The sequence below is a fragment of the Pseudomonas sp. NPDC012596 genome (genome assembly GCF_042902325.1).
Taxonomy (GTDB): Bacteria; Pseudomonadota; Gammaproteobacteria; order Pseudomonadales; family Pseudomonadaceae; genus Aquipseudomonas.
In genome coordinates, this window is the sequence record NZ_JBIBEB010000001.1 from 113,404 (window position 1) to 169,874 (window position 56,471).

Genomic DNA, 56,471 nt, shown 5'->3' on the forward strand with positions numbered 1-56,471 from the left:
TTGCCGGTTTCGGATACGTAAGCTTTCAGGGTGTTGAGATCTTTGAAGTCGATCTCTTTCACGTCTTCAGCAGTGAAGCGGCAGAATTTACGACGACGGAAGAAACGTGCCATGTAATAGGCTCCTCAAAAGGTCCGTGGATTACTCGTCAGCGTTATCGCTGGAGTCGCTGTCATTGCTGTCATCGCCGTCGGCGGAGTCAGAATGCTCAGGACGCTCACGACGCTCACGGCGCTCGCTGCGGTTCTCTTCTGCCTTGAGCATCTCGGACTGACCGGTTACGGCTTCGTCGCGACGGATGACCAGGTTACGGATCACGGCATCGTTGTAGCGGAAGTTGTCTTCCAGCTCGGCCAGGGCCTTGCCGGTGCATTCAACGTTCAGCATCACGTAGTGAGCCTTGTGAACATTGTTGATTGCGTAGGCCAGTTGACGACGGCCCCAGTCTTCCAGGCGGTGGATCTTGCCACCATCTTCTTCGATCAGCTTGGTGTAACGCTCAACCATGCCGCCGACTTGCTCGCTCTGGTCCGGGTGAACCAGAAAGATGATTTCGTAATGACGCATGAATGCTCCTTACGGGTTAGTAGTCTGCCAGGATGCTGGTCAGACAAGGAGTGAATGACACTGTATGTCTTGCCATGGAGGGGAGGCGCATGCGCACCTGCCAGCTCGGCAAGGGGCGCAATTGTAGAGAAGGCGGAACGCACAAGCAAGGTGATTGGCGATTATTTGAACAGCCGGAAACAGTTTATGCCTGTGCCGGCCTCTTCGCGGGGCAAGCCCGCTCCCACAGGATCCCTGCAGCCTTCGAGGAGACCTGGGGAGCGGGCTTGCCCCGCGAAGAGACCAGCACAGACGACAGATCAGCGCTTGGCCTGGCGCTGGCGCACGGCCTCGAACAGACAAACCCCGGTAGCCACCGAAACGTTCAGGCTGCTGACGCTACCCGACATCGGCAATTTCACCAGGAAGTCGCAGTGCTCGCGGGTCAGCCGGCGCATGCCTTTGCCTTCTGCCCCCATGATCATCACCAGCGGCCCGGTCAGGTCCTGCTGGTAGATCTCCTGCTCGGCCTCGCCAGCCGTGCCGACTACCCACAGGCCGCGCTGCTGGAGTTTTTCCAGGGTGCGCGCGAGGTTGGTCACGGCCACCAGCGGGATCACTTCCGCAGCGCCGCAGGCCACCTTGCGCACCACCGGCGTCAGGGTCGCCGACTTGTCCTTGGGCACCACCACCGCCGTAGCACCGGCGGCATCGGCGGTGCGCAGGCAGGCGCCGAGGTTGTGCGGGTCGGTGACACCGTCCAGCACCAGGATTAGCGGTGGCGTCTCGGTGCGCTCGAGCAACTCCTCGAGCATCAATTCGCCCCATACCTGGCTCGGGCTGACTTCAGCGACCACGCCCTGGTGTACACCCTCGACCCAGGCGTCCAGCTCACGGCGCTCAGCCTGGCCTACCTGCACGCGGTTTTCCGCAGCCAGTGCAAGCAACGCCTGAATGCGCGGCTCGCTGCGCCCTTCCGACAGCCAGATCTGCTTGACCCGCTTCGGATGGTGCTGCAGCAACGCCTGCACGGCGTGCACGCCGTAGATCTTTTCCAGCTGACTCATGACTTGTTCTTGCTCTTGCGTGGCGCGCCGGACTTCGGCGGGCCTTTACGGTGCTTGGTCGGCTTGCCGGAAGGCTTGCCACCTTTGTCCGACTTGCTGCTGGCGTGCCCACCACTGCGGGCATCAGTCATCAGCGCCTTCTTCATTTCGCGGCTCTTGCGCACTTCGGCATTACGCTGCACGGCGTCTTTCGGGAAATACGCCTCGGCGGTTTCGCCCTTGCGGCTGCGCGGTTTCGGCGTGGCCTTGGCTTCTGTCACCGGCTGCTGCTCGGCCTTTTCGGCGGCAGGTGCGGCGCCACGGCCCTTACGGCCAATCGGGGCGGCGAGCTGCTGTTCGGACACCTCGAAGTCGATCTTGCGTTCGTCGAGGTCGACGCGCATGACCTTGACTTCAATGGTGTCGCCCAGGCGGAAGCTGCGCCCGGTACGCTCACCCGACAGGCGGTGATGCACGGGGTCGAAGTGGTAATAGTCGCCCGGCAGCGCACTGACGTGCACCAGGCCTTCGACGTAGATATCGGTCAGCTCGACAAACAAACCGAAACCGGTGACGGCAGTGATCACGCCCGGGAAGGTCTCGCCAACGCGGTCCTTCATGAACTCGCACTTGAGCCAGTTGACCACGTCACGCGTGGCTTCATCGGCACGGCGCTCGGTCATCGAGCACTGCTCGCCCAGCTGGTCGAGGGTGTTCACGTCGTACGGGTAGATACGCGCCTTGGGAATACTCATGGCACCTGCACGCTTGACGTGCGGGGTATCCACCTTGGAGCGGATGATGCTGCGGATGGCGCGGTGCACCAGCAGGTCCGGGTAACGACGAATCGGCGAGGTGAAGTGCGTATACGCCTCGTAGTTCAAGCCGAAGTGGCCGTTGTTGTCGGTGCTGTACACCGCCTGGCTCAGCGAGCGCAGCATCACGGTCTGGATCAGGTGGAAGTCCGGACGCCCGGCAATGCTCGCCAGCAGCGCCTGGTAGTCCTTCGGCGAAGGGTCCTTGCCCTTGTGCAAGCTCAGGCCCAGCTCGCCGAGGAAGGCACGCAGTTTTTCCAGACGCTCCGGTGGCGGGCCATCGTGCACCCGGTACAGCGCCGGCACACCATGCTTTTGCAGGAACTCGGCGGTGGCGACGTTGGCCGCCAGCATGCATTCCTCGATCAGCTTGTGGGCATCGTTGCGAACGGTCGGGCGGATTTCCGCAATCTTGCGCTCGTCACCGAAGATGATGCGGGTTTCCTGGGTTTCGAAGTCGATGGCGCCACGGGCGTGACGGGCTTCGACCAGTACCTTGTAGAGGCTGTACAGGCTCTTCAGGTCTGGCAGGACTTCCTTGTACTCCTCGCGCAGCGCCTTGCCCTCACGGGTACGGGAATGCTCGAGCATGCTGCTGACCTTGTTGTAGGTCAGGCGGGCATGGGAGTGGATAACACCTTCGTAGAACTGGTAGTCGACCATCTGGCCGGCCTTGTTCATGGTCATTTCGCAGACCATGGCCAGGCGATCAACGTGCGGGTTCAGCGAGCACAGGCCGTTGGACAGCTCTTCGGGGAGCATCGGCACCACGCGCTCGGGGAAGTACACCGAGTTGCCACGCTGCTGAGCCTCGACGTCCAGGGCCGAACCCAGGCGTACGTAACTGGACACGTCGGCGATGGCCACATAAAGGCGCCAGCCACCGGAGAACATGCGCAGCTTGCCCAGCGGCTCGCAGTAGACCGCATCGTCGAAGTCGCGGGCATCCTCGCCGTCGATGGTGACGAACGGCAGGTGGCGCAGGTCGACGCGCTTTTCCTTGTCCTTCTCTTCGACTTCGGAGCGGAACTTGCGCGCTTCCTTGATCACATCCTGAGGCCAGACGTGCGGGATATCGTAGCTGCGCAGGGCAACATCGATTTCCATGCCCGGCGCCATGTAATTGCCGATCACTTCGACCACATCGCCTTGCGGCTGGAAGCGTGGGGTTGGCCAGTGAGTGATCTTGATCTCGACGAACTGGCCGATCTTGGCGCCGCCGTTGCGGCCCGCGGTCACCAGCACTTCCTGCTGGATCTTCGGGTTGTCTGGCGTCACGTAGCCGATGCCGCCTTCTTCGAAGTAGCGGCCGACGATGCTTTCGTGGGCGCGGGAGATGACTTCGACCAGCACGCCTTCACGGCGGCCACGGCGGTCTGTGCCCGAGACCCGCGCCAAAGCGCGATCGCCATCGAACACCAGGCGCATCTGCGACGGGCTGAGGAACAGGTCGTCGCTGCCATCGTCAGGGATAAGGAAGCCGAAACCATCGCGGTGGCCCGAGACACGGCCGCAGATCAGGTCGAGCTTGTCTACCGGGGCATAAGTGCCGCGCCGGGTATAGATAAGCTGGCCGTCACGCTCCATGGCCCGCAGGCGGCGACGCAGGGCTTCGATCTGGTCTTCTTCATAAAGACCGAACTCGGCCGCCAGTTCCTCGCGCGCGGCCGGTTCGCCACGGTCGGCAAGGCGTTGCAGGATCAGCTCACGGCTGGGGATAGGGTTGTCGTATTTTTCCGCTTCGCGAGCGGCCTCGGGATCGAGGGATTGCCAATCGGCCATCAGAAGGGGTTCACCTTGGGGTATATAGATATGAATTCTGGCATAGGCCTATTGAAACCGGAAATGTCGGGCTTGGACAGCCCCTGCAGCATGTCCGGCGAACGGCAATAGGCGTGTGGAATCAACAAGTTGAATTTTTTGAAATTTTTTTTGACTAGGGGCTTTACAGCCCTCGGGAGCGTCCGTATAGTGCGCACCACAACGACGGACAACCCGCAGTTGTAGTAGAGATGAACGGCGCTGTAAAGCATCTTGTAATCTCGAATGTGTGCCCAGGTGGCGGAATTGGTAGACGCGCTGGTTTCAGGTATCAGTGACCGCAAGGTCGTGGAAGTTCGAGTCTTCTCCTGGGCACCAAATATTTTCAAGTAATAGATGACCAAGGATCTGTTACTACTGTGTGAAAGCGAACAATAGTCGCCTTCATCAGATGATGCAAAGCTTTGCCCAGGTGGCGGAATTGGTAGACGCGCTGGTTTCAGGTATCAGTGACCGCAAGGTCGTGGAAGTTCGAGTCTTCTCCTGGGCACCATACAAAAACCCACTAGCTTGCTAGTGGGTTTTTTCTTGCCTGCGTTTTTGTATCGCCCTCCCCCGCATGGGCTGCCGCTGGACGATGGTCTGACCATGAATTTCTCGTCACCCGGCCACTTGAGAAACGATTTCGTTTACCATTGTTTCCAAATATGTAGCCGTAAGCGAGGAAGTACCCGCATGACGATCCGTCCGCAACCGCTGATGCGCACCCTGGCCGCCGCTGTCCTGAGCCTGGTGATCGGCGCCCCGGCCGCCATGGCAGACGACCCGGTCACCCTGACCATGTACAACGGTCAGCACAAGGAAATCGGCGAAGCCATCGCCAAGGCCTACGAGGCCAAGACCGGCATCCACATCAATATCCGCAAGGGCAGCAGCAACCAGCTGGCCAGCCAGATCATCGAGGAAGGTGACCGCTCGCCCGCCGACATCATCTACACCGAAGAATCGCCGCCGCTGAACAACCTGGGTGAGCTAGGCCTGCTGGCGAAGATCGACGACGCCACGCTGAACATGCTGCCCAAGGAATACGTTGCCGCCAATGGCACGTGGATGGGCGTCACCGCGCGCACCCGCGTGGTGGTGTTCAACCCGAAGAAGATCGACGAGAAAGACCTGCCGCAATCGGTCATGGATTTTGCCAACCCCGAATGGGACGGCAAAGTCGGGTTTGTTCCGACCAGTGGTGCATTCCAGGAACAGGCCGTGGCCATCCTGAAGATGCACGGGCGTGATGCTGCCGAAGAGTGGCTGACCGGCCTGAAAGCCTTCGGCAAGACCTACACCAACAACATGGTCGCCCTGAAGGCGGTAGAGAAAGGCGAAGTGGCTGCGGTACTGGTGAACAACTACTACTGGTATGCCCTGGAGCGCGAGCGCGGCAAGCTGGATTCCAAGCTGTACTACCTGGCCGATGGTGATGCCGGTGGCCTGGTGACCATCTCCGGCGCCGCTGCGGTCAAGGCCAGCAAGCACCCGAAGGAAGCGCAGGCCCTGCTCAACTGGATGGCCAGCGAAGAAGGCCAGCGCGTGATCACCCAGACCACCGCCGAATACCCGCTGCATAAAGGCATGGTCTCCGACCGTGGCCTGAAGCCATTCGATGAGCTGCGCCCACCGAAAATCTCGCCGGCCGACCTCGGCAATGCCGAGGAAGCGCTGGAGCTTGAACGCGAGGTCGGCTTGCTCTGATGACCGCCGCCCTGTCCGAGCCGGTGCTGGTACGCTTCGTACCGCGCCGCAAGCGCCCCTCCATCTGGGTAGTGCTGCCTGTGCTTTTCCTGGTGGCGATGAGCCTGCTGCCGCTGCTGTACGTCGCCATGAAAGCCTGGGAGGCCGGCTGGCGCGAAGCCCTGCACCTGCTCTGGCGCCCGTTCGTCTGGGGCTTGATGCGCAACACCCTGATGTTGATGGTCGGGGTGACGCTGGCATGCATGGTCGTTGGCCTGGCCCTGGCCTGGTTGCTGGAACGCAGCAACCTGCCGGGCCGCCGGCTGTGGGGTGTGGTGCTGTGCCTGCCCTTTGCCGTGCCCTCGTTCGTAAGCAGCTTCACCTGGGTGTCGCTGAGCTCGGACTTCGAAGGCCTGGGCGGCGCGATCCTGGTCATGGCGCTGTCCAAGTACCCGCTGATATTCCTGCCGGTGGCTGCCACCCTGCGCAACCTCGACACTTCGCTTGAAGAGTCGGCGCGTACGCTGGGCTGCAGCCGCTGGGGCGTATTCACCAAGGTCACCCTGCCGCTGCTGTGGCCGTCGATGCTCGGCGGCGCATTGCTGATCGCCCTGCACATGCTGGTGGAGTTCGGCGCCCTGTCGATCCTCGGCCTGCAGACCTTTACCACGGCCATCTACCAGCAATTCGAGCTGGAGTTCAGCAACGCCAATGCCGCCATGCTGTCGGCGGTACTGCTGGCGCTGTGCCTGGCGATGCTCTGGCTGGAACTGAAGGTGCGCGGCAAGGCTCGCCATGTGCGCATTGGCCAAGGCGTGGCACGCCGCGCGCAACCGGTACGCCTGCGTGGCTGGATGCCCCTGGCGCAGCTGTTCTGCCTGGGCCTGGCGATACTGGGCAGCGGCATTCCGCTGGCGATGCTCGGTTATTGGCTGAGTGTCGGCTCCTCGGCGGCATTCCCGGTGGCAGCCATCAGCAAGGCGCTGCTCACCTCGCTGTCGGTATCGTTGGGTGGCGCAGGCTTCTGCGTGCTGCTGGCGTTGCCGGTGAGCTTCCTTGTGGTGCGCTACAAAGGCCGCCTGGCGATCTGGGCCGAGCGCCTGCCGTATCTGCTGCATGCCCTGCCGGGCCTTGTGATCGCACTGACCTTGGTGGTGTTCGCGCTGCACTATGTGCCGGCGCTGTACCAGACCACTGCGCTGCTGCTGCTGGCCTATGCGCTGTTGTTCCTGCCACTGGCCCAGGCGCCGGTGCGTACCGCGCTGAACAAGGCCTCGCCGACACTGGAAGAAGCCGCTCGGACATTGGGTGCCAGCAGTTTCACAGCGTTCTGCCGGGTAACCCTGCCGATCATCTTCCCAGCGCTGGCCGCTGCGTTTGCCTTGGTATTCCTAGATGCCATGAAGGAACTGACCGCTACCCTGCTGCTCAGCCCGACCGGCATGACCACCCTGGCCACCGAGGTTTGGGCGCACACCGCCAACGTCGAGTTTGCCGCAGCGGCACCTTATGCCGCGTTGTTGATTGTGGTTTCCGGGTTGCCGGTGTATTTGCTGACCACGCGGATGTACCTGAACAGGCCGTAAACCTCGCCGACAAGCCGGCCGCAGGAGCGACCGCTTCATCTGCTTCAGGCGCGGAACTGTCCAAGGCTTGCCCGCAACTGGGCAGCAAGGTCGTCCAGGACCTTGCTGCTGGCCGTGGTCTGCATCACCACCTCTGCCGAACGCTCCGCCTGGGCGTGAATATTCTCAACCCGGCCGCGCACAGCCTGCGCCCCATGCGCCTGCTGCTCCGCCGCCCGGGTAGCCAGGCCGATCGCAGCATGCACCTGCTCCACTGCTGCCTGCACCGACTGCTGGCGGCGCTCGTTGTCGCGCAGCACCGACAGGCCTTCGCTGGCCTTGAGGCCAGCCTGGCCAATGGTTGCCACCGCCTCCTTGGCGCCCTTCTGCAAGGCCGCAATATGCGCCTGGATATCACCGGTCGAGCTTTGCGTCTTGCTCGCCAGCGCCCGCACCTCATCAGCCACTACGGCAAAACCGCGCCCGGTTTCGCCGGCACGTGCTGCCTCGATGGCCGCGTTGAGCGCCAGCAGGTTGGTCTGTTCGGCGATGCCGTGGATGACGGTCAATACCACCTCGATCTGCTCGCTCTGCCGGGCCAGGCGCTCGATGACCTGGGCGCCGGTCTCGACCTGGCCCGCGAGGTTCTCGATCATGCCAGCCAGTTGCGTCGAAGCGCGGCTGTTCTCATCAGTGGCCTGGCGGATGTCTACCACCTGCTGCAGCGCCGCCTGCATGGCGTGGCTTTCGGCCTGGGCTTCATCCGCCATGCTCGACAGGTCGCGCAGGCTGGCGGCCACTTCGTCGCGCTGCAGCGCGGCGGCTGCATCGGCGCCGGCATTGCGCTGCGCCATGGCACCAATCTCGACGCCGGTGCGCTGCGCCACTTCGCCTGCCTCGCGCACAATCGGCTGCAGCTTGTCGACGAAGCGGTTGACCGCCGATGCCATGTCGCCAATCTCGTCGCGGCTGTCGAGGTTGACGCGCTTGGTCAGGTCGCCTTCGCCGGCCGCCAGGTCATCGAGCGCAGCGATCAACAAGCGCAACTTGCTGAGCACGCGCCGGCCCAGCACCAAGGCAACCACCAACAATACGCCCAAGCCAACGACCACGAGGCCCAGGCCGATGCGCCAGCGCAGCTCGGCAGCAGACTCGCGCACGGTTTGCGCGGTGTTGGCTTGCATGGCAGTGGCACTGCCTTGGGCAGTTCCCAACCGCTCGCGCAGGGCCTTGCCGCTGTCTGCAGCTGCCGCAGCAAGGCTGTCGCCCACCAGCTGTTCGCCGCTGGTGATCAGGGCGCTGAAGCGCTGATCCAGTGCCTTGAGCGCTTGATCGACACCGGCGGTGGAAACCCCCATCAAGACCTTGCCGATCTCGGCGCCATTGGGGCTGATCGAGGCTTCGACGAAGTACACCGACGGGTCGCGGCGGGCGGCTTCCAATACCTTGTCCAGGGCCCTTTCACCTTGGCCTTTTTCCATCAGGGCCTGGTTGATCGGGTTTTGCCGGTTCAGGTAACGGGTCAGGTGCTGCCCCTGCGCGTCGTCGTAGATCACGAACAGCACATTCGGGTTGCGCTGAGCACGGCGGGCGAAGTCGGACAGGGTCGGCACGTCGTTGTCCCAGATTGCACGGGGCGCGACCGAGGCCAGCAGTTCAGCCATGTCGTTGGCCGAATCCTTCAGGTTTTTTTCCAACGTGGTGCGTAGTTTTTGCTGTTCGCTTTGCAGGCGCTCGGAGAGGCCCGCACTGAGGCGCTGACGGGTGCTGCTGGAGAGGCTGTCGAGACCCGAACGCACATCCTGCCCCGCCTGCTCAAGCTCGCTGGCAAGTTTGCGGCTGTCGGCGCCCAGCCGCTCGCCCAGGTCGGCCTCAAGGGCGGTGACCGTGCTTCGGGTCAGCGCAACGGCGACCAGCACCTGCACCAAAAGGGCGATACCAAGGGCAACAAACACGGGCCGCAACAGGCGGCTTCGTAACAGTGAGAGGATGGCAGACACGGTGAAACCCTCGTGCTTTCTGGCGCCACTATTTTGATGGCATCTACAGAAACTTCTTACAGCAAGGGTTATGCCGAAAACAGCAGGTATAAACGCCAAGGTAGAGCTTTTAGCGCGTATAGCCGGGCGGACAAATAAAAACGCCGCAGCCCCTTGCAGGGCCGCGGCGTCAGATCAGCCTGGAGGGCAGATCAGGCGAACGGATGACGCAGCACGATGGTCTCGTTGCGATCCGGGCCGGTGGAGATGATGTCGATCGGCGCGCCGGTCAGCTCCTCGATACGCTTGATGTAAGCGCGGGCAGCTTCAGGCAGCTCTTCCAGGGTCTTGGCCCCCAGGGTCGACTCGCTCCAGCCTGGCATCTCTTCGTACACCGGCTCCAGGCCGATGTAGCTGTCGGCATCGGACGGTGCGTCGATGACGGCGCCGTTCTCGTTCTTGTAGCCAACGCAGATGTTGATGGTTTCCAGGCCGTCCAGTACGTCCAGCTTGGTCAGGCAGATGCCCGAGATGCTGTTGACGTCGATGGCGCGACGCAGGATGACGGCATCGAACCAGCCGCAGCGACGGGCACGGCCGGTGGTCGAACCGAACTCGTGGCCACGCTTGGCCAGGCCAGCGCCGGTCTCGTCGAACAGCTCGGTCGGGAACGGGCCGGAACCCACGCGAGTGGTGTAGGCCTTGGTGATGCCGAGGATGTAGTCCAGGTACATCGGGCCAACGCCGGAACCGGTGGAGATACCGCCAGCGGTGGTGTTGGAGCTGGTGACGTACGGGTAGGTACCGTGGTCGATGTCCAGCAGTGAGCCCTGGGCGCCTTCGAACATGATGTCTTTGCCAGCGCGGCGCAGGTTGTGCAGCTCGGCGGTGACGTCGAGCATCATCGGCTTGAGCAGCTCGGCGTATTCCATGCACTCATCCAGCGTTTGCTGGAAGTCGATGGCCGGCTCTTTGTAGTAATTGACCAGCTGGAAGTTGTGGTAGTCCAGCAGCTCACCGAGCTTGGCGGCGAAACGCTCGCGGTGGAACAGGTCACCGATACGCAGGCCACGACGGGCGACTTTATCTTCGTACGCTGGGCCGATACCACGACCGGTGGTGCCGATCTTGGCTTCGCCACGGGCTTTCTCGCGGGCCTGGTCGAGGGCCACGTGGTAGGACAGGATCAGCGGAGCAGCCGGGCTGATGCGCAGGCGCTCGCGCACCGGTACGCCCTTCTCTTCCAGCTTGGTGATTTCACGCATCAGAGCATCTGGAGCAACGACCACGCCGTTGCCGATCAGGCACTGAACGCCTTCACGCAGGATGCCGGACGGAATCAGGTGCAGAACGGTTTTTTCACCGTTGATCACCAGGGTGTGGCCCGCGTTGTGGCCACCCTGATAGCGCACTACGGCGGCAGCATGTTCGGTCAGCAGATCGACGATCTTGCCTTTGCCCTCATCACCCCACTGGGTGCCCAGGACGACGACATTCTTACCCATTACATTGGTCCTCATTCACGCAAACTTGGTTGCCGGCCTACTGCCGACGCAGAAACTCAATGGGTCAGCGGCAGAACCTGCCAGCGCCCGTCTTGCTGAATCAATTGCCGATCACAATCCGCCTCGAGAGCAGCACTCAACGGCTGGCCAGGCAAAGCCTGGACCACACGCTGGCCCTCGTTGCGCAACTGGCAGACCTGCTGCCAGAGGGCCGCGTCACCACTGTCGGGCATCCAGATGCCGCCAGTTGGCAATACGACCTCCGCTCGCCCCAGTGTGACCAGGGTCTTCAAATCCGTGGAGAAACCTGTCGCCGGGCGGGCCCGGCCAAAATCTGCGCCGATGTCGTCGTAGCGACCGCCCTGGGCGATAGATTGACCTTCGCCGGGCACGAACACGGCGAACACCACACCGGTGTGGTAGTTGTAGCCACGCAGCTCGCCGAGGTCGAAGTACAGCGGCAACTGCGGGAAGCGCGACGCCAGGCGATCGGCGATCGCCAACAGGTCGTCCAGCGCGGCCAGCACGCTGGCCGGGGCACGGCCCAGGCGCACGCGGGCTTCAGCCAGCACTTCACGGCCACCACATAGCTCGACCAGGGCGCGCAGCATGTTGCCCAGGTCTTTCGGAAGGTCCGCGGTCAGTGCCTGCACTTCATCCACCGACTTGCGCTGCAGGGCGTCGAACAGCTGCTGCTCGACGGCCCCCGACAGGCCGGCGGCGCGCGCCAGGCCACGGTAGATGCCGACATGGCCGAGGTCCATGTGTACATCCGCAACGTCGGTCAGTTGCAACGTGGCGAGCATCAGGCTGATGACTTCAACATCGCTGGTGGGGCTGGCGTCGCCGTACAACTCGGCACCCAGCTGGATCGGGCTGCGCGAGGTGGACAGTGCACGCGGCTGCGCGTGCAGCACGCTGCCGGCATAGCACAGGCGGCTCGGGCCTTCGCGGCGCAGGGTGTGGGCGTCGATGCGCGCCACCTGCGGCGTGAAGTCGGCGCGGAAGCCCATCAGGCGACCGGACTGCGGGTCGACCACCTTGAAGGTGCGCTGATCCAGGTCCTGGCCGGCGCCGGTCAGCAGCGACTCCAGGTACTCGATATGCGGGGTGACGACCAGTTCGTAACCCCAACTCTGGAACAGGTCCAACACCTGCCGACGCGCGATCTCGATGCGCGCAGCTTCAGGTGGCAGTACTTCCTCGATGCCATCTGGCAGCAGCCAGCGGTCTACCGTTGCCATTACGCCATTTCCCCTCTGGTCCGGGCGGCTTGCCAACAGGCGAGCCGTCAGTAAAGCAGGCATTGGCGCACAGCAGCAGGCAGCACTGATCCCAGCGCCACCACCGTACCCAATACCCTCGAATTGCCTTGCGAGCTGACCAAACCGTCAACTGGCGCTTTGCCAATCAACCATGCAGACGCAAAAAAGCCGGGAAATTTCCCGGCTGCCTCATCATACACCCCTTTTGATTCAGGATGCACCCCGCCTGGAATTTTAGCTGCCAGGCGGGGCGATCCCGATTCAGAGCATCAGGGTTTGCTCTTGTCCAGGAAGCGGAAGAACTCGTTCTTCGGATCCAGGACCAGCACGTCGCTCTTGCTCGAGAAGCTCTCGCGGTATGCCTGCAGGCTACGGTAGAACGCGTAGAAATCGGCGTCCTGAGTGTAAGCCTTGGCATAGATGGAGGCCGACTGGGCGTCGCCATCACCGCGGGTTTCTTCAGCTTCGCGATAGGCTTCGGCCAGCAGTACACGGCGCTGACGGTCGGCATCCGCACGGATACCCTCGGCCAGCTCGTTACCTTTGGCGCGATGCTCGCGGGCTTCACGCTCACGCTCGGTGCTCATGCGGTCGAAGACGCTGCGGTTGACTTCCTTCGGCAGGTCGATGGCCTTGACGCGCACATCGACCACTTCGATACCCAGCTCCTTGTTGGCCATGCGGTTCAGCGAGGCGGTGATGTCAGCCATCAGCGCGTCACGCTCACCGGAAACCACTTCGTGCAGGGTGCGTTTACCGAACTGGTCACGCAGGCCGCTTTCCAGACGACGCGACAGGCGCTCGTCGGCGATCTGCTTGAGGCCAGACGTCGCAGTGTAGAAACGCTCGGCATCCTTGACGCGCCACTTGGCGTAGGCGTCGACCATCACCGCTTTCTTCTCCAGGGTCAGGAACCGCTGGGTCGGGGCGTCGAGGGTCATCAGACGGGCGTCGAACTTGCGCACCTGGTTCACATACGGAACCTTCACATGCAGGCCGGGCTGAACATCCGCCTGGACCACACGGCCGAACTGCAGCAGTACCGCGCGTTCGGTCTGGGCCACGATGTAGAAGCTGTTCCAGGCCACGACGGCCAGCACCACAGCGGCGATCAGGGCGATCAGCGATTTATTGCTCATCAGCGGCTCTCCCTAGTACGCAACTGCTGCTGTTGCTGTTGCAGGTCCTGCGCCGCACGTGCGGCCGCATCGTTCGCCGATGGCGACACGCTGGTAGTCGGTGCCGACGTATTGCGGCTGCCTTCGACCATCTTGTCCAGCGGCAGGTAGAGCAGGTTGTTCTGCCCGTCCTTGGTTGCCACCATGACTTTGCTGGTATTGCTGTAGACCTCTTGCATGGTCTCCAGGTACAGGCGCTGACGGGTTACGTCAGGTGCCTTGCGGTACTCGGCAACCAGCTTGGTGAAGCGGTCTGCCTCACCCTTGGCACGGGCGATGACTTCGTCGCGATAACCGTTGGCGTCCTCGATGATGCGCTGGGCCTGACCGCGGGCTTCGGGTACCACGCCATTGGCGTAGGACTCGGCCTGGTTGCGGGCACGCTGCTCGTCTTCACGCGCGCGGATCACGTCGTCGAAGGCTTCCTGCACTTCACGCGGGGCTGCCGCGCTCTGCACGTTGACCTGGGTGACGGTGATACCGGTACGGTAGTTGTCGAGGAAGCGCTGCAGGCGTTCGCGGATGTCCACGGCCATCTGCTCACGGCCTTCGGTCAGCACCTGGTCCATCGAGGTGGAACCCACCACGTGGCGCAGGGCGCTGTCGGTCGCATGCTGCAGGCTCACTTCCGGCTGGTCGACGTTGAGCACGAAGTCCTGCAGGTTGGTGATCTTGTACTGAACGGTCAGTGGCACTTCAACGATGTTCTCGTCTTCGGTGAGCATCTGGCCCTGCTTGGTGTAGGCACGCTCGCGCGTGACGTTTTCCATGTACTTGCGATCGATTGGCGGGAAGTAGATGTTCAGGCCGGGACCGACCGTCTCATAGTACTTGCCGAAGCGCAGCACAACGGCCTGCTCCTGCTCGTCGACCACGTACACGGCGCTGTACAGCCAGATTGCAGCGAGCACCGCCAGGCCAATGCCCAGCAGGCCGTAGCCGCCACCCTTGCCGACATTGCGGTCACCGCCGCCACGTTTCTTGCCGCTGCCGAACATGCCGTTCAGGCTGTCCTGCAGTTTGCGGAAGGCCTCGTCCAGATCCGGCGGGCCTTTTTTATCGCCACCACCGCCGCCGCCACCACGGCGACCGCCCCAGGGATCCTGATTGTTCGAGTTGCCACCCGGCTCGTTCCAAGCCATAGCGCTCTCCATCTGATAAAGCAAAGACGCGCCCACGGCGCGCCGTCCAATGCTACAGAATGCCTGCCACTGCTGCCCGACGACCTCGGCGGGCATTTATTGCAAAGTGTGTTGCTCGACAAACACTTGCGGCTCCATGCCTTCACGACTGACCAGGCGATTCAATTCGACCATGGGCAGTCGCACACTCAGCAGGCTGCGCCCTTCTTCGTCATGCGCTTCACTCTGCACGGCACCCAGGGCAAAGAATTGCGCGCGCAAGCGGGCAAAACGCTGCTCCAGACACAGGGTACCGACAAACAGATCATCCCCCAGCAACTCGGCAATCGCCTGACCGACCAGCTCCAGGCCACGTCCATCTCGTGCCGATACCCAGACCCGCTCCGGCTTGCCGTCGGCGTTGCGCTGGATCTGTGGCTCGACATCTTCAAGCAGGTCGAGTTTGTTATAGACCTCAAGGATCGGCAAGCCTTCTGCACCGATCTCGGTCAATACTGCCAGCACCTGCTCGATTTGCTCCATGCGCTCTGGCTCATGGGCGTCGATCACATGCAGCAGCAGGTCGGAGTTGCTCGACTCTTCGAGCGTAGCCCGAAATGCCTCGACCAGCTTGTGCGGCAGGTGGCGAATGAAGCCTACGGTATCCGCCAGCACGATCGGCCCAAGGTCGTTGAGCTCGAGCCGGCGCAGGGTCGGGTCGAGGGTGGCGAACAATTGGTCGGCGGCGTACACCTCGGATTCGGTCAAGGCATTGAACAGCGTGGACTTGCCGGCGTTGGTGTAGCCCACCAGCGATACCGACGGGATATCCGCACGGCGACGGCCCCGACGAGCCTGTTCGCGCTGGCTGCGGACCTTCTCCAGGCGTGACTTGATCTGACGCAGGCGTACCCGCAGCAGGCGGCGGTCGGTTTCCAGCTGGGTTTCACCCGGGCCGCGCATGCCGATACCGCCTTTTTGACGCTCAAGGTGGGTCCAGCCGCGCACCAGCCGCGTGCTCATGTGCTCAAGCTGGGCCAGTTCGACCTGCAGCTTGCCTTCATGGGTACGCGCCCGTTGGGCGAAGATATCGAGGATCAGCCCGGTACGGTCAAGCACGCGGCACTCGAAGACACGTTCGAGGTTGCGTTCCTGACTGGGCGTGAGGGTGTGATTGAAAATTACCAGGTCTACCTGTTCGGCTTTGACCAGGTCGCGCAGTTCCTCGACCTTGCCGCTGCCAATCAGGTATTTGGCGGTAGGCTGATGCCTTGCCACCGTGACCAGCGAGACGATATCGGCTCCGGCCGACAATGCCAGCTCCTGAAACTCCTGCGGGTCTTCGCGCGCCTCAGGGTTCTGACCTTCCAAGTGAACGAGCAGCGCCCGCTCACCACCACCGTGGCGCTCAAAGAACAATGCAGGCTCCTATCAGGCGTTGCCTGGCTCGCTGTCGCCGTGTTCGGAATCGGACGGGCTTGGCAGGCGAACCGGACGGGCAGGAACCACGGTCGAAATCGCGTGCTTGTAGACCATCTGGCTGACAGTGTTCTTCAGCAGTACCACGAACTGGTCGAACGATTCGATCGAGCCCTGCAGCTTGATGCCGTTGACCAGATAGATCGAAACCGGGACCTTTTCTTTTCTCAAGGTGTTCAAGTAAGGGTCTTGTAGCGAATGCCCTTTTGACATATGCCGCACTCCTGTAAGGATAAATAGTAGTAAATCAAAGAAATCGATAAGTTTGGCCGCCCCTTCGCAAGAATAGACGGCAATCAGCAGGGACTCAGCTCAATATGGAGACGGCCCCAAGGTATTTCAAGGTGCGGGACAGATTGTCGCAGGCCAGGCTGTCGAGCCAGTGCACGTCGGACCAACCGCGCAACCAGGTGAACTGCCGCTTGGCCAGCTGGCGAGTGGCAATGATACCGCGTTCTCGCATCTCATTCTCAGTCAGCTTGCCGTCCAGGTAATCCCAGACTTGCCTGTACCCCACTGCCCGTATAGACGGCAGCCCGGCGTGCAAGTCACTTCTGGCTCGCAGCGATCGGACCTCGTCGACGAAGCCCTGTTCCAGCATCTGCGAAAATCGTAGCGCAATTCGCTGATGCAAAATGTGACGATCTGTAGGAGCAATCGCCAAACTCGCGACAGTATAGGGCAAATGCCCGCCAGCGCCTGCGTCTGCGCCGCTACTTTCCGCGAATTGACGCTGGCGATGGGCTGTCATGCTCTCGCCGCTCACCCGGAAGACCTCCAGGGCACGAATCAGCCGTTGCGGGTCGTTGGGGTGTATGCGCGCCGCCGACACCGGGTCCACTTCGGCAAGCTGGCGGTGCAACTCGGCCAGGCCAAGCACCTCGGCCTGGGCCTCCAGTTCGGCGCGCACCCCGACATCGGCGGCTGGCATGTCGGCCAGGCCGTCGATCAAGGCCTTGTAGTAGAGCATGGTGCCGCCGACCAGCAGCGGGATCTTGCCGCGCGCGGTGATGTCGGCCATCGCCTCCAGGGCGTCGCTGCGAAACTGCGCAGCAGAGTAGCTTTCGGCCGGGTCGCGGATGTCGATCAGCCGGTGCGGGTGGGCCGCGAGTACCTCCTTGGAGGGTTTGGCACTGCCGATGTCCATGCCGCGGTACACCAGCGCCGAGTCGACGCTGATCAGCTCGCAGGGCAGGACCTTGGTCAGCTCGATGGCAAGGTCGGTCTTGCCGGCCGCCGTCGGGCCCATGAGGAATATTGCTGGGGGCTTGCCGCTCATGTCATCGACCGCGCAGGAAAAGTTTGTCCAGGTCGTCCAGGCCCATCTGGGTCCAGGTCGGTCGACCATGGTTGCACTGGCCGCTGCGTTCGGTATTTTCCATGTCGCGCAGCAGGGCGTTCATCTCGGGGATGGCCAGGCGCCGGTTGGCGCGCACGGCGCCGTGGCAAGCCATGGTACCGAGCAGTTCGTTCAGGTGCGCCTGAATGCGATCGCTGGTGCCGTATTCCATCAGGTCGGCAAGCACGTCCTGCACCAGGCGATTGGCCTCGGCCTGCTTCAACAACGCCGGAATTTGCCGGATCGCCAGGGTCTCGGGGCCCAGACGCTGAAGTTCGAAGCCCAGGCGCTGGAACCACTGGGCGTGCTCCTCGGCGCAATCGGCCTCGCGCTGGCTCAGCGCCAGCGATTCGGGCACCAATAACGGCTGGCCGCTCAAACCCTCGCTGGCCATCGCCACCTTGAGCCGCTCATACATGATGCGCTCGTGAGCGGCATGCATGTCCACCAGCACCAGGCCGATAGCGTTCTCGGCAAGGATGTAGATGCCCTTGAGCTGGGCCAGCGCATACCCCAGTGGCGGGATGTCGCCCTGGCTCTCCGGCAATGCGGAAGCTACAGCCGCGCCATCATTCAACGGCTTGTAGAACTCGCGATAGACCGCCTGCGTTTCGGCAGCTGGCAGTGGCTGCGACGGGCGTGGGGTGTACTGATACTGGTACCCCGCGCCGCTGCCGCCGTTGGAAATCGAATGCTGCGGCGCGCGGGGCTGTTCGAGCACCGGCGAGGCCAGGCGCATTTCACCTTGCGGGCCAAACTCACCGGCCTGTTGCCCGGTCGGGCGGACGATCTCGGTTGCCGCGGCGGGCGCGGCCTGATGGTCTTCCGGGCGGACGTCGGCCAGGGCACGGTGCAGGGTGCCATACAGAAAGTCGTGGACCGAACGGCCTTCACGGAAACGCACTTCGTGCTTGGTCGGGTGCACGTTGACGTCGACACCGTTGGGTTCGAGCTCGAGGAACAGCACGAAGGTCGGGTGACGGCCGTTGAACAGCACATCGCGGTAGGCCTGACGCACGGCATGAGCGACCAGTTTGTCGCGCACTGCACGGCCGTTGACGAAAAAGTACTGCAGGTCTGCCTGGCTGCGCGAGAACGTCGGCAGGCCGACCCAACCCCACAGGCGCAGGCCGTTGCGTTCAACGTCGATCGGCAGTGCCTGCTCCATGAAGCCTGCACCGCAGATAGCGCCGACGCGCCGCGCGCGGGCCATTTCGTCGGGGGCTTCGTGCAGGCTGAGGATGCTCTTGCCGTTGTGCCGCAGGTGGAAGCCGACATCGAAACGGGCCAAGGCCAAGCGCCGGATGACTTCCTGCAGGTGATCGAATTCGGTTTTTTCGGCCTTGAGGAACTTGCGCCGGGCCGGGGTATTGAAGAACAGGTCGCGCACTTCCACCGAAGTACCGACCGGATGCGCCGCAGGCTGCACTCGCGGGGTCATGTCGCGGCCTTCGGTTTCCACCTGCCAGGCCTCGCCGGCACTGGCAGTGCGCGAGGTCAGAGTGAGGCGCGCCACCGAGCTGATCGAGGCCAGTGCCTCACCCCGAAAGCCCAGGCTCAGTACGCCTTCGAGGTCTTCCAGTTCACGGATCTTGCTGGTGGCGTGACGGGCCAGGGCCAATGGCAGGTCGTCGGCGGAAATGCCGCTGCCATCGTCACGCACCCGCAGCAGCTTGACGCCACCCTGCTCCACTTCGACATCGATGCGCCGGGCGCCGGAGTCGAGGCTGTTCTCCAGCAACTCCTTGGCCACCGAAGCCGGGCGCTCGACGACCTCACCGGCGGCAATCTGGTTGGCCAGCCGCGGGCTGAGCAGCTGGATGCGCGAACCACCACTCATTGCTGCGAGGCCAGGGTGGTGGCGGGGATATCGAGGTGCTGGCCGACTTTCAGCTCATCGGTCTTGAGGCTGTTGGTGTTGCGCAGGCTGGCCACGCTCACCTGGTAGCGCACGGCAAGCATCGCCAGGGTTTCGCCTGGGCGCACGGTGTGTTCACGCGGGCCCTGGGCAATCTTGCCGCTGTCGCGCAGCCAGGCGATGTAAGTGCCAGGCGGCGGGTTCTGCTGGAAGTACTGGCGCACACCGGTATGGATGGAGCGGGCCAAGGCCTGCTGATGGCTGCGAGTGGCCAGTTTGGCGGCTTCACTGTTGTTGGAAATAAACCCGGTTTCGACGAGGATCGACGGAATGTCCGGCGACTTGAGCACCATGAAGCCTGCCTGCTCGACACGCTGCTTGTGCAGCGACGTGACGCGGCCCATGTTGCCCAGCACTTTTTGCCCGACATTGAGGCTGGAACTGAGCGTCGCCGTCATCGACAGATCAAGCAACACGCCCGCGAGCATGCGGTCCTTATCGTCGAGGCTGACGTTACCGGCACCACCGATCAGGTCGGAACGGTTTTCGGTGTCGGCCAGCCAGCGCGCAGTCTCGGAGGTTGCGCCACGGTCGGACAAGGCGAACACAGAGGCGCCAAAGGCGGCCCGCGACGGCGCGGCGTCCGCGTGAATGGAGATGAACAGGTCTGCACCCTTCTTGCGGGCGATCTCGGTGCGCTTGCGCAGCGGAATGAAGTAGTCACCGGTCCGCGTCAGCTCGGCACGGTAGCCCTTCTCGGCACTGATCTGGCGCTGCAGTTCCTTGGCGATCTGCAGCACGATGTCTTTTTCGTGCTGGCCGCGCGAGCCCGAGGCACCAGGGTCCTCGCCGCCATGACCGGCATCGATGGCGACCACGATGTCGCGCTTGCCGCTCGGCACAGGTGGCAGCTTGATCGCTGGCTGGGCCGGTGAGACCGGCACCGCGGGCGTGGTCGCCGGGGTTTGCACAGGCGTTGGCGGTGCTACCGGCGCCGTGGCCGCAATGGCGTCCGCCTCCTGGTCGTACAAATCGACCACCAGGCGATTGCCGTATTGGGCATTGGGCGCCAGGGTGAAGCTCTTCGGCGTAACCGACTTTTTCAGGTCGACCACCACGCGCAGGTCGGTGGGCGTGCGCTGGGCGGAGCGCACGCTGCTGATTGGCGTGTTGGAGGTGGACACATTCAGCGGCGCGCCCAGGGTGGCGCCATTGATGTCGATGACCAGGCGATCGGGTGCGCTGAGGGTGAAAACACTATGCTGCACGGGGCCAGACAGGTCGAAGACCAGCCGCGTGTTGTCCGGTGCGCGCCACAGGCGCACGCTCTTGACTTGAGTGACGGCCAGAGCGTCAACGGTCACCGCTGTCAGCAGCAGCCCAACGACAGCGACCAGTGCGCGTATGCGCATACCTACCCCACTTACTGTTTATAGTGTTTGGCCAATGCAGTGCACCAGGCCTCGCCGCGAGCCCCCTGCGGCGAAAGGATCAGCGAGCGTCCGCCCGCTTGGGGGCTTATGGTAATGGTCAGGTCAGGCTTTGGCAAAACGCCCGCGCCCTTTTCTGGCCACTCGAACAAGCACAGCGGGTCGCCCTCGAAGTAGTCACGAATCCCCATGAACTCCAACTCCTCCGGATCGACCAGGCGATACAGGTCGAAATGGTAGGCGCGCACCTCGCCGATTTCGTAGGGTTCGACCACGGTGAAGGTCGGGCTTTTCACCGCACCGGTATGGCCAAGGCCACGAATCAGCCCTCGGGAAAGCGTAGTCTTGCCCGCGCCCAGGTCACCTTCGAGAAAGATCACGCCGCGACCGCCGGTCACTTCGGCCAGTGATGCACCGAATTTCACCGTGGCGTCTTCATCGGCCAGAAACAGGGTTATGCCAGACACGCAGAATGCTCCTCCAACAACTCACGAATGACCGGCGCCAGATCACTGGCCGCCAAGCCTCTACCTTTGACTCCCAGCCGCTCGCCCGCACAGGCGTGCAGCCACACCCCAAGGCCAGCGGCCTGCCAGGCATCCAGCCCCTGGGCCAACAACGCTGCCAGCACACCGGTAAGCACATCGCCGAAACCAGCCCCGGCCATTGCCGGGTGGCCGCGTTGGCACAGCGCCAGCTGGCCGGCCGGGTCGGCAACCAGCGTACCAGCCCCCTTGAGCACGCAAACACTGGCATAGCGGCGCGCCAGCTTGCGCGCGGCGCCCGGCCGATCAGCCTGCACTGCCTCGGTGGAAATGCCCAGCAACCGCGCGGCCTCCCCTGGGTGCGGGGTGAGGATACTGCCGCTGGGCAAGGCCAACGGGGCACGCGCCAGCAGGTTGAGTGCATCGGCATCCCACACCTGTGGCCGCTCGGCATTGGCCACCGCAGACAACAGGCTACGCCCCCAGGCGGCCTGGCCCAGGCCAGGGCCGACCACCAGCACCGAGGCACGCTCCAGCACGCCCATCAGCTGGTTGGCCGAATTCACGCCCAGGCACATGCTTTCGGGAATACGCGTCAAGCCCGCAGCAACGTGCTCGGGGCGGGTCGCCACGCTGACCAGCCCAGCACCGCAGCGCAACGCGGCCTCTGCACTGAGCAGTACCGCGCCACCGGTACCCAGGTCGCCACCCACCACCAGCACATGGCCGAAGTCGCCTTTGTGGGCGTGCGGGTGCCGGGCAGGCAGGCGCGCGACGGTGACGCTGCTGAGCAGTTGCGGGTTGTGGCTTGGGTGTTTGGTCTGCGGCATGGGGTCAAAGGCTCCAATGTCTGGCAGAATTATACGCACCTGAGCCCGTATTGCCTTGCCCATCCATGTCTGCTTGCACACTTGACCTCGCCGCACTGGCCCAATCGATCAAGATCTGGGGCCAAGAACTCGGTTTTGCCCACGTTGGCATCGCCGGGGTGGACCTTGGCGAGCACGAAAAACATCTGCAGCGGTGGTTGGCTGCCGGCTACCAGGGCGAAATGGAATACCTCGCCGCCCATGATGGCAAACGTGCGCACCCCGACCAGTTGATCCCCGGCACGGTACGGGTGGTTTCGCTACGCATGGACTACTTGCCGGGCGACACGCAGATGGCGCAACGCCTGGCCCAGCCAGAAAAAGCCTACGTATCGCGCTACGCCCTCGGCCGCGATTACCACAAGCTGGTGCGCAAACGCGTGCAGCACCTGGCCGATCGCATCCAGGAAGATATCGGCCCGTTCGGTTACCGCGCCTTCGTCGACAGCGCCCCGGTGCTGGAAAAAGCGATTGCCGAGCAGGCCGGGCTGGGCTGGATCGGCAAGAACACCCTGCTGCTCAATCGCAAGGCCGGCAGTTACTTTTTCCTGGCCGAACTGTTCGTCGACTTGCCGCTGCCGGTGGACGAAGCACATACCAGCGAGCACTGCGGGCGCTGTGAGGCCTGCCTGGATATCTGCCCCACCAAGGCATTCGTCGGGCCCTACGTACTGGACGCCAGGCGCTGCATCTCCTATCTGACCATCGAGCTCAAGGGCGCGATTCCCGTCGAGTTGCGCGCCATGATGGGCAATCGGGTGTTCGGCTGCGACGACTGCCAGATCGTCTGCCCGTGGAACCGCTTCGCCCGCCCGACCCAGGAGGGTGACTTCCAGCCGCGGCACGGGCTGGAAAATGCCGAACTGGCCGAGATGTTTCTGTGGGACGAAAAGACCTTCCTGCGCAAGACCGAGGGCGGGCCGTTGCGGCGGGCGGGGTATGAGCGGTGGTTACGAAACCTGGCCGTAGGGTTGGGCAATGCGCCCTCGACCATTCCGGTGCTGGAGGCCTTGAAGGCGCGGCGGGAAGACCCGTCGGAGCTGGTGCGCGAGCATGTCGAGTGGGCGCTGGCCAGGCATGGCATTCATTAACGACTTCCCACGCTGCAGGAGCGGCTTCAGCCGCGAACCCGGCGAAGCCGGTGCCAACCAACGCGTCGCGTGCTTTGCGGCTACGCCGCGCCTCCAGGTTATGTGACGCCTGAAGGCTACTGCTGGTCGTTGTAGTGAAACTTCGGCATTTCCCAATGGAAGCGAATCGCCAGCAAGCGCACCAGAAACCCGCCAAACAAGGTCAGCAGCATGGCCTGCTCCGCCGGCACCTTGAAGTACACGCACCCCAGATAGAACCACGCCGCCGCAAACGACACGCTGGCATACAGCTCACGGCGGAACACCAACGGGATGTCGTTACAGAAGATATCCCGCAGGATCCCGCCGAATACCCCGGTGATCACGCCGCTGATCGACGCCACCAGCATGCCCTGCCCCATCTCCAGCGCAGTCATGCAGCCAATCAGGGTAAACGCCACCAGCCCCAGGGCATCCAGCACCAGGAACAGCGAGCGCAGGCGGCGCATCATCGGTGCGATGAAAATCGTCAGCAGCGCAGCGAAGCTGGTCAGCACCAGGTATTCCGGGTGCTTCACCCAGGTCAGCGGGTAGTGCCCGAGCAGCACGTCGCGCACCGAGCCGCCCCCAAGGGCGGTGACGCAGGCAATCAGCACCACGCCAAACCAGTCCATGCCGCGACGGCCGGCAGACAAGGCGCCGGTCATGGCTTCGGCGGTAATGGCGATAAGGTAGAGCATCAACAACATGGCGCGGGTCCGTGCGAGAAAGGCGCGCAGTCTAACCAGTTGCCCCAGGCACCAAAAGAGGGCGCCACGACAATATCTGCGCGCTTTCGGCTCACACCTTGATGAAGTGCTCGCGGTAGTGGCGCAGTTCGGCGATCGACTCGCGGATATCGTCCAGCGCCAGGTGGGTGCTGCCCTTCTTGAAGCTGTCACGCACGTCCGGCGCCCAGCGCGCAGCCAGCTCCTTCACGGTGGAGACGTCGAGGTTGCGGTAGTGGAAGTAGTTTTCCAGGTTACGCATGTGGCGATAGAGGAAGCGGCGGTCCTGGCAGATGCTGTTGCCACAGATCGGCGACTTGCCTTTCGGTACCCATTGCTCCAGGAACGCGATGGTCTGCGCTTCGGCCTCGGCCATGCTCACCTGGCTTTCGCGCACACGCTGGGTGAGCCCCGAGCCGCCATGGGTGCGGGTGTTCCACTCGTCCATGCGGGCCAGCACTTCGTCACTGTGGTGGATGGCGATCACCGGCCCCTCGGCCAAGGTGTTCAGCTCGCTGTCGGTGACGATGGTGGCCATCTCGATGATGACGTCGTTGTCCGGGTCCAGGCCGGTCATTTCCAGATCGATCCAGATCAGGTTCTGTGGGTTCTGCATGAAGAGGCTCCTCGTATAGGCCGTCATAGTAGCCTAGCGGCAGAGTGCCGCGCATTCCCGGCGCGAAGGTAACCAGAATGGTCCGCCGCCCACCGTGCTAAACTGCCTGCCGATTTCATTCTGCCCCACCACGGAACATTCATGGCCAAACGCCAGCTCAACCGCCGCCAGAACTGGCGCATCGAAAAGATCCAGAACGAACGCGCCGCGCGCGCCGCCAAACGCGAGCAGCATGCGCTGCAGGAGCTGGAGGGTGGTGACCTGGGGCCCGAACAACTGGGCCTGGTGATCGCGCACTTTGGTGTGCAGGTCGAGGTCGAAGCTCAGGACGGCGACGTTGCAGGCCAGGTGTTCCGCTGCCACCTGCGCGCCAACCTGCCAGCGCTGGTTACCGGCGACCGTGTGGTCTGGCGTGCCGGCAACCAGGGCATCGGCGTGATCGTCGCGCAGATGCCACGCACCACAGAGCTGTGCCGGCCGAACAACCACGGCCAGCTCAAGCCGGTGGCGGCCAACGTCGACCTGATCGTGATCGTCTTCGCACCGGCGCCCGAACCGCACCCGAACCTGATCGACCGCTACCTGGTTGCTGCCGAGCACGCTGGCATTCGCCCGCTGCTGCTGCTGAACAAGGCCGACCTGATCAACGACGAGAATGGCCCGGCCCTGCAGGCGCTGCTCGAGGTCTATCGCGACCTTGGTTATCCGCTGCTGGAGGTTTCTGCTCACCACGGTGATGGTATGCAACGCCTGCAACAGATGCTGGACGGGCACATCAGCGTGTTCGTCGGCCAGTCCGGAGTGGGCAAGTCGTCCTTGGTCAACAGTCTGCTGCCTGCCGCCGACACCCGGGTCGGCGACCTGTCCGAATGGTCGGGCCAGGGCACGCACACCACCACCACCGCACGCCTGTACCACTTCCCCAACGGCGGCGACCTGATCGACTCGCCGGGTATCCGCGAATTCGGGCTCGGCCACGTCAGCCGTGACGACGTGGAGGGTGGCTTCATCGAGTTCCGCGACCTGTTCGGCACGTGCCGCTTCCGCGACTGCAAGCATGATCGCGAGCCAGGTTGCGCGCTGCTCAAGGCATTGGAAGACGGCCGCATCAAGCAACAGCGCATGAACAGCTACCGCTCGATCATCGCCAGCCTGCCGGAAGACGCCTACTAATCTGTAGGAAACGTTACCGAGGCACGTAGGATCGCTCCGGTTTCACCGTCGTCTATTGCCCCACCCGCTGCTTTCCCTGATGGTCATTACATCTATCAGGGAGGGCAACCGCGATGCCGGTTTTCATCAGTTACCGCCACGAGCAGCGGCTTGATGCCTTCATCCTCAATGAGCGCTTGCTGCTCGAAGGCATTCCCGCCCAGCTGGTCCTGTTCGACAGCCCAGGGCAGACCAGCGAAGACTTGTATGGCAGCTTCTGCCAACAGATGGGTGATGCGACCCACTGGATCGGCCTGCTCCCAGCCTGCATTGCGTCAGACTGGTGGACGCCCTGGCTGCTGGGCACTGCGGTCATGGCCACCCGGCGCGTGGTCTTCTACCAGGGCGATGGCGGCACGTTACCCGAATGGTTTGGCAAATGGCCGGTGATGCGCGAGCGCGCGCATATCGACCTGTTCGTGCGGGCTTATCACGATGAGTGCACCTTCGAGCGGGCCATGGTGTTGCCGGCAGGGCGTGGAAGCTGCACCGACAGGGACAATGCAGACTTCTTCCATGCCGACCTGAAGGCCAAGATCCGGCGGGGGTTTTGAATGCATCGGGGCCGCAAAGCGGCCCCGATCGGTTACTGGTCCTTGGCCTCGTCCATCTTCAAGGTACCGTCCTCGAAGATGTTCAGCTTCTGGCGCAGTTCACGCGGCTGCATCGGTGCATCGCCCGCACCGGGGGCCGCCGAAGCACCTGGGGCAGCACCACCAGGTGCGCCACCGGCAGGCGGCGTAGCCGGGCTCGGCTGAGCAGGTGCTGCCTCCGGCATGCCCTGTTCGCCCTCGATGTTGCGCTGGGCCTTCTTGGTCAGGACGATGATATCGATACGGCGGTTGACCGGGTTGAACGGGTTCTTGCGGTCGAACAGCGACGACGAGGCATAACCCACCACCCGCGCCACCTGGTCATCCGGGTAGCCCCCGGCAACCAGCGCACGGCGCGCCGCGTTGGCGCGGTTGGCCGACAGCTCCCAGTTACCGAACTCACCACTGCCCGAATAGGGTTTGGCGTCGGTATGGCCACTGATGCTGACCTTGTTCGGCACCGCCTTGATGGTGTCGGCCATGGCCAGCAGGATGTCCTCGAAGTAAGGTTGCAGCCGAGCACTGCCGATGTCGAACATCGGCCGGTTCTCGGCGTCCATGATCTGGATGCGTAGGCCGTCCTGGGTGATCTCGAACAGAATCTGGTCCTTGAACTTCTGCAGCTGCGGGTTTTCGTCGACCTTGTTCTGCAGTTCCTGCAGCAGCAATTCGAGGCGCTCGCGCTCAACCTGCTCGGCCATGGTCTCGACCTGATCCTTGTTCAGCTGGATGCTGGTATCAGGCTTCTGCTCGGATTGCTGCTCCGGGTTGATGGTCTTCTCCGGGGCGAGCTCTGGCGAGCCCCCCAGGTCGATCACATAGGGGGTTCCGCTCTCGGAGAAGCCGATCGGGTCTTTGAAGTAGCCGGCAATGGCGATCTTCTGTTCAGGCGTGGCAGTGGACATCAACCACAGCACCAGGAAGAACGCCATCATCGCCGTGGCGAAGTCGGCGAAGGCGATCTTCCAGGCGCCGCCATGGTGCCCGCCACCGAAGCGCTTGACGCGCTTGATGATTATCGGCTGGTTGTTTTCCATGGCTTAGCGACCGCGAACTGCTTGTTCCAGCTCGGCAAAGCTCGGGCGGTGCTTCGGATACAGCACCTTGCGCCCGAACTCGACGGCCAGCGAAGGCGGCATGCCGGAGGCCGAGGCTACCAGCGAAGCCTTGATCGACTCGTAAAGGTTGATTTCTTCCTTGGCGTCGTGCTCCAGGCACTTGGCCAACGGGCCGAAGAAGCCATACGCCGCAAGAATACCGAAGAAGGTACCGACCAGGGCCGCACCTACGTGCATGCCGATGGCCGCCTGATCGCCCTCACCCAGCGAAGCCATGGTCACCACGATACCGAGTACTGCCGCGACAATACCGAAACCGGGCATGCCGTCGGCAATGCCGGTGACCGCGTGCGACGGGTGCTCGAGCTCTTCCTTCATGCTCAGCAGTTCCATGTCGAACAGGCCTTCGAGCTCGTGGGGCGCCATGTTGCCGGTGGACATGATGCGCAGGTAATCGCAGATGAATGCGGTCATGCGCTCATCGCCCAGCACAGCAGGGTATTTAGCGAAGATCGGGCTGGCCGCAGCGTCTTCGATATCGCTCTCGATCGCCATCATGCCTTCACGACGGCTCTTGTTGAGGATCTCGTAAACCAGGCCCAGTACCTCGAGGTAGAAGGTATGGGTGAAGCGCGAGCCGAACATCTTCATCGACTTCTTGATTACATGCATGGTCATGTAACCAGGGTTGGCCTGCATGAAAGCGCCAAAGGCTGCACCGCCGATGATCAGCACTTCAAACGGCTGAATCAGTGCCGCGATCTTGCCGTGGGAGAGCACATATCCGCCGAGCACGCTCGCGAATACGACGATGATGCCGATAATTTTAGCCATAGGTTCAAAGCACTTGCTGTCGTGGTCAGGGTGAGGGACGGGAGCTTTAAAACTCTTCTTCTACTTATCGGCAGATCTGCGCCAGACTATAGCCACTCAATGCGAAAAGCCAGTTCGGACTGATGTCAAAATGCCAATGGAATCCAAGGTGCCCACTCAGAATCCGCGTACGCTAGAGGCCTGGGTAAAGCTGCTCGACGGTATTCGCGTACCGGTGCCGAAGCAGAGTTACGACCGGGTCATGAGCGCCATCAACGATAGCCGCCGCTCACTGCGGGACATCGCCGAACTGATGCAGGACAGCCCAGCACTGGTGCTGTCGGTGATGCGCGAGGCCAATCACCCGGCCAATGCCAGCCAGGCCGAACCCGCCGAAAGCCTGGAAATCGCCCTCAATCGGCTGGGCCTGGCGCGCACCCGAGAACTGCTTACCCGCTTGCCAGCCCTGCCGGACCACGATATCCCGCCGGTGCTGCGCCAATTCCTGTTGATCAGCCAGCACGCTTCGCAGCAGGCCAGCGGCCTGTTCGCCAGCCGCCTGGCGCGGCTGTGGCAGGAAATTCACTGGGGCAGCCTGCTGTTCCTGTCGCCGTTGTGGCCGATGGCGCTGGCCTACCCGAAGCTGCTCGACGCCTGGGAGCTGCGTGTCATCCACAAGGGCGAAGAGGCCGCAGAGGTGGAGCTGGAACTGTTCGGCGTGCGCATCATGGTGCTGTGCCAAGCCATGGCCGAACACTGGCGCCTGTCGCAATGGGTCACCCAGGGCTACCGCCTGTTGCTGGAAGAACGTGAACAGCTGGGCCAGATCCTCGGCATCGCCCGTGACGGTGACCTGCTGAGCCAGCAGCACCGCCTGGACGAAGCCCCCGCCCTGAGCCGCTGGTTCAACCAGCCAGCCAATACCGTGCTGCTGGCCAACAACCTGGCCCTGGCGGCCCAGGTGGGCTGGGACAACCCGCACCTGCTGCGCTGGCAACTGCTCACCGCGCTGTACCTGCAGACCTCGCTGGAGGACGTGCAACAGCAGGTCCACCAGCAGGCTGCCGCCAGTGCCCGACGCCACGCCAGGCACGCCCTGTTCCACCCCGCCGAAGCCTTGATCTGGCCTTGGCACCAGCGCCGCCCGCACCCCGACATGATCATCCCACCACCACCCTCCAGCGAGGCACTGGGCCAGTGGCGCAAGCTGTGCCAGGAACTGCTGGCCAAGCCCAGCCCCTTTACCAATACCGTGCACCTGGCTACCCAGGCACGCGAGGCGTTGCTGGCCTGTGGCATGCAGCGCATCATGCTGCTGACTCTGGACAGGGCCAACGACGCCCTGCGCGTACAGCAAACCGCCGGCCTGCCCAAGGAAGCCGAAGCCATCGCCTTGCCCATCCCGCAGAACAAGCTGCTGCAGAAGCTGGTAGGCCAAGCCGCGCAATTGCGCCTGACGCCAGAAAACCATGCCCAACTTTCGGCCTTGATGCCGGCCCCGCTGCGCGCTTTCTTCCGTAGTGAACACCTGCTGTTGCGCTCAATGGCAGTGGGTGACCAGGTGCTGATGCTGGCGGTGGCCGACCAGGGCGGCAAGCCGCTGGCCGATGTCAGCGTGCAAGCTTTTGGCAAAACCGCGCAATGTATCGAGCGTGCGCTCGCTGTGTTTGCCAACCGCAATGCCTGACCCTTGCGCTACAATCGCACCTCTTTCCACACTGGAGACCGTGGATGACTGATTTTGCCGGACTGCCGCTGGTGATCGAGCCTGCGGAGCTGCTGCCGCGCCTGGGTTCGCCCCAGCTGATCCTGGTCGACCTGAGCAGCGCCAACCGCTATGTCAGCGGGCATATTGCGGGCGCGCGCTTCGTCGAAGGCAAACGCACCCAGCTGGGCCTGCCGCCCGCGCCGGGGCTGCTGCCGGCGCTGGCTGACCTGGAAAAACTGTTCAGCGAGCTCGGTCACCGCGATGACGCGGTTTACGTGGTGTACGACGATGAAGGCGGCGGCTGGGCCGGGCGCTTCATCTGGATGCTCGATGTCATCGGTCACCCGCACTACCACTACCTCAATGGCGGTATCCAGGCCTGGCCGGCAGACAAGCTGGTGACCGAAGTACCAGCGCCTGCCAATACGCCTGTGCGCTTGCACCTGCACGGCGAGCCGACCGCCACCCGCGAATACCTGCAAAGCCGCCTGGGCGCCGACGACCTGGTGATCTGGGATGCCCGTGGCCCACAGGAATTCAACGGTGAAAAAGTCCTGGCCGCCAAAGGCGGGCATATTCCCGGCGCGATCAACTTCGAGTGGACCGCTGGCATGGACCTCAACGACCACCTGCGCATCCGCCAGGACATCAAGCAAGTCCTCCTGCAACTGGGCATCACCCCCGACAAGGAAGTGATCACCCATTGCCAGTCACACCGCCGCTCCGGTTTCACTTACCTGGTGGCCAAGGCCCTCGGCTACCCACGCGTCAAGGCTTACGCCGGCTCGTGGAGCGAATGGGGCAACCACCCGGACACGCCTGTAGAAGTCTAAGGAACCTGCATGAAATCCCGTTTGTTCATCATCAGCCAGTACCTGCTGCCGCACCACCTGCTGTCGCGGCTCGCCGGCTGCGTTGCCGAGTGCCGCGCGCGCTGGTTCAAAAATGCCTTCACCGCCTGGTTCGCCAAGCGCTACCAGGTGAACATGAACGAGGCACTGGTCGAAGACCTGACCGCCTACGAGCACTTCAACGCGTTCTTCACCCGCGCCCTGAAGCCAGGCGCTCGCCCGCTGGACGAAACCCCGGGCGCCATCCTCTGCCCGGCCGACGGTGCCGTGAGTCAGCTGGGCCCGATCGAGCACGGTCGTATCTTCCAGGCCAAGGGCCACAGCTTCAGTGCCCTGGAGCTGCTCGGCGGCGACCCGGCCCTGGCTGCGCCGTTCATGGGCGGCGAGTTCGCCACCATCTACCTGTCGCCGAAAGATTACCACCGCGTGCACATGCCGCTGGCCGGCACCCTGCGCGAGATGGTCTACGTGCCTGGGCGGCTGTTCTCGGTCAACCAGACCACGGCGGAAAACGTCCCTGAGCTGTTTGCCCGCAACGAGCGTGTGGTGTGTCTGTTCGACACCGAGCGCGGCCCGATGGCTGTTGTACTGGTCGGCGCGATGATCGTTGCCTCGATCGAGACCGTGTGGGCTGGCCTGGTCACGCCGCCGAAGCGTGAGCTGAAAACCTTCCGCTACGACGAAGGCAGCCGCGCACCGATTCACCTGGAAAAAGGTGCGGAGCTGGGCCGCTTCAAACTGGGCTCCACGGCCATCGTGCTGTTCGGGCCGGAGCAAGTGAAGTGGGCTGAAAACCTGGGTGCAGGTTCGGCAACCCGCATGGGTGAGCTGCTGGCGGTGCCTGCGCAGGCCTGATTGCCTGGTAGATACAGTTGGGGCCGCTATTGCGGCCCCTTTTGTTTCAGCTCAACCGCGGGCGTCGCGGTCGCGTAGCCCCAGCAGATACAACACACCATCCAGGCCCAAGGTCGAAATGGCCTGCTTGGCCGACTGGCGTACCAGCGGCTTGGCACGGAATGCCACACCCAGGCCGGCCAACGAGAGCATCGGCAAGTCGTTGGCGCCATCACCCACGGCAATGGTCTGTTCCAGCTGCAGCCCCTCCTCATTCGCCAGCTGCTGCAGCAGCTCTGCCTTGCGCTGGGCGTCGACGATCGGCTCGATGGCCACGCCGGTCACCTTGCCGTCGACCACTTCCAGCTCGTTGGCGAACACATAGTCGATGCCCAGGCGCGCCTGTACCTGCTTGGCAAAGTAGGTGAAGCCACCGGACAGGATTGCTGTCTTGTAGCCCATGCGCTTGAGTTCGGCGAACAGGTTCTCGGCACCTTCGGTCAGGCGCAGGGAAGCTCCGATCTGGTCCAGCACGCCGACATCCAGGCCTTTAAGCAGCGCCATGCGCTCCTTGAAACTGGCGCGGAAGTCGAGCTCCCCGCGCATCGCCCGCTCGGTAATGGCCGACACCTGCTCGCCGACACCGGCAGCCTTTGCCAGTTCATCGATCACCTCAGCCTCGATCAGCGTCGAGTCCATGTCGAACACGGCCAGGCGGCGGTTGCGGCGGAACAGGTCGTCTTTCTGGAAGGCGATGTCGATGTTCAGCGCTTCGGACAACGCGAAGAAGTCGGCGCGCAGCGCCTGGGCATCGCTTGGCTCGCCGCGCACGGAAATTTCCAGCGCCGCCTTGCCTTTGTCACCCTGGGCATCCAGGGCAACACGGGCAGACAGACGCTCGATACGCTCGATGGTCAGGCCATACTCGCTGATGACCGCGCTCACGCGCTGCAGCTGCTCGGGGGTGATCTTGCGGCTGAGCAAGGTGGCGATGTAGCGCGGGTCACCCTGGCCATCGGCCCAGTGCTGGTAGTCCGCTTCGGAAATCGGCGTGTAGCGGGCCTGCAAATTCAGCTCGTGGGCCTTGGATTGCACGCTTTGCAGCAGGCTGGTGGCCACTTCGTTATCCGGGATATCGACCAGAATGCCGAACGACAAAGTGCCGTGCATGACCGCCAGGCCGATGTCGAGGATGTTCACACCGCCCTGGAGCAGGACGCCGGTAATTGCGGCAGTGAGACCGGGGCGGTCCTCACCGGTGATGTTGATCAGGACGATTTCGCGCACAACCTGGCTCCGACTTCGATGAAAAATGCGCATTCTACCGATTTTCCGTGACCATCGGGCGCCAACGATACTTTGCCGACAAAACTCTGATCGCTATACTGCGCAACACTTTCATGCCATTAAGAGCCGCGCTCTGTGAACCGGCCCACGCCCGTCAAACCAGACAACTTCTTCCTCATGATCTTCCGTGCCCTGCGCCAACGTCGCGTTCCACTGGCACTGCGCATCGCCAGCACCAATATATTCTTGGTGGCGCTGGCGCTGGTGATCTATGCCTGCGTGATGGGCCTGCAGTTCAAGCAGGCCATGCACGAGCAGGCGGATGCCCTTGGCCAGAGCCTGACCACTCAGACCGCCACCTCGGCGACCGAGCTGCTGGTGTCCAACGACATCCTCAGCCTCAACGTGCTGCTGGGCAACCTGGTGAAGAACCCGCTGGTGGCCCATGCGGCCATCTACAGCGTGGACAACCGCATCCTGGCCGAGGCCGGGCAGCGGCCGCGCAATAGCCTGCTGGGGGAAGCTGAAGGTCTGTACCAGACCAAGATCACCTTCCAGGACGTGACTGCCGGGCAACTGCGTATCAGCCTGGACATGAGCCAGTTCCAGCAGCCGATGCTGATCAGCCTGCAAAGCATGGGCATTCTTGCCGCGATCCTGCTGGCACTGGCGTTGAGCCTGAGCCTGCGCCAGGGCCGCCACATCACCCTGCCGCTGCTGCAGCTGCGGGTATGGCTGCGTGATCCGCACCCGTACACCCCGGCGACTGATCGTCAGGATGAGATCGGCGATATCGCCCGCCAGCTGCACGCCCGCCTGGCCCCGCCGCCGCCCCCGGAGCCTGAGCCTGAGCCGGAGGAAGAACACGAAGAGGACGAATTCGACGACCTGCACGAGGTTGCGGCGCCCGTTAAAGCTGCGCCACGCGCCAAGGTTACCGCCCTGGCCGAAGATGAAGACGACGACGAGGCTTTTGCCGGCCTGCTGGACAACGATGAACCCGCGCCTAAAGCAGCTGTGGTCGAGTCCGACGAACCTCAGCACTCTGCAGTGCTGGCCGTGCAGCTGGGCTCCCAGGAACAACTGCGCCGCCTGCCGCGCACCCGCCTGACCGAGCTGCTGGAGCGTTACCGCGACTGCCTGGAACAGGCCGCATCGCTATATGAAGGCGAGACCTACACGCTCAACGATGGCAGCACACTGGTGTTGTTCCACAGCCGCGACTGCGGCGAGGACTACCTGACCAATGCGATCTGCTGCGGCGAGCTGTTGCGCGCCCTGGGCCATGCCCTGCAGATCGAGGTGGCAGACAGCGGCATCACCCTGCAACTGCAACTGGGCCTGGCTTTGGGTGACGACCTGCATGGCTTGGAGCAGGTTGACCTGCTGATGACGGAAAAGGCCCAGGATGCCCTGGCGCTGTCCCAGCACAGCCGCAATCTGTTGCTGGTGGAGCGGCAGATCAGCGATGACGTACTGATTCGTCAGCGCGCTCGCATTCGCCCGATTGCCAGCCCTGAGGGGGCCTGCTGTGTGGAGCGGTTGATGGAGCCTTACCCGTCAATGCTGGAGCGGCAGCTGGCGCGCATGCACGAGCGCCGGGCCTAGCCCCGAGCTGCCCTCATCGCCGGCAAGCCGGCTCCTACAAGGTGGACTGCCCCCAGGGTTGGATTGGTGTCCAACTTTTGGGGGAGCACTCCAAAGTCTGCAGCGCTGCAGACATGGTGGGAGCCGGCTTGCCGGCGATGAGGCCACCACAAGCCCACAAAAAAGCCCGCACATGTGCGGGCTTTTTCTTATCTGGCCTAACCATCAGAACCGATAGACTTCCATATCGGTACGGATCGGTGAAGCCATCGGGATCTTCGACTTCTCTGGCGCTTTTTTGACCTGAACCGGTGCAGCGGGCTTCTTGGGTGCCTCATCGGCAATTGCAGGCTGATTGGCCAGCGGCTTGACCGCACTGCTCAACTGCTCTGCAAGCTTCTGCAGCAGTTTGCCTTGGGCCTGCACCTGCGACGACTCACTACCTTCATGCGGTTGCTCGAGGTGAACGATGCGGTTGTCACGCACATGGCCGCGGCGGTCGAGCAAACGCCATTGGGCGTCGAGAATGGCCGGCTGGTTCTTGCCCGAGTCCAGGCGGGTGATCGACAGCAATACCTGCACGTCCGGCGAGAAACCGGTGCTGGCGGGGGCCAGGACTACGCGCTGGCTGTCCAGCCGCCAGGCCAGCTGGCGAACCAGCAGCTGGTCGATGTCTGCCGACAGGCTACCCGCCCAACGACCGTCCGTCGCTGAACTCAGGCTGCCATCGGTCTGACGCTGCAAAAAGGTTTCGCGCTGAAGGTAATCGGCGACCGACACCGGGCCGAGCACCACGGCCATGCCTGCACTCTGTGAAGGCTGGCCAGGATCACCGCTGTCGAGCTGATACAGGGCAACCGGCTGATGCATGCTGCATCCGCTCAGCCCCAGCAAGCCCGTCATCAACAGCGCAAATGGAAGGCGCAGAAATTTCATTCATCCCATCCAGGCGGTCGCCACCAGGCTAACCGCAGTGATACTGATATAGATTCAATCGGGCACACAGCCACGCTGGCACCGAAGGGGCACTATCATCCGCGAAATATCGGTCCGACTCCAGCATTTCTGCCTGGAACGGCGCTGAAATTGCCGCCCCAGACATTTCAACCGGTTACGCCGGACCTTCCACCTGCAAACCGTCGACGCGCTGGAACCCGCGTGGCAGCTTGCTGCCGCGCCTGCCGCGCTCGCCTTTGTAATGCTCAAGGTCGTCTGGTTTCAGAGACAGGGTACGCTTGCCTGCTTGCAAAACAAGTGTCGCGCCCTCGGCGATTACGGCCAAATCTGTAACATATTCTTCACGACTGGCGACCCGATCACCGGGCACACCGATGATCTTATTGCCCTTGCCTTTACCCAGCTGTGGCAGGTCGGCCACCTTGAACACCAACAAGCGGCCTTCGGTGGTCACTGCCGCCAGCCAGTCCTGTTCACGGTTGGCCACAGGCCTCGGGCTGATGACTTTGGCGCCATTCGGCAGGCTGAGCAGCCCTTTGCCGGCCTTGTTCTTGGCCTGCAGGTCCTCACCTTTGACCACGAAGCCGTAACCGGCATCGGAAGCCACCACGTATAACGCGTCATCCTCAGGTAGCAGCACGCACTCGAAGGTCGCCCCTGGTGGCGGCGTCAAGCGCCCGGTCAGCGGCTCGCCCTGGCCCCGTGCCGACGGCAGCGTGTGCGCTGCCACCGAATAGCTGCGGCCGGTGGAGTCGATCAGCACGGCGAACTGATTGGAACGCCCAGCTGCTGCCGCTTTGAAACCATCCCCCGCTTTGTAGGAAAGGCCTGTGGCATCGATGTCATGGCCTTTGGCACAGCGTACCCAGCCTTTTTCCGACAGCACGACAGTGACCGGCTCGGTCGGCATCAGCTCGTTTTCCGACAATGCCTTGGCTTCGCTGCGCTCTACGATCGGCGAACGGCGGTCGTCGCCGTAAGTCTCGGCGTCCTTGATCAGTTCGCTGCGTACCAGCTTGCGCAGCTTGGCATCGCTGCCGAGCAGGGCCAGCAGTTTGGCCTGCTCCTTGAGCAGCTCGTCCTGCTCGCCGCGGATTTTCATCTCCTCCAGGCGGGCCAACTGACGCAAACGCGTTTCAAGGATGTAATCGGCCTGGATTTCGGTTAGCTCGAAACGGGCGATCAGGGCCTGCTTGGGGTGCTCCTCGGTGCGGATGATGTGGATCACTTCATCCAGGTTGAGGAATGCGGTGAGCAAGCCTTCCAACAGGTGCAGGCGCTTCTCGACCTTATCCAGGCGGTGTTGCAGGCGACGACGAACGGTACCTATCCGGTACTGCAGCCACTCCAGCAGCAAGGCACGCAGGTTTTTCAGCTGCGGCCGACCATCCAGGCCGATGATGTTGACGTTGACCCGGTACGTGCTTTCCAGCTCGGTGGTGGCGAACAGGTGCTGCATCAGCTCGTCGGCATCCACGCGGTTGGAGCGCGGGATGATGACGATGCGGCAGGGGTTTTCGTGGTCCGATTCATCACGCAGGTCGGCGACCATCGGCAGCTTCTTGGCCTGCATCTGCGCGGCAATCTGCTCCAGCACCTTGGCCCCGGAGACCTGGTGTGGCAGAGCAGTAACGACGATGTCGCCATCTTCCACCCGGTACACGGCGCGCATGCGGATCGAACCACGGCCGCTTTCGTAGATCTTGAGGATCTCGGCCCGCGGCGTGATGATCTCGGCTTCGGTCGGGTAGTCCGGCCCCTGAATATGCTCGCACAACTGCTCGAGTGTGGCCTTGGGCTCGTCGAGCAGGCGCACGCAGGCACTGGCGACCTCACGCAGGTTGTGCGGTGGCACGTCGGTAGCCATGCCCACAGCGATGCCAGTGGTACCGTTGAGCAGGATGTTCGGCAGGCGCGCCGGCAACACTGCAGGCTCCTGCAGCGTGCCATCGAAGTTCGGCACCCAGTCCACGGTGCCCTGGCCCACTTCGCTCAGCAGCACTTCGGAATAGCGAGACAAGCGCGCTTCGGTGTAACGCATGGCGGCGAACGACTTCGGGTCGTCCGGTGCACCCCAGTTACCCTGGCCGTCAACCAGGGTGTAGCGGTAGCTGAACGGCTGCGCCATCAGCACCATGGCTTCGTAGCAGGCCGAATCGCCGTGGGGGTGGAATTTACCAAGCACGTCACCGACGGTACGCGCCGACTTCTTGTGCTTGGCATCGGCATCGAGCCCCAACTCACTCATGGCATAGACGATGCGTCGCTGCACAGGCTTCAGGCCGTCGCCGATATGCGGCAGGGCCCGGTCCATGATCACGTACATGGAGTAGTTGAGGTAGGCCTGTTCGGTGAAGTCAGCCAGCGAACGGCGTTCGACGCCGTCGAGGCTGAGTTCCAGTGGGTCGCTCATGCGGGCCTCGTTATTTCAGGTTCTGGCGCAGCAGCATGGTGCCGCCGCGCTGGGTAAATTCAAGTTGTTTCAGCGCGCTCATGCCGAGCAGCACGGTCTGCCCATCCAGCCCCGGCACCACCAGCGCACGCACGCCCTGCAGGCGAATGTCGCCCAGTTGCAGGCTGTCCAGCCGGGTGCGGTAGCCTTCGGTACGGCCGTTGGCGGTACTGAGGATGACCGGGCTGCCACGCTGCAGGTCGAGCTCACGGGCCAGCACCTCGGGGATCGCCACATCGGTGGCGCCGGTGTCGAGCATGAAGTGCACAGCCTTGCCATTGATCGCACCGTCAGCCACGAAGTGGCCTTGGCCATTGCTTAACAGACGCACCTCGATGAAGCCTTCGCCGTGTGCCGACTGCACCTGGGTATTGGGGTTGCGGTCACGCGCCTCCCACTCACCGAAAAAGCGCGTGGCCAGGAACATCCCCGCTGCCCAGGCAAGGACCATCAGTACCCTGCCCGCACGCTTGCCCGGCGGCTGGCTCATGGCTTGGCGCTCCAGCCGCCTTCGGGCGCTGTAAAGCGCCAGACCACCGGCCGGCTTTCGCCATCGGCCCGGTCACCATTGTTGTTGTCCAGGCCGATCCAGGCACCCTTGGCATCGATCACCAGCGCTTCGGCCAGGCCGAACGGCTGATCGTAGCGGCGCTCGGGCACCAGCGCTTCGGCGGCAAACGACCAGCAGCGCTCGACCTTGCCGCTGTCGGCGTCACGCCGGCAAATGCGGTAGGCATTGCGTTCGAGGGTGAACAGCTTGCCTTCGAACCAGGCCAGGTCGGCGAAATCACGCGAAAGCGCACGGGCATTGGGCATTTGCGGCGGTTGCATTTCGACGCCGGCCTCGCTCAGTAGCACGCAACTGCGCCCGCAGGTCCACACCGATTGCTGGCGCTCTATCTTCACCAGGCCGCGACGCTCGCGCTCGGCCGCCAGCCACAGGCGGTCACCCGCCGGGTTGATCGCAAGGCCTTCGAACAAGGCGTTGAAGTGCAGCAGCATGCCGCTGGCACGGGCTTGGCGAATCATCGCAGGGTCGATTTTCAGCCAGTCCGGCTCGCCGTCGACCGGCAGTTGCAGCACCGCTGCATGCGCCTCGCTGACCAGGTAGATAGTGCCGGCCTGGTCGCAGGTAATGCCTTCATAATCCAGCTCCCCGCCGCGGATGTACGACACCGCCCAGTTGCGCGACTTCAGCCCCCAGGGCAAGCCGCTTTCCGGCACCGGTGGCGGGGCGAAGGTCAGAGGCTGGGCGCGCCATACCCCGTTCTGCTGGTCAAAGCGGTAGATACGGTCATCATCACGGTCGGAAACACCCCACAAGGCGCCCCGGCACAAGGCCAGGCCCGAGAGGTTACCGCCGCGCATGCCATCGATCGGGTGCCCGGACGCCAGCTTCAGCTCCGGCCAGTTGCCTGCCAGGCTCGGCAGGGCAACCAGCGCAAGGAAAAAGGCGGCAAGCAGACGAATCAAACCATGACCTCAGCCAGGTTACCTTTGGTTTCCAGCCAGCTCTTGCGGTCACCGGCGCGTTTCTTGGCGAGCAGTTTGTCCATCAGCTCGCAGGTGGCTTCGACGTCTTCCAGGGTCAGCTGGACCAGGCGCCGCGTGTTCGGGTCCATGGTGGTTTCGCGCAGCTGCGGCGGGTTCATCTCGCCCAGGCCTTTGAATCGGGTGACCTGTGGCTTGCCGCGCTTCTTCTCGGCCACCAGGCGGTCGAGGATGCCGTCACGCTCCGGCTCGTCCAGGGCGTAGTAGATTTCCTTGCCCAGGTCGATGCGGTACAGCGGCGGCATGGCGACGTAGACGTGGCCGGCCTCGACCAACGGGCGGAAGTGCTGGACGAACAGCGCGCACAGCAAGGTCGCGATGTGCAGGCCGTCGGAGTCGGCGTCGGCGAGGATGCAGATCTTGCCGTAGCGCAGCTGCGACAGGTCGACAGCGCCTGGGTCGACGCCGATGGCCACGGCGATGTTGTGCACCTCCTGGCTGGCCAGCACTTCGCCCCCGTCCACTTCCCAAGTGTTGAGGATCTTGCCGCGCAACGGCAGGATGGCCTGGAACTCCTTGTCCCGCGCCTGCTTGGCCGAACCACCCGCAGAATCGCCCTCGACCAGGAACAGCTCGGCGCGCATCGGGTCTTGGCCTGCGCAGTCGGCCAGCTTGCCCGGCAGCGCCGGCCCCTGGGTGACGCGCTTGCGCTCGACCTTCTTGCTGGCCTTGAGACGACGGCCGGCGTTGCTGATGGCAAGTTCCGCCAACTGCATGCCCAGTTCAGGGTGCGCGTTGAGCCACAAGCTGAAGGCGTCCTTGACCACACCGGAGACGAACGCCGCGGCCTCGCGGGAGGACAGGCGCTCTTTGGTCTGCCCGGAGAACTGCGGCTCCTGCATTTTCATCGAAAGGACGAAGGTAATGCGTTCCCAGACGTCTTCCGGCGCCAGCTTGACCCCGCGCGGCAACAGGTTGCGGAACTCGCAGAACTCGCGCATGGCATCGAGCAGGCCTTGGCGCAGGCCGTTGACATGAGTACCGCCCTGGGCGGTGGGGATCAGGTTGACGTAGCTTTCCTGAACGCTGTCGCCGCCTTCGGGCAGCCACAGCAAGGCCCAGTCCACGGCCTCTTTGTTACCGGCCAGGCTGCCGCAGAACGGCTCGTCAGGCAGGCGCAGGTATTCACTGACCGAGTCGACCAGGTAGGAACGCAGGCCGTCCTCATAATGCCACTCGACTTTCTCGCCGCTGGCCTTGTCCTCGAAGCTGACCAGCAGGCCCGGGCACAATACGGCCTTGGCCTTGAGCACATGCTTGAGGCGGCTGATGGAAAACTTAGGCGAATCGAAATACTTGGGGTCGGGGCTGAAGTACACGCTGGTACCGGTGTTGCGCTTGCCGACCGTGCCGACCACTTCCAGCTCACTGGCCTTGAAGCCATCGGCGAAGGTCATCTGGTACTCGTTGCCGTCGCGTTTGACGCGTACGCGCACCTGGGTCGACAGGGCATTGACCACCGAAATGCCAACGCCGTGCAGGCCGCCGGAGAACTGGTAGTTCTTGTTGGAGAACTTGCCGCCGGCGTGCAGTTTGGTGAGGATCAGCTCGACGCCCGACACGCCCTCTTCGGGGTGGATATCCACCGGCATGCCGCGGCCATCGTCGCTGACCTCCAGCGAGTGGTCGGCATGCAGGATGACCTGCACCGAACGCGCATGGCCAGCCAGGGCTTCGTCGACACTGTTGTCGATGACTTCCTGGGCCAGGTGGTTCGGCCGGCTGGTATCGGTGTACATGCCCGGCCGTTTGCGGACCGGGTCAAGGCCGGAGAGGACTTCGATGGCGTCTGCGTTATAGGCGCTAGCGCTGGGATTGGCCATGGGTTCTCGTCGTCAGTCTGGTGAATGCAAAAAGATCAAAATACAGAAAAGTCGAGCGCTGCATACTGCCCCCGGGCAACGCCGGCAAAGGCCAGCAGCGCGGGCATCTGCTGTGCAAAGCCCTGGTAGCTGTGGTCGCCGCCCGCCTGGATGCGCAGCGCGCAGGCACGGTAGTAATGCTCGGCGTGGCGATAGTCCAGGGTTTCATCGGCCGTCTGCAACCATACTTGATATCGGCCGGCATCCGTGGGGGCGGGCACTTCCAGCTCGGCCAGGGCCTGTACGTGGTCGTGGGTCAGCTCCCAGGTTTCGTCGGTGTAGTGGTTGCGCTGCGTGCCCAGGTAACCGTCGAACAGCTTGTGCGGCGTGACCGCCGGGTTGATCAGCAGCGCCTTCAGGCCATGGCGCTCGGCCAGCCAGGTGGCATAGTAGCCGCCGAGCGAACTGCCCACCAGCAAGGGGGCGCCCAACTCGGCGATGGCTGCTTCAAGCTGCGCGATGGCCTGGCGCGGGTGATGGTGCAGGGCGGGGACGCGCAACTGGTCCGCAAGGCCTAGCTGCTGCATCACAGCTTCGAGCTGACGCGCCTTGGTGGAGAGCGGTGAGCTGTTCAAGCCATGGATATAGAGGATGGAACCCGACATGCTGCCCCCGAAATCTGTGGCTTCGCGCCCAATGGTGCGGGCGCAGGGATGCGCAGTGTAGCGCGTTCGCCGTGTTTTGGCGTAGCGGTGGGATTTTCGCAACAATTTCTCAGCTGCAGCGGGGCGCTGTGCGTCCCATCGCCGGCAAGCCGGCTCTCACCAGGAGCGCATCGATTGAAACCTTGTGCAGCATCTCGACTTCAATAGCCCGGGCTGTCGAAGTCGAGCTTCACCTCGAAGTCCAAGGCCCGCTCCACCCCCGTCTCCAGCCGCCCGTCAGCGTACAGGCGCAACCATCGATAGCCCGGCTGCTCCTCGCTCACCTTGAAGTCCTCGCTGCGCGGGGCGAACTGGATGCAGGTCGACGGCGTGGCCAGCAGGCGCAAACCGCCGCGCAGCGCGTCCCATTCCTGGTGGATATGCCCCCAGAGCAACGCTTTCACGTGTGGACGACCCTCAAGCCGACGCAGCAACTCATCGGCATTGCGCAGGCCGATCGGTGCGATCCACGCACAACCGATATTCACGGGTTGATGGTGGCAACACACCAGGCAGTAGCGCTCACCTGCTGATTCAAGCGCATCATCGAGCAACGACAGCTGGTCCGGCCCGAGCAGCCCATGGGTAGCACCGAGCACGGCCGAATTGAGCATTACCACGCGCCAGGCGCCCACATCGGTAACCGCCTGCACCAGGTCCGGCGCCACCTCGGCCATGACCCTGGCTTCATCATGGTTGCCTGGCAACCAGCGAGTGGGCACGGCGAACTCGGCTGTAAGCTCGCGAAACGCCTGATACGACGCAACGCTGCCATCCTGAGACAAGTCGCCGGTGCACAACAGCAGGTCGATGCGCGGTTGCTCGCGCCGCACCTGGCCGATCACGTGGCGAAGGCTGTCGCGGGTCCGCAGGCCCAGCAGCGTGCCCGCAGGGTCTGCGAACAGGTGAGCGTCGGTCAGTTGCACCACGTGTACGGGTGCCTGGGTAGGGTCTGGGTGCGGCACCGGCCGTCTCCTCGTGCGGATTCAGCAGGAATTATGGCGGGGGAATGGTTGCGAGCAAACACCCGAAACCAACCGCCATCACATTTCAGCGCACACTTGCCAGTTCGTGGCCGCACGCCAGGCAGTGGCTTAGCCATTCGCCGAGGAACAGGTTGAGCTGGGCCTTCTCATCCGGCTGGTGCATGGCATCGTTAGGATACGGGTAGATGCTGCGCAGGCGCCGGGTATGTTCGGCGCTGATCACTTCGGCCATGCGCGCATCGTGGTACACCTGCACCTCCAGGTGCGGCACCGGTAGCCAAGGCAGGCTGTGCTCCTGGCGTACCCGCAGGGTTGTGGTGTAGGGGCAGGCAAGCACCACGTCGAGCACCAGCACGCCCAGCATCTGGTCGCCCTGGGTCATGCCGATGCGCCGCGAGCTCTGGGTGGTGCGCATGTCGGGCAGCAGGCGCATGAGCCGGGCGTAGTTGGCCTCGCAGGCTGCCTGCAGCCCGGCCAAATCGACGCGATAACGCTCACGCAGCAGGTTCACTTCCACATACCTCGTACTTCATCGCGGTTGAGCGCCAGCCATTGCAGGCCGATGATGGTCGCCGCGTTGCAGATGCGCCCGTCGCGCACAGCCTGCAAGGCATCTTCGAACGACCAGACGCGCACACGGATATCCTCGCCCTCTTCTTCCAGGCCGTGCAAGCCACCGGCGCCTTCGCTGCTGCAATGGCCGAGGAACAGGTGCACGTATTCATCGCTGCCACCCGGTGACGGGAAATAGCGCGTCATTGGCCACAGCGCGCTGAAAGTCAGGCCGGCTTCTTCTTCGGCTTCGCGGTGGGCGACTTCTTCTGGCTGTTCGTCCTTGTCGATCAGGCCGGCAACCAGCTCGATCAGCCAAGGGTTGTCGGTTTTGCCCAGCGCGCCAACGCGAAACTGCTCGATCAGCACCACTTCGTCGCGCCGCGGATCGTAGGGCAGTACGCACACGGCATCGTGGCGTACGAACAGTTCGCGGCTGATCTCGCGGCCCATGCCCCCGGCAAACAGTTCATGGCGCAAGCGGAGCTTGTCGAGCTTGTAGAAGCCCTGGAAGCAATTGGCCCGCTCGATGACCTCGAAGCCCTTGGGCACTGAATTCAACACGTCTGACATGGAAATCCTCATTACCTCAAATACTGCTTCGCGCCATCCTACTCTGCACGACTGCCCGTTTCACCCCCTTCCGGCAACCGTTCGCGCGGTCGGGACAGCGGGCCTGCTCTCTGTTAGCTTAGTGGCGAACTGAAGGCCGCGCAGGCGGTCAAAGGCCGACTTTTCCCTGTACTGCAAGGATCATCATGACACTTGTCAAACTGACCTCCGTGGCTGTGCTGGCCTTGGCCCTGGGTGCCTGCCAGAGCCTGTTCACGCCCAACTACCGGGCCCCGCTTGAGGTCAAGCGTGACGCCTGGGAGCATGTGAAACCCGGGTGCAGCGCCAGTGACTGCCCGCTGGTGAACATCGACACCATCCACTTCCCGGACCTGCCCAAGCTCGACGGCATCGTCGAAAAACGCCTGTTGCAACTGACCGAAGACAACCAGCATGGCACCGCGCCCAGCACTTTGCAGGCGTATGAGCAGCAATACCTGGCCAACGCCGACAAACGTAACAGCAGCTACCTGCAAGCCAAGGTACGCGAACAGCATGACGGGCTGGTGATCATCGAATTATCGAGCTACCTCGACAGCGGTGGTGCCCACGGCATGCCCGGCCGGGGCTTCATCAACTACTCGCGCAAGCTGGACAAGGTGCTGACCCTGCAGGACATGCTGGTGCCGGGCCAGGAAGAAACCTTCTGGAAGACGGTCGAGGAATCGCATCGCGCCTGGCTGATCAGCGTGGGTATGGACAAGGACGCCGAGTTCGTCAAAACCTGGCCCTTCAAGAAGTCGCCGCACATCGCCCTGACGTACGGCGCGGTGGTGGTCAAATACGAGGTCTACTCCATCGCGCCCTATTCCATGGGCCACGTGGAACTGAAGCTGCCCTACCCTCGCCTCAATGGCGTGCTCAAGCCTGAGCTGTTTCCCGGCCGCGGCTGAAGCTCAACAGCAGGTGCAGCCCACCTGCCAGCAGCAGTGCTGGCAGGGTCGCACCTAGCTCCGGGGCTTGCGCGGCGATGATGTGATAAGCCGCAACGCCCACCGCCCAGGCCAGCAGTGCTTGCCAATGCCAGCCATCAACCTGGGCGGGCAAGCGGCGGCGGCGGATCACGTAGTGGTCCACCAGCACCACACCGAACAGCGGCGCGAACACCGAACCAATCAAGAGCAGGAAGTTTTCGTACTGGGCCAGCGGCGCCAACAAGGCGATCAGGGTGCACAGCACACCGATGGCCAGCGCCAGGTGTTCGACTTTCACGCGAACCAGCAAGCCGGTCGATACGGCTGCCGAGTGGATATCGGCAAAGGCCTTCTCCGACTCGTCCAGCAAAATCAGCAGCAACGGAATACCCATACCGGCACCCGCCAGGGCCAGCAGCAGCGCGTTTGCCTCACCGCTTGGTGCAAAAGCCAGGGTGTAGGCCACGCCCAGGCTCATCAGCCAGGTATTGCCGATGAAGTAACCAAGCACGGTTCCACCGAACACATGCTTGCCGTTGCTGGCGAACCGGGAGTAGTCGGCAATCAGGGGCAACCATGACAGCGGCATGGCAATAACGATGTCGAAGCCCACGGCCAGCGACATCGAGCCGTCACCCGCACGGTTCCACAACTCGCCCAGGTCGGCCTTGGCCAACAGGTTCCAGGTCAGCCACAGGCAGGCGCCCAGCAGCACCCAGATGCCCCACTTGCGCAGCACTTTGCGCACGAACGCCAGCGGCCCGCTGACCGCGAGCAGGGTAGCCAGGCCACCGAAGCACAGTGTCCAGAACATCGGGCTGTTCCACAGGCTGCCTTCGCCGAAGGTGCGCGCCCCCAGCAAGCTGGCGGCGTCACGCATGACGATGATCTCGAACGCGCCCCAGCCCACCAGTTGCAGCAGGTTGAGCAAAGCCGGCAGACGCGCGCCGTGGCTGCCCAGGCCAAGCCGCAGGGTGGCCATGGCGGACAGGCCGGTGTCGCTGCCGATGACGCCCGCGGCCCCGAGCAGCAGCACGCCCACACCGGTGCCGAGGGCGATGGCCAGTACTGCGCCGGCCAGGCCAAGGCCTGGGGCGAGCATGGCGCCCACTTGCAGGACCATCAGGCCGATGCCGAGGGAGAACCACAGCGAGAACAGGTCGCGGCCGCCGAACGGGCGCTGGTGGGTGGGGACCGGGTGGTCGGGGGAGAAATGGCTGGGGGTTGTCATTGTTGTATCGCCGAAGGAGTTGAAGTGAGCCAAACCCGTAAATCGGGCCAGTTGGGCTGCTTAGCAGCCCATCGCCGGCAAGCCGGCTCCCACAGGTACTGCGCAAGCCCGGGCATTGCGCTAATCCTGTAAGAGCCGGCCTGCCGGCAATGGGCCGCACAGCGGCCCCGATGTAGCAAGCAGCGACGCACCGCCGCGGCACCTGAAGCCTTACACCTTGTGATACAGCTGGCTGCCTTCCTGGCGGAACCGCTCGGCCTGCTCGCGCATGCCCTCCTCGACCGATACATCCACCGCGTCGATCCGCAGGTTGGCGGCGTATTCACGCACCTCCTGGGTGATTTTCATCGAGCAGAACTTCGGCCCGCACATCGAGCAGAAGTGCGCGACCTTGGCCGATTCCTTCGGCAGGGTCTCGTCATGGAAGGCGCGCGCCGTGTCTGGGTCCAGGCCCAGGTTGAACTGGTCCTCCCAGCGGAACTCGAAGCGCGCCTTGGACAAGGCGTTGTCACGTATCTGCGCGCCAGGGTGGCCCTTGGCAAGGTCGGCGGCGTGCGCGGCAATCTTGTAGGTGATGATGCCGGTCTTAACGTCATCCTTGTTCGGCAACCCCAGGTGTTCCTTGGGCGTGACGTAGCAGAGCATGGCACAGCCGAACCAGCCGATCATCGCTGCGCCGATGCCCGACGTGATGTGGTCGTAGCCGGGAGCGATGTCGGTGGTCAGCGGGCCGAGGGTGTAGAACGGCGCTTCGTCACAGCACTCCAGCTGCTTGTCCATGTTCTCCTTGATCAGTTGCATCGGCACGTGGCCTGGGCCTTCGATCATGCACTGCACGTCGTGCTTCCAGGCGATCTTGGTCAGCTCGCCGAGGGTTTCCAGCTCACCGAATTGCGCCGCATCGTTGGCGTCTGCGATCGAGCCCGGGCGCAGCCCGTCGCCCAGCGAGAAGCTCACGTCGTAGGCCTTCATGATTTCGCAGATCTCGTCGAAATGCGTGTACAGGAAGTTCTCCTGGTGATGCGCCAGGCACCACTTGGCCATGATCGAACCACCACGGCTGACGATGCCGGTGACCCGTTTGGCGGTCAGCGGCACGTAGCGCAGCAGCACGCCGGCATGGATGGTGAAGTAGTCCACGCCCTGCTCGGCCTGCTCGATCAGGGTGTCGCGGAACAGCTCCCAGGTCAGGTCCTCGGCCACGCCGTTGACTTTCTCCAGCGCTTGGTAGATCGGCACGGTACCGATCGGCACCGGCGAGTTGCGGATGATCCACTCGCGGGTTTCGTGGATGTGCTTGCCGGTGGACAGGTCCATGACCGTGTCCGAGCCCCAGCGAATGCCCCAGGTCAGCTTGGCCACTTCTTCCTCGATCGAGGAGCCCAGGGCGCTGTTGCCGATGTTGCCGTTGATCTTCACCAGGAAGTTGCGGCCGATGATCATCGGCTCAAGTTCGGTGTGGTTTATGTTGGCCGGGATGATCGCGCGGCCGCGGGCGATTTCCTCGCGCACGAACTCGGCGGTGATCTCTTTCGGGATGTTGGCGCCGAAGCTGTGGCCGGCGTGCTGCTGCTTGAGCAGGCCAGCGGCACGGGCCTCCTGCAGCTTCATGTTTTCGCGGATGGCAACGTATTCCATCTCGGCGGTGATGATGCCCTGGCGGGCATAGTGCATCTGCGAGACGTTGGCGCCAGCCTTGGCGCGGCGCGGGTTGCGCACGTGGTTAAAGCGCAGCTTGGCAAGCTCCGCATCGTTCAGGCGCTGCTGGCCGAAGTTCGAACTCAGGCCACCCAGGCGCTCGGTGTCGCCGCGCGCGTCGATCCAGGCCGAACGCACATCAGCCAGGCCCTTGCGCACGTCGATGATGACGTTGGGGTCGGTGTACGGGCCGGAAGTGTCATAGACCAGCACCGGGGCGTTGGTTTCGCCGCCGAAGTCGGTAGGGGTGTCGTGCAGGCTGATCTCACGCATCGGCACGCGGATATCCGGGCGCGAGCCTTCGACATACACCTTGCGCGAACGCGGGAACGGTTGCACGGACTGCTGATCGACTTGCGCCGACTCGCTGAGGTTGATCGTTTTTTCTTGTTTGCTCATCACAGGCTCTCCAGACAGCTTCCTAGCGGTGGAATGTCGGGGAGAACCTGAAAGACGCGGACGCACCCCTTGATGGGTGTGCAGTGCCGGATACATGGGGGTGCCGTGAGCTGCGCGCAGCTGTGACATTCCCGGACCTGGCACAAGAGGCTCCCCGGGAAGGCGAGCAATCTTGTTCCCTACGCAGGCGCTAACCTGATCAGGTTCAACGGGATCCGCACCTCTGCGATCTCAGCCTTTGCTTCAAGGCACCCCGACAAGAACATGCGCAGTCTAGACTGGAGTGGTCGGCAAAGCCAAGCGAGTAAATCGTAGCGATGATGAAAGGCGCATTCGGCGATTGTTGCCAGTTGCGCAGGGCCTTACACTGGCCCGTCATTCGATACTCAACAGTTCAGAAATTACAATTTCGTACAAGGATTGCCTCTATGCTGCGCAAACTCTCACTGGCGATAGCCGTGTCTTGTGCGTCCAACGGAGTGGTCTGGGCAGCGGATGTGCCCACAACGGTGAAGACCGACCTGGTCAGTGTTTATCAGGAAGCGGTCGACAACAACGCCGATCTTGCCGCCGCCCGCGCCGATTATGGCGCCCGCCGCGAAGTGGTGCCCCAGGCCCGTGCCGGCCTGTTGCCGAACCTGTCGGCGGGTGCCGAGATGCTGAACACCCGCACCAAGCTCGACGAACCTTCGATCACCTCCAACCGCAGCGGCAATTCTTGGAGTGCAACCCTGGCGCAGCCGGTGTTCCGTGCCGACCGCTGGTTCCAGTTGCAGGCCGCCGAGGCGGTCAACGAGCAGGCGGCGCTGGAGTTGTCCGCCACCGAGCAGAACCTGATCCTGCAGACCGCGCAAAATTACTTCGCCGTGCTTCGTGCCCAGGACAACCTGGCCGCGACCAAGGCCGAAGAGTCCGCCTTCAAGCGCCAGCTCGACCAGTCCAACGAGCGCTTCGACGTGGGCCTGTCCGACAAGACCGACGTGCTGCAGTCCCAGGCCAGCTATGACACGGCCCGGGCCAACCGGATCATCGCCGAGCGCCAGGTACAGGACGCCTTCGAGGCCCTGGTAACTTTGACCAACCGGGAGTACTCGTCGATCCAGGGCGTGGTCCACACCTTGCCGATTCAGGTGCCCACGCCAAACGATGCCAAAGCCTGGGTCGAGACTGCCGGCCGCCAGAACCTCAACCTGCTGGCGACCAACTACGCCGTCAATGCCGCCGAAGAAACCCTGCGCCAGCGCAAGGCCGGCCATGCCCCGACTCTGGATGCGGTGGCCAAGTACCAGAAAGGCGACAACGACAACCTTGGCTTCACCAACCCCTCGCAACTGGGCGTGCGCTACAGCGGCGACGTGGAGCAGACCAGCATCGGCCTGCAGTTGAACATCCCGATCTACAGCGGCGGCCTGACCAGCTCGCAGGTGCGCGAGGCCTACCAGCGCCTGAGCCAAAGCGAGCAGCAACGCGAAAGCCTGCGCCGCCAGGTGGTGGAAAACACCCGCAACCTGCACCGCGCGGTAAACACCGATGTAGAACAGGTGCAAGCGCGCAAGCAGTCGATCATTTCCAACCAGAGCGCCCTGGAAGCCACCGAAATCGGCTACCAGGTGGGTACCCGCAACATCGTCGACGTGCTCGACGCGCAGCGCCAGCTGTACACCTCGGTGCGCGACTACAACAACAGCCGCTATGACTACATTCTCGACAACCTGAGCCTGAAGCAAGCTGCCGGCACCTTGAGCCCGCAAGACCTGGTGGACCTGAGGCGGTACCTGAAACCGGACTACAACCCGGACAAGGACTTCCTGCCGCCGGACCTGGCTGCGGCTGCAGCGAAGAACTTCGAACGCAGGCCTTGAGACAGGTGTCGCGCCATCCGCGGGTGAATCCGCTCTCATAGAACAAACGCTAACTTAGTGATTTGGCGGGGATCCTGTAGGAGCGGCTTCAGCCGCGAACACCGGCGAAGCCGGTGCCATCCACCGCAGCGCCTGCTTCGCGGCTGAAGCCGCTCCCACAGGGTAGGCGGCGCGCTCCCGGGCTTTGTTCTCTGCCCGACAACGCAGCCCGAAAGGCTGGGTAATCCCCCACAGGTACTGTGCAGGTCGCAGACCATGCACTAACCCTGTGGGAGGGATCTACCCGCGAAGCGAATTCCACATGACTCAGCGGATCAACAGCCCAAGCCCATCCAGCAACCGCTGCAAAGCCCCCTGATTGGCCTGCATCACCGCCCTGCCCGCCTCGCCCATGCGCTGTGCATCCTGGGGCAGCTCGACCAGCCGGCGCACCGCCTCGGCCAAACCTTCAGCATCATCCACCTGCTGCAACGCCCCCGCCTCGCGCAACATTGCGCTGATCTCGAGGAAGTTGAACACATGTGGCCCCATAATCACCGGCAATGCCAGCGCCGCCGGCTCCAGCGGGTTGTGCCCTCCCGTAGCGACCAGGCTGCCGCCGACGAAGGCGATGTCGGCCAAGGCATACAGGAACAGCAACTCGCCCATGGTGTCGCCGAGCAACACGCGGGTCTGGGCGCCCACTGCCGTACCCGCTGAACGACGAACCGTGGCGAACTGCTCGTTGCACAAGGCGTGCACCGCATCGAACCTTTCCGGGTGGCGCGGCACCAGTATCAGAAGCGCATCGCCATGCACCTGCAGCAACTGCCGATGGGCCTGCAGGATCAACGTATCCTCGCCTTCATGGGTACTGGCGGCAATCCACACCGGGCGCTGGCCTGCACCCCACTGCTCGCGCAGCGCCTTGGCGCGGGGCAGCAGTTGTTGGTCAATCTTCAGGTCGAACTTGATCGAACCGGTAACCTGCACGCACTCGGGCCGTGCGCCCAGGTTGCGAAAGCGCTGCGCCTCGGTCTCGGTCTGTACCGCAATCAGGTTCATCTCGGCCAGCATGGGTCGGGTTAGCTTGGCGAAGCGCGCATAACCACGGGCCGAGCGCTCGGATAACCGCGCATTGGCCAGCGCCACAGGGATGCCCCGCTTGGCGCACTGATGGATATGGTTGGGCCACAGCTCGGTTTCCATGATGACACCCAGGCACGGGCGCACATGGTCGAGAAAGCGCCCAGCCGCCCACGGTAGATCGTAAGGCAAGTAGCAATGCTGGATGCGCGGTTCATCGGCGAACAGGGCGCGAATGCGCTCTGAACCGGTCGGGGTCATGCAGGTGAGCGTGATCGGCAGGTCCGGGTAGGCCTTGAGCAGCGCACGCACCATGGGAGCGGCGGCGATACTCTCGCCCACCGATACCGCGTGCACCCAGATACCGCCCTGGCGCATGGCTGGCAGGTGGCGGGCGAAGCGCTCGCCGATACGCTGGCCGTAGGCCGGCGCTTTGCGTGCCCGCAGGTACAGGCGCAGCCCAACCAGTGGCAGGCCCAGGTGAAACAGCAGGGTATAGAGAGTTCTGTTCATGGCGGCGAAGTTTACCCGATAGCACGCAGGTGTACTGCAAAGCGCTCGGCCAGCCATTGCGCGGCCGGCCCCAGCGGCTCGTCACGGCGCCAGGCCAGTTCGACCACCAACGCCGGTGGCCGCCATTCGCTGGCCAGCTCGACCATCTGCGCCTGATAGGTCGGGTATTGCACCACGTGGCGCGGCAGCCAGGCCCAGCCAAGGCCGCGCATCAACAGTTCAGCCATGGCGTAGAAGCTGTCGGCACGCCATACCTGCGGGCTGATCGCCTCGCCGCCGGGGTAGCCGCTTTGCTGCGGGGTAATGAGTAGTTGGCGATGACGTGCCAGCTGCTGGCGGGTCACCCGCCCTTCGCGCGCCAGCGGGTGGTCCACGGCGCACACAGTGACCATTTCCACGCTGCCCAGGGTCCGCCGCTCCAGCGATGCCGGCATGCTTTCGTGGTGAAAGAACAAACCCAGGTCGGCGCGACGCTCCACCAGCTTGCGCGCCACATCACCCTGGGCGGCACTGGCCAGTTGCACTTCAAGGAAGGGGTAACGGCTGGCCAGTTCATCGAGGCTGTCGATTACCGGCTGATAAGGCATGGCCTCGTCCTGGGCGACCCGCAGCAAGGCTTCCTGCCCGCGCATCAGCGCCAGGGCCCGACCATCCAGGCGTTCACACTGGCGCAGCAGCTCGCGGGCATCCTCCAGCAGTGCGGTGCCGTATTCGGTCAGTTTCGGCTGACGGCCGCTGCTGCGGTCAAACAGGGTTACGCCCAGGTCACTCTCAAGCAAGGCGATGGCATTGCTGACCGCCGACTGTGCCTTGCGCTGCTCGCGGGCGACGGCAGAAAACGAACGCAGCTCGACCACACGTACGAAGAGACGCAGTTGCTCAAGGTTCCACTGTTCCGGCATGAACCTATCTCCAAAGATGATAGGTAATGACTTTACCCCATCCAGGCAGCGTCTAGAATGCCCGACCAGCAACCGGAGAATATCGCCATGAATGCCTATACCTACCTCGCCATCGCGATCTGCGCCGAAGTCATCGCCACCGCTTCAATGAAAGCGGTCAAGGGCCTGAGCACGCCGCTGCCGTTGCTGTTGATGGTGGTCGGTTACGGGATCGCTTTCTGGATGCTGACCCTTGTGGTGCGCAGCATTCCGGTGGGCATTGCTTACGCGATCTGGTCGGGGCTGGGCATTGTGCTGATCAGCGTGGCGGCGCTGGTGATCTATGGGCAGAAGCTGGATGTGCCGGCGATGGTGGGTATGACGATGATTGTCGCAGGCGTGGTTATCATTCAGCTTTTCTCGAAATCGGCTGGACACTGAACGCTCGCAAAAATTGCCGGCCCGCCAAATCACCGTACCGGCAAATGAAAGACACTGGACAGATTGAATTACCTGACAACGGTTACTAAACCACGTCCTGGGGCTGAATTTTTAATTCCGAAAGGTAAAAATCATTACCAGAGCTTTGGGTAGTTGAATTCTCTATCGCAAGTATTGTCACCTCATCACAGACAGTAAAATTCCCAAAGTACTCTTCGTACTCATCAGTCAGGTGAAAAGAGTCCTTCAGGAGGGTGCTACCGTAATAGAATGACAATTCGGGTTGGTTATTGCTACCTATGCGCCTGGCTGTCATGGAGAATTTCAGTTTATAACCAATCGGAAAACCCGAAATCACTTTATAGATTATGATGCCTGGGCGCAGAGGCGCCTCTGATGAGCTGATGAAGCGCAGGACAGAATCTTTTCCTTCTCGTTCTTGATCTGCCATGATCTCCGCGTTTCGATGTTGATTATAAAGCCGCCAGCCATTCAAACCATACCTAGGATTATCCGCTTTATCATACTCGACGCCTGATTGAAGCGAGAAGTCAGTCAGGTGAATAACTTTATTCATATTCGTAACCCTCGGTATTTTCAACTCTATTAAAAGCGGCATAAGGCCGAGATCCCAGGATAGCAACGCTCTCGCAAATCCTAAACTAGCAAATATGACAGTTGCCAATCCGAATAAAAGGAGTTAACCGGATGAACAAATAGGCAGCCCGAACCTTTAATCATGCTTCGACCGTAGAGCGGTGCGCTAGGTGGGTGCACAGAGACAGGGCCGTAGCTTGTATACTGCTCGACTGTCCAACCTCGGAGATAACCCATGCCAACCGCCATTTCCACTGACGTGCTGATCGTCGGCGCCGGGGTCGCAGGCCTTTGGCTGAATGCCCGCCTGCGTCGCCTGGGTTATTCGACAGTGCTGGTGGAGCGCGCCAGCCTTGGCGGCGAGCAGACCATCAAGTCCCAGGGCATTATCCATGGCGGTACCAAATACGCCCTGCATGGTGCCTTGACCGGTGCCTCTGAAGCCATTGCCGACATGCCGCGGCGCTGGCGCGAGGCCCTGGCCGGCAACGGTGAGCTGGACCTAGGGCGTACTCGACTGCTGTCCGACGCGCACTACCTGTGGTCCCCAGGCACCCTGGCCGGCAACCTCACCAGCTTCTTCGCCAGCAAGGCCGTGCGCGGCCGGGTCGACCAGGTGAAGGGCGACCAGCTGCCACCTGCGCTGCAGGACCGTGCCTTCAAGGGCAAGGTGTATCGCCTGGCAGAGCTGGTTATCGACGTGCCCAGCCTGCTGGCCAACTTGGCCGAGCTGGCTGGCGACAGCTTGCTGGCAGGTGAGTATATCGAGCCCTTGCGCGAAGGTGATGAGCTGGTCGGCCTGCGCGTGGACGACCGTGAAATCCGTGCCCAGCGCATCGTGCTCAGTGCCGGCGCCGGCACCGAAGGTTTGCTGCACGCGCTGGGCCTGAGCCAGCCAGCCATGCAAACCCGGCCGCTGCACATGGTCATGGCCAAAGGGCCGAACCTCAAGCCGCTGTATGCCCACTGCCTGGGTGGTGGGCCCAAGCCGCGCGTCACCGTGACTACCCACCCAGCAGCCGATGGGCAATGGGTCTGGTACCTCGGCGGCGACCTTGCCGAAGCCGATGGGGTAGCGCGCGAGCCTGCGGCGCAGATCGCTGCGGCACAAAAGGAAATCGCCAACTTGTTGCCATGGGTCGACCAGAGCCTGATCCGCTGGGCAACGCTGCGCGTCGACCGCGCCGAGCCGGCGCAATCTGGCTTGGTGCGCCCGGACAACGCCTTCCTCGCCGATCAGCAGCGCCTGCTGGTGGGGTGGCCGACCAAGCTGGCCTTGGCGCCAGACTTCAGTGACCGCGTGCTGGCCAGCCTCGAGCGCGACGGTGTTCGCCCAGGCGCCCCGGCCGATCTCTCTGCACTGCCGCGCCCGCCACTCGGCGTACCAGCCTGGGAGCAACTGCTGCCATGACCCTGCCAACCCTCCACGACTTCCACCGCCCATTGGGCAGCACCGGTTTCAAGGTGTCGCCCCTGGGCCTGGGCACGGTCAAGCTTGGCCGCGACCAGGGCGTGAAATACCCCACCGGTTTCACCATCCCCGGTGATGACGAAGCACGCATGCTGCTGGCACAAGCGCGCCAGCTGGGCATCAACTTGATCGACACCGCACCGGCCTATGGCCGCAGCGAAGAGCGCTTGGGGCCGTTGTTGCGTGGCCAGCGTGATGAGTGGGTGATCGTCAGCAAGGTCGGAGAAGAGTTCGAAGACGGCCAGTCACGCTTCGACTTCAGCGCCGCCCACACCCGCCTTTCGGTCGAACGCAGCCTGCGCCGGCTGGAGACCGACCGCATCGAGCTGGTGCTGGTGCACTCCGATGGCAATGACTTGGAGATTCTCGAGCAGCAGGAGGTCTATCAGACCCTTGCAGCGCTGAAGCAGGAAGGCAAGATCCTCGGCTATGGCCTCTCGGGCAAGACCGTCGCCGGTGGCCTGAAGGCCCTCGAGCAAGGCGACTGCGCCATGGTCACCTACAACCTCAACGAGCAGGCGGAACGCCCGGTGCTGGACTACGCTGCCGAACACGGCAAGGCCATTCTGGTAAAGAAGGCCTTGGCCAGCGGGCATGTCTGCCTTGCCCCCGGCGTCGATCCGGTGCAGGCCAGCTTCGAACTGCTGTTTGCCCACCCGGGCGTCAGCAGTGCTATCGTCGGCACTATCAATCCGCTGCACCTGGCCCACAACGTGGCCACCGTCGCCCGTATCCTGGGCCAGCATTGAGTTGTCCCTACCCAAGGGCCGGGAGACAGCCCTGACGCAAGGAGGAGCCTCGTGCCGCGTACGCTGATCCGCAAGAACCCGAGCAACTTCAAGACACTGCCGCTGCATGTCGAAGCCACCCCGGAAGGCCTGGTCTACCAGAGCATCGGCATGCCGCTGAACTTTGCCCAGACCCAGCAGCGGCGGCGCGCCATCCAGTTGCCAGACAACCAACGCTTCGTGGTCGAACTGGCCAACCTGGGTGTCTCGGTGCGCCTGACCTTGCACTGGCAGCACCGTGACTATTGGGTGCTCGTGCGCCAGCGGCGCCAGGACCGCGGTGATGTGGTGCTGAAATTGATTTCAGGTTATGTCCCGGCCCAGGAGTTGAACCTGCCGTTGCACACCGCCGTTCAGGAAGTGGCCGAAGAATGCCTGCTGGAAACCCCGGAAGGTTGGCTGGGCGGGCGCTTCAACGAAACCTGGCTTCCGGCGCCGTATGACGCCGCCCTGCACTACCGTGAGTCGCTGCCGTTCGTGCTGACGCCAGAGTCTGGCGCCGCACGGCCGGTGCATTGCGGCAACCTGATGCTGCTGGAACGGCCGCGGGCATATGTGCATTTGCCCACCGCCTCGTTGCAACTGATCTACGACATGCGCCTGCAAGTGCCCCGTGAGGCCAAGAAGCTG

Annotated in this window: 50 protein-coding genes, 2 tRNA genes, 1 pseudogene and 1 riboswitch (2 of these 54 only partly in view); of the genes and pseudogenes, 17 read left to right on the forward strand and 36 right to left on the reverse strand. The window is 63.1% G+C overall.

Annotated features, from left to right (window positions below; genetic code table 11):
- From rpsR to rnr, 4 genes are all read right to left on the reverse strand, one after another.
- A protein-coding gene (gene rpsR, locus ACFY68_RS00515) for a 30S ribosomal protein S18 (RefSeq protein ID WP_003249563.1) crosses the window boundary here: on the reverse strand, positions 1-113 show its 5' end (the start). The gene continues 118 nt to the left of window position 1, outside the view; only the first 113 of its 231 coding nucleotides appear in the window; it begins with the start codon at positions 111-113; its stop codon lies beyond the left edge, outside the window.
- A gap of 28 nt (positions 114-141) precedes the next feature.
- Positions 142-567, reverse strand: a complete 426-nt coding sequence (gene rpsF, locus ACFY68_RS00520; RefSeq protein WP_346614796.1) for a 30S ribosomal protein S6 — start codon at positions 565-567, stop codon at positions 142-144.
- 299 nt (positions 568-866) lie between these two features.
- Positions 867-1,613, reverse strand: coding sequence for a 23S rRNA (guanosine(2251)-2'-O)-methyltransferase RlmB (gene rlmB / locus ACFY68_RS00525; protein ID WP_012316466.1), 747 nt, complete (start codon positions 1,611-1,613; stop codon positions 867-869).
- Entirely contained in the window at positions 1,610-4,189 is a 2,580-nt protein-coding gene (gene rnr / locus ACFY68_RS00530; RefSeq protein WP_346614797.1) for a ribonuclease R, read from the reverse strand. The genes rlmB and rnr overlap by 4 nt, the downstream gene beginning before the upstream one ends.
- Before the next feature lie 270 nt (positions 4,190-4,459).
- On the opposite strand from rnr, the gene ACFY68_RS00535 reads away from it, so the two are divergent.
- The 4 genes from ACFY68_RS00535 (at position 4,460) to ACFY68_RS00550 (ending at position 7,482) form a co-directional block, all read left to right on the forward strand.
- Positions 4,460-4,546: transfer RNA gene (locus ACFY68_RS00535), tRNA-Leu, on the forward strand.
- 88 nt (positions 4,547-4,634) lie between these two features.
- Positions 4,635-4,721, forward strand: a tRNA-Leu gene (locus tag ACFY68_RS00540).
- 182 nt (positions 4,722-4,903) lie between these two features.
- Positions 4,904-5,917, forward strand: coding sequence for an extracellular solute-binding protein (locus tag ACFY68_RS00545; RefSeq protein WP_387522519.1), 1,014 nt, complete (start codon positions 4,904-4,906; stop codon positions 5,915-5,917).
- Positions 5,917-7,482 (forward strand): ABC transporter permease, encoded by a 1,566-nt coding sequence (locus tag ACFY68_RS00550; protein WP_387522521.1) that lies wholly within the window; start codon positions 5,917-5,919, stop codon positions 7,480-7,482. The genes ACFY68_RS00545 and ACFY68_RS00550 overlap by 1 nt, the downstream gene beginning before the upstream one ends.
- A 44-nt stretch (positions 7,483-7,526) precedes the next feature.
- Here the strand turns inward: ACFY68_RS00550 and ACFY68_RS00555 are convergent, their stop codons facing one another.
- The 13 genes and pseudogenes from ACFY68_RS00555 to ACFY68_RS00615 form a co-directional block, all read right to left on the reverse strand.
- Positions 7,527-8,411: a methyl-accepting chemotaxis protein gene (locus ACFY68_RS00555; protein WP_387523017.1), complete on the reverse strand. Its 885-nt coding sequence runs from the start codon at positions 8,409-8,411 to the stop codon at positions 7,527-7,529.
- 21 nt (positions 8,412-8,432) lie between these two features.
- Positions 8,433-9,125, reverse strand: a pseudogene (locus ACFY68_RS00560) (methyl-accepting chemotaxis protein); the annotation flags it as partial.
- A gap of 527 nt (positions 9,126-9,652) precedes the next feature.
- Positions 9,653-10,945 (reverse strand): adenylosuccinate synthase, encoded by a 1,293-nt coding sequence (locus ACFY68_RS00565; RefSeq protein WP_346614805.1) that lies wholly within the window; start codon positions 10,943-10,945, stop codon positions 9,653-9,655.
- Positions 10,946-11,001: 56 nt separating this feature from the next.
- A complete protein-coding gene (locus ACFY68_RS00570; protein WP_346614806.1) occupies positions 11,002-12,189 on the reverse strand; it encodes an ATP phosphoribosyltransferase regulatory subunit in 1,188 nt (395 codons plus the stop codon).
- Between the two features lie 290 nt (positions 12,190-12,479).
- On the reverse strand, positions 12,480-13,349 hold the full coding sequence (gene hflC / locus ACFY68_RS00575) for a protease modulator HflC (protein ID WP_346614807.1): 870 nt from the start codon (positions 13,347-13,349) through the stop codon (positions 12,480-12,482).
- The gene (gene hflK, locus ACFY68_RS00580) at positions 13,349-14,530 is read right to left on the reverse strand and encodes an FtsH protease activity modulator HflK (RefSeq protein WP_346614808.1); all 1,182 of its coding nucleotides are present in this window, start codon (positions 14,528-14,530) and stop codon (positions 13,349-13,351) included. The genes hflC and hflK overlap by 1 nt, the downstream gene beginning before the upstream one ends.
- A 96-nt stretch (positions 14,531-14,626) precedes the next feature.
- Entirely contained in the window at positions 14,627-15,928 is a 1,302-nt protein-coding gene (gene hflX, locus ACFY68_RS00585; RefSeq protein ID WP_346614809.1) for a ribosome rescue GTPase HflX, read from the reverse strand.
- Between the two features lie 12 nt (positions 15,929-15,940).
- On the reverse strand, positions 15,941-16,201 hold the full coding sequence (hfq, locus tag ACFY68_RS00590; RefSeq protein WP_003258160.1) for an RNA chaperone Hfq: 261 nt from the start codon (positions 16,199-16,201) through the stop codon (positions 15,941-15,943).
- A gap of 94 nt (positions 16,202-16,295) precedes the next feature.
- Positions 16,296-17,267: a tRNA (adenosine(37)-N6)-dimethylallyltransferase MiaA gene (miaA, locus tag ACFY68_RS00595; RefSeq protein ID WP_387522526.1), complete on the reverse strand. Its 972-nt coding sequence runs from the start codon at positions 17,265-17,267 to the stop codon at positions 16,296-16,298.
- Between the two features lies 1 nt (position 17,268).
- Positions 17,269-19,167 (reverse strand): DNA mismatch repair endonuclease MutL, encoded by a 1,899-nt coding sequence (gene mutL / locus ACFY68_RS00600; RefSeq protein WP_387522528.1) that lies wholly within the window; start codon positions 19,165-19,167, stop codon positions 17,269-17,271.
- Entirely contained in the window at positions 19,164-20,597 is a 1,434-nt protein-coding gene (locus ACFY68_RS00605; protein WP_346614812.1) for an N-acetylmuramoyl-L-alanine amidase, read from the reverse strand. The genes mutL and ACFY68_RS00605 overlap by 4 nt, the downstream gene beginning before the upstream one ends.
- An 11-nt stretch (positions 20,598-20,608) precedes the next feature.
- Complete coding sequence (gene tsaE, locus ACFY68_RS00610) at positions 20,609-21,082, reverse strand: tRNA (adenosine(37)-N6)-threonylcarbamoyltransferase complex ATPase subunit type 1 TsaE (RefSeq protein WP_346614813.1); 474 nt, start codon at positions 21,080-21,082, stop codon at positions 20,609-20,611.
- A complete protein-coding gene (locus tag ACFY68_RS00615) occupies positions 21,070-21,930 on the reverse strand; it encodes an NAD(P)H-hydrate dehydratase (protein WP_387522531.1) in 861 nt (286 codons plus the stop codon). Before ACFY68_RS00615 ends, tsaE begins: the two co-directional genes overlap by 13 nt.
- Positions 21,931-21,995: 65 nt before the next feature.
- On the opposite strand from ACFY68_RS00615, the gene queG reads away from it, so the two are divergent.
- Entirely contained in the window at positions 21,996-23,060 is a 1,065-nt protein-coding gene (queG, locus tag ACFY68_RS00620) for a tRNA epoxyqueuosine(34) reductase QueG (protein ID WP_387522533.1), read from the forward strand.
- Between the two features lie 116 nt (positions 23,061-23,176).
- Here queG and ACFY68_RS00625 read toward each other — a convergent pair whose 3' ends face one another.
- Both ACFY68_RS00625 and orn read right to left on the reverse strand, forming a co-directional pair.
- Positions 23,177-23,788, reverse strand: coding sequence for a trimeric intracellular cation channel family protein (locus ACFY68_RS00625; RefSeq protein WP_003249516.1), 612 nt, complete (start codon positions 23,786-23,788; stop codon positions 23,177-23,179).
- Between the two features lie 91 nt (positions 23,789-23,879).
- Positions 23,880-24,422 carry an oligoribonuclease gene (orn, locus tag ACFY68_RS00630; protein ID WP_346614816.1) on the reverse strand — a complete coding sequence of 181 codons (543 nt, stop codon included), beginning with the start codon at positions 24,420-24,422 and terminating at the stop codon, positions 23,880-23,882.
- Positions 24,423-24,563: 141 nt separating this feature from the next.
- Here orn and rsgA point away from each other — a divergent pair, with 141 nt between their 5' ends.
- Together rsgA and ACFY68_RS00640 are read left to right on the forward strand one after the other, a co-directional pair.
- The gene (gene rsgA, locus ACFY68_RS00635; protein ID WP_346614817.1) at positions 24,564-25,595 is read left to right on the forward strand and encodes a small ribosomal subunit biogenesis GTPase RsgA; all 1,032 of its coding nucleotides are present in this window, start codon (positions 24,564-24,566) and stop codon (positions 25,593-25,595) included.
- Between the two features lie 113 nt (positions 25,596-25,708).
- Positions 25,709-26,188, forward strand: a complete 480-nt coding sequence (locus tag ACFY68_RS00640) for a molecular chaperone Tir (protein ID WP_387522536.1) — start codon at positions 25,709-25,711, stop codon at positions 26,186-26,188.
- Between the two features lie 32 nt (positions 26,189-26,220).
- Here the strand turns inward: ACFY68_RS00640 and motB are convergent, their stop codons facing one another.
- Together motB and motA are read right to left on the reverse strand one after the other, a co-directional pair.
- On the reverse strand, positions 26,221-27,264 hold the full coding sequence (gene motB, locus ACFY68_RS00645) for a flagellar motor protein MotB (protein ID WP_387522538.1): 1,044 nt from the start codon (positions 27,262-27,264) through the stop codon (positions 26,221-26,223).
- Between the two features lie 3 nt (positions 27,265-27,267).
- A complete protein-coding gene (gene motA / locus ACFY68_RS00650; protein ID WP_346614820.1) occupies positions 27,268-28,119 on the reverse strand; it encodes a flagellar motor stator protein MotA in 852 nt (283 codons plus the stop codon).
- Positions 28,120-28,249: 130 nt separating this feature from the next.
- Here motA and ACFY68_RS00655 point away from each other — a divergent pair, with 130 nt between their 5' ends.
- From ACFY68_RS00655 to asd, 3 genes are read left to right on the forward strand one after another with little or no spacing between them, the layout of a single operon-like run.
- On the forward strand, positions 28,250-29,785 hold the full coding sequence (locus tag ACFY68_RS00655; protein WP_387522540.1) for an HDOD domain-containing protein: 1,536 nt from the start codon (positions 28,250-28,252) through the stop codon (positions 29,783-29,785).
- Positions 29,786-29,829: 44 nt separating this feature from the next.
- The gene (locus ACFY68_RS00660; RefSeq protein WP_387522542.1) at positions 29,830-30,639 is read left to right on the forward strand and encodes a rhodanese-like domain-containing protein; all 810 of its coding nucleotides are present in this window, start codon (positions 29,830-29,832) and stop codon (positions 30,637-30,639) included.
- Positions 30,640-30,648: 9 nt separating this feature from the next.
- Positions 30,649-31,512: an archaetidylserine decarboxylase gene (gene asd / locus ACFY68_RS00665; protein ID WP_346614823.1), complete on the forward strand. Its 864-nt coding sequence runs from the start codon at positions 30,649-30,651 to the stop codon at positions 31,510-31,512.
- Between the two features lie 51 nt (positions 31,513-31,563).
- On the opposite strand, the gene serB is transcribed toward asd, so the two are convergent.
- Positions 31,564-32,778 (reverse strand): phosphoserine phosphatase SerB, encoded by a 1,215-nt coding sequence (gene serB, locus ACFY68_RS00670; RefSeq protein WP_346614824.1) that lies wholly within the window; start codon positions 32,776-32,778, stop codon positions 31,564-31,566.
- 135 nt (positions 32,779-32,913) lie between these two features.
- Here serB and ACFY68_RS00675 point away from each other — a divergent pair, with 135 nt between their 5' ends.
- Positions 32,914-34,386: a histidine kinase gene (locus ACFY68_RS00675; RefSeq protein WP_387522545.1), complete on the forward strand. Its 1,473-nt coding sequence runs from the start codon at positions 32,914-32,916 to the stop codon at positions 34,384-34,386.
- Positions 34,387-34,590: 204 nt separating this feature from the next.
- On the opposite strand, the gene ACFY68_RS00680 is transcribed toward ACFY68_RS00675, so the two are convergent.
- The 9 genes from ACFY68_RS00680 to ACFY68_RS00720 all read right to left on the reverse strand — a co-directional run bounded on the left by ACFY68_RS00680 (position 34,591) and on the right by ACFY68_RS00720 (position 43,942).
- The gene (locus ACFY68_RS00680; RefSeq protein WP_346614826.1) at positions 34,591-35,301 is read right to left on the reverse strand and encodes an ABC-type transport auxiliary lipoprotein family protein; all 711 of its coding nucleotides are present in this window, start codon (positions 35,299-35,301) and stop codon (positions 34,591-34,593) included.
- A 175-nt stretch (positions 35,302-35,476) separates the two neighbouring features.
- Positions 35,477-37,735, reverse strand: a complete 2,259-nt coding sequence (gene parC, locus ACFY68_RS00685; protein ID WP_387522547.1) for a DNA topoisomerase IV subunit A — start codon at positions 37,733-37,735, stop codon at positions 35,477-35,479.
- Between the two features lie 10 nt (positions 37,736-37,745).
- Positions 37,746-38,264: a TIGR02281 family clan AA aspartic protease gene (locus ACFY68_RS00690; RefSeq protein ID WP_387522549.1), complete on the reverse strand. Its 519-nt coding sequence runs from the start codon at positions 38,262-38,264 to the stop codon at positions 37,746-37,748.
- Entirely contained in the window at positions 38,261-39,247 is a 987-nt protein-coding gene (locus tag ACFY68_RS00695) for an esterase-like activity of phytase family protein (protein WP_387522551.1), read from the reverse strand. The genes ACFY68_RS00690 and ACFY68_RS00695 overlap by 4 nt, the downstream gene beginning before the upstream one ends.
- Positions 39,244-41,148 carry a DNA topoisomerase IV subunit B gene (gene parE, locus ACFY68_RS00700; protein WP_346614830.1) on the reverse strand — a complete coding sequence of 635 codons (1,905 nt, stop codon included), beginning with the start codon at positions 41,146-41,148 and terminating at the stop codon, positions 39,244-39,246. Before parE ends, ACFY68_RS00695 begins: the two co-directional genes overlap by 4 nt.
- 35 nt (positions 41,149-41,183) lie before the next feature.
- Positions 41,184-41,792, reverse strand: coding sequence for a YqiA/YcfP family alpha/beta fold hydrolase (locus ACFY68_RS00705; RefSeq protein ID WP_387522553.1), 609 nt, complete (start codon positions 41,790-41,792; stop codon positions 41,184-41,186).
- A gap of 200 nt (positions 41,793-41,992) precedes the next feature.
- Positions 41,993-42,796 carry a 3',5'-cyclic-AMP phosphodiesterase gene (cpdA, locus tag ACFY68_RS00710; protein WP_387522555.1) on the reverse strand — a complete coding sequence of 268 codons (804 nt, stop codon included), beginning with the start codon at positions 42,794-42,796 and terminating at the stop codon, positions 41,993-41,995.
- Positions 42,797-42,881: 85 nt separating this feature from the next.
- Complete coding sequence (locus ACFY68_RS00715) at positions 42,882-43,334, reverse strand: DUF1249 domain-containing protein (RefSeq protein WP_346614833.1); 453 nt, start codon at positions 43,332-43,334, stop codon at positions 42,882-42,884.
- Positions 43,325-43,942, reverse strand: a complete 618-nt coding sequence (locus tag ACFY68_RS00720; RefSeq protein WP_387522557.1) for an NUDIX domain-containing protein — start codon at positions 43,940-43,942, stop codon at positions 43,325-43,327. Before ACFY68_RS00720 ends, ACFY68_RS00715 begins: the two co-directional genes overlap by 10 nt.
- Positions 43,943-44,127: 185 nt before the next feature.
- On the opposite strand from ACFY68_RS00720, the gene ACFY68_RS00725 reads away from it, so the two are divergent.
- Positions 44,128-44,874 carry an RsiV family protein gene (locus ACFY68_RS00725; protein ID WP_387522559.1) on the forward strand — a complete coding sequence of 249 codons (747 nt, stop codon included), beginning with the start codon at positions 44,128-44,130 and terminating at the stop codon, positions 44,872-44,874.
- On the opposite strand, the gene cytX is transcribed toward ACFY68_RS00725, so the two are convergent.
- The gene (gene cytX / locus ACFY68_RS00730) at positions 44,843-46,126 is read right to left on the reverse strand and encodes a putative hydroxymethylpyrimidine transporter CytX (protein WP_387522561.1); all 1,284 of its coding nucleotides are present in this window, start codon (positions 46,124-46,126) and stop codon (positions 44,843-44,845) included. The genes ACFY68_RS00725 and cytX overlap by 32 nt on opposite strands.
- 210 nt (positions 46,127-46,336) lie before the next feature.
- Positions 46,337-48,223 carry a phosphomethylpyrimidine synthase ThiC gene (gene thiC / locus ACFY68_RS00735; RefSeq protein WP_346614837.1) on the reverse strand — a complete coding sequence of 629 codons (1,887 nt, stop codon included), beginning with the start codon at positions 48,221-48,223 and terminating at the stop codon, positions 46,337-46,339.
- A 159-nt stretch (positions 48,224-48,382) separates the two neighbouring features.
- A riboswitch (TPP riboswitch) is annotated at positions 48,383-48,489 on the reverse strand.
- 162 nt (positions 48,490-48,651) lie between these two features.
- Here thiC and ACFY68_RS00740 point away from each other — a divergent pair.
- On the forward strand, positions 48,652-50,085 hold the full coding sequence (locus tag ACFY68_RS00740) for a TolC family outer membrane protein (RefSeq protein ID WP_346614838.1): 1,434 nt from the start codon (positions 48,652-48,654) through the stop codon (positions 50,083-50,085).
- A 306-nt stretch (positions 50,086-50,391) separates the two neighbouring features.
- Here the strand turns inward: ACFY68_RS00740 and waaA are convergent, their stop codons facing one another.
- Positions 50,392-51,663: a lipid IV(A) 3-deoxy-D-manno-octulosonic acid transferase gene (gene waaA / locus ACFY68_RS00745; protein ID WP_387522563.1), complete on the reverse strand. Its 1,272-nt coding sequence runs from the start codon at positions 51,661-51,663 to the stop codon at positions 50,392-50,394.
- 11 nt (positions 51,664-51,674) lie between these two features.
- Positions 51,675-52,565 (reverse strand): LysR family transcriptional regulator, encoded by an 891-nt coding sequence (locus ACFY68_RS00750; RefSeq protein ID WP_387522565.1) that lies wholly within the window; start codon positions 52,563-52,565, stop codon positions 51,675-51,677.
- Between the two features lie 87 nt (positions 52,566-52,652).
- Between ACFY68_RS00750 and ACFY68_RS00755 the strand changes: the two genes are divergently transcribed.
- Positions 52,653-52,985, forward strand: a complete 333-nt coding sequence (locus tag ACFY68_RS00755; RefSeq protein WP_387522567.1) for a DMT family transporter — start codon at positions 52,653-52,655, stop codon at positions 52,983-52,985.
- An 85-nt stretch (positions 52,986-53,070) separates the two neighbouring features.
- Here the strand turns inward: ACFY68_RS00755 and ACFY68_RS00760 are convergent, their stop codons facing one another.
- Positions 53,071-53,562 carry a hypothetical protein gene (locus tag ACFY68_RS00760; protein ID WP_387522569.1) on the reverse strand — a complete coding sequence of 164 codons (492 nt, stop codon included), beginning with the start codon at positions 53,560-53,562 and terminating at the stop codon, positions 53,071-53,073.
- A 255-nt stretch (positions 53,563-53,817) separates the two neighbouring features.
- Here ACFY68_RS00760 and ACFY68_RS00765 point away from each other — a divergent pair, with 255 nt between their 5' ends.
- The 3 genes in view from ACFY68_RS00765 to ACFY68_RS00775 are tightly spaced (at most 51 nt apart) and all read left to right on the forward strand, a layout consistent with a single transcriptional unit that may run on beyond the window.
- The gene (locus ACFY68_RS00765) at positions 53,818-54,993 is read left to right on the forward strand and encodes an NAD(P)/FAD-dependent oxidoreductase (RefSeq protein ID WP_387522570.1); all 1,176 of its coding nucleotides are present in this window, start codon (positions 53,818-53,820) and stop codon (positions 54,991-54,993) included.
- Entirely contained in the window at positions 54,990-55,802 is an 813-nt protein-coding gene (locus ACFY68_RS00770; protein WP_387522572.1) for an aldo/keto reductase, read from the forward strand. Before ACFY68_RS00765 ends, ACFY68_RS00770 begins: the two co-directional genes overlap by 4 nt.
- Positions 55,803-55,853: 51 nt before the next feature.
- Positions 55,854-56,471, forward strand: partial view of a metal ABC transporter ATPase gene (locus tag ACFY68_RS00775; RefSeq protein ID WP_387522573.1) — the 5' portion only. It continues 351 nt past the right edge of the window; only the first 618 of its 969 coding nucleotides appear in the window; the start codon lies at positions 55,854-55,856; the stop codon falls past the right edge of the window.

Excerpts from the sequence above, each read along its gene's own strand:
- rpsF (WP_346614796.1), bottom strand. The coding sequence starts at position 567 with ATGCGTCATTACGAAATCATCTTTCTGGTTCACCCGGACCAGAGCGAG.
- rlmB (WP_012316466.1), bottom strand. The coding sequence starts at position 1,613 with ATGAGTCAGCTGGAAAAGATCTACGGCGTGCACGCCGTGCAGGCGTTG.
- rnr (WP_346614797.1), bottom strand. The coding sequence starts at position 4,189 with ATGGCCGATTGGCAATCCCTCGATCCCGAGGCCGCTCGCGAAGCGGAA.
- ACFY68_RS00545 (WP_387522519.1), top strand. The coding sequence starts at position 4,904 with ATGACGATCCGTCCGCAACCGCTGATGCGCACCCTGGCCGCCGCTGTC.
- ACFY68_RS00550 (WP_387522521.1), top strand. The coding sequence starts at position 5,917 with ATGACCGCCGCCCTGTCCGAGCCGGTGCTGGTACGCTTCGTACCGCGC.
- ACFY68_RS00555 (WP_387523017.1), bottom strand. The coding sequence starts at position 8,411 with ATGGCATCGGCGGTCAACCGCTTCGTCGACAAGCTGCAGCCGATTGTG.
- ACFY68_RS00565 (WP_346614805.1), bottom strand. The coding sequence starts at position 10,945 with ATGGGTAAGAATGTCGTCGTCCTGGGCACCCAGTGGGGTGATGAGGGC.
- ACFY68_RS00570 (WP_346614806.1), bottom strand. The coding sequence starts at position 12,189 with ATGGCAACGGTAGACCGCTGGCTGCTGCCAGATGGCATCGAGGAAGTA.
- hflC (WP_346614807.1), bottom strand. The coding sequence starts at position 13,349 with ATGAGCAATAAATCGCTGATCGCCCTGATCGCCGCTGTGGTGCTGGCC.
- hflK (WP_346614808.1), bottom strand. The coding sequence starts at position 14,530 with ATGGCTTGGAACGAGCCGGGTGGCAACTCGAACAATCAGGATCCCTGG.
- hfq (WP_003258160.1), bottom strand. The coding sequence starts at position 16,201 with ATGTCAAAAGGGCATTCGCTACAAGACCCTTACTTGAACACCTTGAGA.
- miaA (WP_387522526.1), bottom strand. The coding sequence starts at position 17,267 with ATGAGCGGCAAGCCCCCAGCAATATTCCTCATGGGCCCGACGGCGGCC.
- mutL (WP_387522528.1), bottom strand. The coding sequence starts at position 19,167 with ATGAGTGGTGGTTCGCGCATCCAGCTGCTCAGCCCGCGGCTGGCCAAC.
- ACFY68_RS00605 (WP_346614812.1), bottom strand. The coding sequence starts at position 20,597 with ATGCGCATACGCGCACTGGTCGCTGTCGTTGGGCTGCTGCTGACAGCG.
- ACFY68_RS00615 (WP_387522531.1), bottom strand. The coding sequence starts at position 21,930 with ATGCCGCAGACCAAACACCCAAGCCACAACCCGCAACTGCTCAGCAGC.
- queG (WP_387522533.1), top strand. The coding sequence starts at position 21,996 with ATGTCTGCTTGCACACTTGACCTCGCCGCACTGGCCCAATCGATCAAG.
- ACFY68_RS00625 (WP_003249516.1), bottom strand. The coding sequence starts at position 23,788 with ATGTTGTTGATGCTCTACCTTATCGCCATTACCGCCGAAGCCATGACC.
- orn (WP_346614816.1), bottom strand. The coding sequence starts at position 24,422 with ATGCAGAACCCACAGAACCTGATCTGGATCGATCTGGAAATGACCGGC.
- rsgA (WP_346614817.1), top strand. The coding sequence starts at position 24,564 with ATGGCCAAACGCCAGCTCAACCGCCGCCAGAACTGGCGCATCGAAAAG.
- ACFY68_RS00640 (WP_387522536.1), top strand. The coding sequence starts at position 25,709 with ATGCCGGTTTTCATCAGTTACCGCCACGAGCAGCGGCTTGATGCCTTC.
- motB (WP_387522538.1), bottom strand. The coding sequence starts at position 27,264 with ATGGAAAACAACCAGCCGATAATCATCAAGCGCGTCAAGCGCTTCGGT.
- motA (WP_346614820.1), bottom strand. The coding sequence starts at position 28,119 with ATGGCTAAAATTATCGGCATCATCGTCGTATTCGCGAGCGTGCTCGGC.
- ACFY68_RS00655 (WP_387522540.1), top strand. The coding sequence starts at position 28,250 with ATGCCAATGGAATCCAAGGTGCCCACTCAGAATCCGCGTACGCTAGAG.
- ACFY68_RS00660 (WP_387522542.1), top strand. The coding sequence starts at position 29,830 with ATGACTGATTTTGCCGGACTGCCGCTGGTGATCGAGCCTGCGGAGCTG.
- asd (WP_346614823.1), top strand. The coding sequence starts at position 30,649 with ATGAAATCCCGTTTGTTCATCATCAGCCAGTACCTGCTGCCGCACCAC.
- ACFY68_RS00680 (WP_346614826.1), bottom strand. The coding sequence starts at position 35,301 with ATGAAATTTCTGCGCCTTCCATTTGCGCTGTTGATGACGGGCTTGCTG.
- parC (WP_387522547.1), bottom strand. The coding sequence starts at position 37,735 with ATGAGCGACCCACTGGAACTCAGCCTCGACGGCGTCGAACGCCGTTCG.
- ACFY68_RS00690 (WP_387522549.1), bottom strand. The coding sequence starts at position 38,264 with ATGAGCCAGCCGCCGGGCAAGCGTGCGGGCAGGGTACTGATGGTCCTT.
- parE (WP_346614830.1), bottom strand. The coding sequence starts at position 41,148 with ATGGCCAATCCCAGCGCTAGCGCCTATAACGCAGACGCCATCGAAGTC.
- ACFY68_RS00705 (WP_387522553.1), bottom strand. The coding sequence starts at position 41,792 with ATGTCGGGTTCCATCCTCTATATCCATGGCTTGAACAGCTCACCGCTC.
- ACFY68_RS00720 (WP_387522557.1), bottom strand. The coding sequence starts at position 43,942 with ATGTCAGACGTGTTGAATTCAGTGCCCAAGGGCTTCGAGGTCATCGAG.
- ACFY68_RS00725 (WP_387522559.1), top strand. The coding sequence starts at position 44,128 with ATGACACTTGTCAAACTGACCTCCGTGGCTGTGCTGGCCTTGGCCCTG.
- cytX (WP_387522561.1), bottom strand. The coding sequence starts at position 46,126 with ATGACAACCCCCAGCCATTTCTCCCCCGACCACCCGGTCCCCACCCAC.
- thiC (WP_346614837.1), bottom strand. The coding sequence starts at position 48,223 with ATGAGCAAACAAGAAAAAACGATCAACCTCAGCGAGTCGGCGCAAGTC.
- ACFY68_RS00740 (WP_346614838.1), top strand. The coding sequence starts at position 48,652 with ATGCTGCGCAAACTCTCACTGGCGATAGCCGTGTCTTGTGCGTCCAAC.
- waaA (WP_387522563.1), bottom strand. The coding sequence starts at position 51,663 with ATGAACAGAACTCTCTATACCCTGCTGTTTCACCTGGGCCTGCCACTG.
- ACFY68_RS00750 (WP_387522565.1), bottom strand. The coding sequence starts at position 52,565 with ATGCCGGAACAGTGGAACCTTGAGCAACTGCGTCTCTTCGTACGTGTG.
- ACFY68_RS00755 (WP_387522567.1), top strand. The coding sequence starts at position 52,653 with ATGAATGCCTATACCTACCTCGCCATCGCGATCTGCGCCGAAGTCATC.
- ACFY68_RS00760 (WP_387522569.1), bottom strand. The coding sequence starts at position 53,562 with ATGAATAAAGTTATTCACCTGACTGACTTCTCGCTTCAATCAGGCGTC.
- ACFY68_RS00765 (WP_387522570.1), top strand. The coding sequence starts at position 53,818 with ATGCCAACCGCCATTTCCACTGACGTGCTGATCGTCGGCGCCGGGGTC.
- ACFY68_RS00770 (WP_387522572.1), top strand. The coding sequence starts at position 54,990 with ATGACCCTGCCAACCCTCCACGACTTCCACCGCCCATTGGGCAGCACC.